At 70.1% G+C, this 41,610-nt stretch carries 47 protein-coding genes, 1 pseudogene and 1 riboswitch; of the genes and pseudogenes, 14 read left to right on the top strand and 34 right to left on the bottom strand.

Going from position 1 to position 41,610, the window contains the following annotated elements; all coding sequences use genetic code 11:
* Positions 1–203 precede the first annotated feature (203 nt).
* The gene (locus ABZ656_RS28685) at positions 204–1,202 is read left to right on the top strand and encodes an Lrp/AsnC family transcriptional regulator (RefSeq protein WP_360271331.1); all 999 of its coding nucleotides are present in this window, start codon (positions 204–206) and stop codon (positions 1,200–1,202) included.
* 34 nt (positions 1,203–1,236) lie between these two features.
* Here ABZ656_RS28685 and ABZ656_RS28680 read toward each other — a convergent pair whose 3' ends face one another.
* The 5 genes from ABZ656_RS28680 to ABZ656_RS28660 form a co-directional block, all read right to left on the bottom strand.
* The gene (locus tag ABZ656_RS28680) at positions 1,237–1,818 is read right to left on the bottom strand and encodes a PadR family transcriptional regulator (RefSeq protein WP_360271329.1); all 582 of its coding nucleotides are present in this window, start codon (positions 1,816–1,818) and stop codon (positions 1,237–1,239) included.
* 64 nt (positions 1,819–1,882) lie between these two features.
* A complete protein-coding gene (locus ABZ656_RS28675; protein WP_101400938.1) occupies positions 1,883–2,395 on the bottom strand; it encodes a hypothetical protein in 513 nt (170 codons plus the stop codon).
* On the bottom strand, positions 2,379–2,870 hold the full coding sequence (locus ABZ656_RS28670; protein WP_101400937.1) for an RNA polymerase sigma factor: 492 nt from the start codon (positions 2,868–2,870) through the stop codon (positions 2,379–2,381). Before ABZ656_RS28670 ends, ABZ656_RS28675 begins: the two co-directional genes overlap by 17 nt.
* A gap of 112 nt (positions 2,871–2,982) precedes the next feature.
* Entirely contained in the window at positions 2,983–3,594 is a 612-nt protein-coding gene (locus ABZ656_RS28665) for a class F sortase (protein ID WP_360271326.1), read from the bottom strand.
* Positions 3,591–3,998, bottom strand: coding sequence for a Tat pathway signal sequence domain protein (locus tag ABZ656_RS28660; protein ID WP_101400935.1), 408 nt, complete (start codon positions 3,996–3,998; stop codon positions 3,591–3,593). Before ABZ656_RS28660 ends, ABZ656_RS28665 begins: the two co-directional genes overlap by 4 nt.
* A gap of 286 nt (positions 3,999–4,284) precedes the next feature.
* Here ABZ656_RS28660 and ABZ656_RS28655 point away from each other — a divergent pair, with 286 nt between their 5' ends.
* Positions 4,285–4,860: a hypothetical protein gene (locus ABZ656_RS28655; RefSeq protein WP_360271324.1), complete on the top strand. Its 576-nt coding sequence runs from the start codon at positions 4,285–4,287 to the stop codon at positions 4,858–4,860.
* 71 nt (positions 4,861–4,931) lie between these two features.
* On the opposite strand, the pseudogene ABZ656_RS28650 reads toward ABZ656_RS28655, so the two are convergent.
* Positions 4,932–5,153: pseudogene (locus ABZ656_RS28650) on the bottom strand (spermidine/putrescine ABC transporter substrate-binding protein); the annotation flags it as partial.
* Between the two features lie 145 nt (positions 5,154–5,298).
* Here ABZ656_RS28650 and ABZ656_RS28645 point away from each other — a divergent pair.
* Positions 5,299–5,655: a hypothetical protein gene (locus ABZ656_RS28645; RefSeq protein ID WP_360271322.1), complete on the top strand. Its 357-nt coding sequence runs from the start codon at positions 5,299–5,301 to the stop codon at positions 5,653–5,655.
* 77 nt (positions 5,656–5,732) lie between these two features.
* Here ABZ656_RS28645 and ABZ656_RS28640 read toward each other — a convergent pair whose 3' ends face one another.
* Positions 5,733–7,172, bottom strand: a complete 1,440-nt coding sequence (locus ABZ656_RS28640; RefSeq protein WP_101400933.1) for a gamma-aminobutyraldehyde dehydrogenase — start codon at positions 7,170–7,172, stop codon at positions 5,733–5,735.
* Positions 7,173–7,337: 165 nt separating this feature from the next.
* Between ABZ656_RS28640 and ABZ656_RS28635 the strand changes: the two genes are divergently transcribed.
* The 7 genes from ABZ656_RS28635 to ABZ656_RS28605 all read left to right on the top strand — a co-directional run bounded on the left by ABZ656_RS28635 (position 7,338) and on the right by ABZ656_RS28605 (position 14,019).
* Positions 7,338–7,856, top strand: coding sequence for an Lrp/AsnC family transcriptional regulator (locus ABZ656_RS28635; protein ID WP_054235338.1), 519 nt, complete (start codon positions 7,338–7,340; stop codon positions 7,854–7,856).
* Entirely contained in the window at positions 7,841–9,223 is a 1,383-nt protein-coding gene (locus ABZ656_RS28630; protein WP_101400932.1) for an aspartate aminotransferase family protein, read from the top strand. Before ABZ656_RS28635 ends, ABZ656_RS28630 begins: the two co-directional genes overlap by 16 nt.
* 190 nt (positions 9,224–9,413) lie before the next feature.
* Positions 9,414–10,151 carry an ATP-binding cassette domain-containing protein gene (locus ABZ656_RS28625; protein ID WP_101400931.1) on the top strand — a complete coding sequence of 246 codons (738 nt, stop codon included), beginning with the start codon at positions 9,414–9,416 and terminating at the stop codon, positions 10,149–10,151.
* Positions 10,133–11,380: a hypothetical protein gene (locus tag ABZ656_RS28620; protein WP_101400930.1), complete on the top strand. Its 1,248-nt coding sequence runs from the start codon at positions 10,133–10,135 to the stop codon at positions 11,378–11,380. Before ABZ656_RS28625 ends, ABZ656_RS28620 begins: the two co-directional genes overlap by 19 nt.
* A 141-nt stretch (positions 11,381–11,521) precedes the next feature.
* On the top strand, positions 11,522–11,929 hold the full coding sequence (locus ABZ656_RS28615; RefSeq protein ID WP_360271319.1) for a VOC family protein: 408 nt from the start codon (positions 11,522–11,524) through the stop codon (positions 11,927–11,929).
* Between the two features lie 135 nt (positions 11,930–12,064).
* Positions 12,065–13,180 carry an LOG family protein gene (locus tag ABZ656_RS28610; protein ID WP_101400929.1) on the top strand — a complete coding sequence of 372 codons (1,116 nt, stop codon included), beginning with the start codon at positions 12,065–12,067 and terminating at the stop codon, positions 13,178–13,180.
* Between the two features lie 149 nt (positions 13,181–13,329).
* Entirely contained in the window at positions 13,330–14,019 is a 690-nt protein-coding gene (locus ABZ656_RS28605) for an LAETG motif-containing sortase-dependent surface protein (protein ID WP_101400928.1), read from the top strand.
* An 82-nt stretch (positions 14,020–14,101) separates the two neighbouring features.
* On the opposite strand, the gene ABZ656_RS28600 is transcribed toward ABZ656_RS28605, so the two are convergent.
* The 5 genes from ABZ656_RS28600 to rlmN all read right to left on the bottom strand — a co-directional run bounded on the left by ABZ656_RS28600 (position 14,102) and on the right by rlmN (position 20,262).
* Positions 14,102–14,902 (bottom strand): maleylpyruvate isomerase family mycothiol-dependent enzyme, encoded by an 801-nt coding sequence (locus tag ABZ656_RS28600; protein ID WP_360271317.1) that lies wholly within the window; start codon positions 14,900–14,902, stop codon positions 14,102–14,104.
* Between the two features lie 10 nt (positions 14,903–14,912).
* A complete protein-coding gene (locus ABZ656_RS28595) occupies positions 14,913–15,977 on the bottom strand; it encodes an ABC transporter ATP-binding protein (RefSeq protein ID WP_360271335.1) in 1,065 nt (354 codons plus the stop codon).
* Between the two features lie 125 nt (positions 15,978–16,102).
* Positions 16,103–17,746 carry an iron ABC transporter permease gene (locus ABZ656_RS28590; protein WP_360271315.1) on the bottom strand — a complete coding sequence of 548 codons (1,644 nt, stop codon included), beginning with the start codon at positions 17,744–17,746 and terminating at the stop codon, positions 16,103–16,105.
* A 44-nt stretch (positions 17,747–17,790) separates the two neighbouring features.
* Positions 17,791–18,864: a thiamine ABC transporter substrate-binding protein gene (locus ABZ656_RS28585; protein WP_360271333.1), complete on the bottom strand. Its 1,074-nt coding sequence runs from the start codon at positions 18,862–18,864 to the stop codon at positions 17,791–17,793.
* Positions 18,865–18,946: 82 nt separating this feature from the next.
* Positions 18,947–19,066, bottom strand: a riboswitch (TPP riboswitch).
* Between the two features lie 89 nt (positions 19,067–19,155).
* The gene (rlmN, locus tag ABZ656_RS28580; protein WP_101403781.1) at positions 19,156–20,262 is read right to left on the bottom strand and encodes a 23S rRNA (adenine(2503)-C(2))-methyltransferase RlmN; all 1,107 of its coding nucleotides are present in this window, start codon (positions 20,260–20,262) and stop codon (positions 19,156–19,158) included.
* A gap of 241 nt (positions 20,263–20,503) precedes the next feature.
* Between rlmN and ABZ656_RS28575 the strand changes: the two genes are divergently transcribed.
* Positions 20,504–20,842: a DUF6233 domain-containing protein gene (locus ABZ656_RS28575; RefSeq protein WP_101400925.1), complete on the top strand. Its 339-nt coding sequence runs from the start codon at positions 20,504–20,506 to the stop codon at positions 20,840–20,842.
* Positions 20,843–21,167: 325 nt separating this feature from the next.
* On the opposite strand, the gene ABZ656_RS28570 is transcribed toward ABZ656_RS28575, so the two are convergent.
* Positions 21,168–21,473 (bottom strand): hypothetical protein, encoded by a 306-nt coding sequence (locus ABZ656_RS28570; protein WP_360271313.1) that lies wholly within the window; start codon positions 21,471–21,473, stop codon positions 21,168–21,170.
* An 883-nt stretch (positions 21,474–22,356) separates the two neighbouring features.
* On the opposite strand from ABZ656_RS28570, the gene ABZ656_RS28565 reads away from it, so the two are divergent.
* Together ABZ656_RS28565 and ABZ656_RS28560 are read left to right on the top strand one after the other, a co-directional pair.
* A complete protein-coding gene (locus ABZ656_RS28565) occupies positions 22,357–22,611 on the top strand; it encodes a hypothetical protein (protein WP_101400923.1) in 255 nt (84 codons plus the stop codon).
* Between the two features lie 284 nt (positions 22,612–22,895).
* Complete coding sequence (locus tag ABZ656_RS28560) at positions 22,896–23,261, top strand: DUF6479 family protein (RefSeq protein WP_360271311.1); 366 nt, start codon at positions 22,896–22,898, stop codon at positions 23,259–23,261.
* A gap of 78 nt (positions 23,262–23,339) precedes the next feature.
* Here ABZ656_RS28560 and ABZ656_RS28555 read toward each other — a convergent pair whose 3' ends face one another.
* The 5 genes from ABZ656_RS28555 to rpsB form a co-directional block, all read right to left on the bottom strand.
* Entirely contained in the window at positions 23,340–24,470 is a 1,131-nt protein-coding gene (locus ABZ656_RS28555) for a phosphatidate cytidylyltransferase (protein ID WP_360271309.1), read from the bottom strand.
* Positions 24,470–25,027 carry a ribosome recycling factor gene (frr, locus tag ABZ656_RS28550; protein ID WP_054235439.1) on the bottom strand — a complete coding sequence of 186 codons (558 nt, stop codon included), beginning with the start codon at positions 25,025–25,027 and terminating at the stop codon, positions 24,470–24,472. Before frr ends, ABZ656_RS28555 begins: the two co-directional genes overlap by 1 nt.
* A 170-nt stretch (positions 25,028–25,197) precedes the next feature.
* Positions 25,198–25,968, bottom strand: coding sequence for a UMP kinase (gene pyrH, locus ABZ656_RS28545; RefSeq protein WP_101400921.1), 771 nt, complete (start codon positions 25,966–25,968; stop codon positions 25,198–25,200).
* 179 nt (positions 25,969–26,147) lie between these two features.
* Positions 26,148–26,984, bottom strand: a complete 837-nt coding sequence (tsf, locus tag ABZ656_RS28540) for a translation elongation factor Ts (RefSeq protein ID WP_101400920.1) — start codon at positions 26,982–26,984, stop codon at positions 26,148–26,150.
* A gap of 95 nt (positions 26,985–27,079) precedes the next feature.
* Positions 27,080–28,009: a 30S ribosomal protein S2 gene (rpsB, locus tag ABZ656_RS28535; protein ID WP_101400919.1), complete on the bottom strand. Its 930-nt coding sequence runs from the start codon at positions 28,007–28,009 to the stop codon at positions 27,080–27,082.
* Positions 28,010–28,279: 270 nt separating this feature from the next.
* Here rpsB and ABZ656_RS28530 point away from each other — a divergent pair, with 270 nt between their 5' ends.
* Positions 28,280–28,915, top strand: a complete 636-nt coding sequence (locus ABZ656_RS28530; RefSeq protein WP_360271306.1) for a M23 family metallopeptidase — start codon at positions 28,280–28,282, stop codon at positions 28,913–28,915.
* A gap of 295 nt (positions 28,916–29,210) precedes the next feature.
* On the opposite strand, the gene ABZ656_RS28525 is transcribed toward ABZ656_RS28530, so the two are convergent.
* The 16 genes from ABZ656_RS28525 to rpsP form a co-directional block, all read right to left on the bottom strand.
* Positions 29,211–29,768 (bottom strand): TetR/AcrR family transcriptional regulator, encoded by a 558-nt coding sequence (locus ABZ656_RS28525; RefSeq protein WP_101400918.1) that lies wholly within the window; start codon positions 29,766–29,768, stop codon positions 29,211–29,213.
* Positions 29,769–29,910: 142 nt separating this feature from the next.
* A complete protein-coding gene (gene whiG / locus ABZ656_RS28520; RefSeq protein ID WP_101400917.1) occupies positions 29,911–30,753 on the bottom strand; it encodes an RNA polymerase sigma factor WhiG in 843 nt (280 codons plus the stop codon).
* 288 nt (positions 30,754–31,041) lie between these two features.
* Complete coding sequence (gene dprA / locus ABZ656_RS28515; RefSeq protein WP_360271304.1) at positions 31,042–32,175, bottom strand: DNA-processing protein DprA; 1,134 nt, start codon at positions 32,173–32,175, stop codon at positions 31,042–31,044.
* Positions 32,172–33,797: a YifB family Mg chelatase-like AAA ATPase gene (locus tag ABZ656_RS28510; RefSeq protein ID WP_360271302.1), complete on the bottom strand. Its 1,626-nt coding sequence runs from the start codon at positions 33,795–33,797 to the stop codon at positions 32,172–32,174. The genes dprA and ABZ656_RS28510 overlap by 4 nt, the downstream gene beginning before the upstream one ends.
* On the bottom strand, positions 33,797–34,168 hold the full coding sequence (locus ABZ656_RS28505; protein ID WP_101400914.1) for a YraN family protein: 372 nt from the start codon (positions 34,166–34,168) through the stop codon (positions 33,797–33,799). Before ABZ656_RS28505 ends, ABZ656_RS28510 begins: the two co-directional genes overlap by 1 nt.
* Positions 34,169–34,331: 163 nt before the next feature.
* A complete protein-coding gene (locus ABZ656_RS28500) occupies positions 34,332–34,640 on the bottom strand; it encodes a DUF2469 domain-containing protein (protein ID WP_003965949.1) in 309 nt (102 codons plus the stop codon).
* A gap of 55 nt (positions 34,641–34,695) precedes the next feature.
* Positions 34,696–35,223, bottom strand: coding sequence for an NUDIX hydrolase (locus ABZ656_RS28495; RefSeq protein WP_360271300.1), 528 nt, complete (start codon positions 35,221–35,223; stop codon positions 34,696–34,698).
* Positions 35,213–35,956 (bottom strand): signal peptidase I, encoded by a 744-nt coding sequence (gene lepB, locus ABZ656_RS28490; protein ID WP_101400912.1) that lies wholly within the window; start codon positions 35,954–35,956, stop codon positions 35,213–35,215. Before lepB (ABZ656_RS28490) ends, ABZ656_RS28495 begins: the two co-directional genes overlap by 11 nt.
* 80 nt (positions 35,957–36,036) lie before the next feature.
* Entirely contained in the window at positions 36,037–36,987 is a 951-nt protein-coding gene (lepB, locus tag ABZ656_RS28485; protein WP_101400911.1) for a signal peptidase I, read from the bottom strand.
* Positions 36,872–37,954, bottom strand: a complete 1,083-nt coding sequence (gene lepB / locus ABZ656_RS28480; protein WP_129592105.1) for a signal peptidase I — start codon at positions 37,952–37,954, stop codon at positions 36,872–36,874. The genes lepB (ABZ656_RS28485) and lepB (ABZ656_RS28480) overlap by 116 nt, the downstream gene beginning before the upstream one ends.
* The gene (lepB, locus tag ABZ656_RS28475; protein ID WP_101400910.1) at positions 37,947–38,663 is read right to left on the bottom strand and encodes a signal peptidase I; all 717 of its coding nucleotides are present in this window, start codon (positions 38,661–38,663) and stop codon (positions 37,947–37,949) included. The genes lepB (ABZ656_RS28480) and lepB (ABZ656_RS28475) overlap by 8 nt, the downstream gene beginning before the upstream one ends.
* A gap of 45 nt (positions 38,664–38,708) precedes the next feature.
* On the bottom strand, positions 38,709–39,059 hold the full coding sequence (rplS, locus tag ABZ656_RS28470; RefSeq protein ID WP_054235359.1) for a 50S ribosomal protein L19: 351 nt from the start codon (positions 39,057–39,059) through the stop codon (positions 38,709–38,711).
* 131 nt (positions 39,060–39,190) lie between these two features.
* Positions 39,191–40,012, bottom strand: coding sequence for a tRNA (guanosine(37)-N1)-methyltransferase TrmD (gene trmD, locus ABZ656_RS28465; protein ID WP_101400909.1), 822 nt, complete (start codon positions 40,010–40,012; stop codon positions 39,191–39,193).
* Positions 40,012–40,599, bottom strand: a complete 588-nt coding sequence (gene rimM, locus ABZ656_RS28460; protein ID WP_101400908.1) for a ribosome maturation factor RimM — start codon at positions 40,597–40,599, stop codon at positions 40,012–40,014. Before rimM ends, trmD begins: the two co-directional genes overlap by 1 nt.
* Before the next feature lie 107 nt (positions 40,600–40,706).
* Complete coding sequence (locus tag ABZ656_RS28455) at positions 40,707–40,946, bottom strand: RNA-binding protein (RefSeq protein ID WP_005479813.1); 240 nt, start codon at positions 40,944–40,946, stop codon at positions 40,707–40,709.
* 2 nt (positions 40,947–40,948) lie between these two features.
* Positions 40,949–41,377 carry a 30S ribosomal protein S16 gene (gene rpsP, locus ABZ656_RS28450; RefSeq protein WP_060901212.1) on the bottom strand — a complete coding sequence of 143 codons (429 nt, stop codon included), beginning with the start codon at positions 41,375–41,377 and terminating at the stop codon, positions 40,949–40,951.
* Positions 41,378–41,610 lie beyond the last annotated feature (233 nt).

Raw genomic sequence — 41,610 nt, 5'->3', positions numbered from 1 at the left:
GCGCCGCAGGAGACCGGGGCGGCGGAGCCCCGGCTGGGGCAGCGCGGCTGACCCCGGCACCAGGGCGCGTCTGCGGCATGGTCCGCCGGACAGGCCCTGGGAGCGCCCTTTCCTGGGGACGGAACGGGCGCCCGTGCGAGGCCCGGGACCACACAGGTCCCGGGCCTCGCCGTCATGCTCGATCATTGACTTTGGGAGTCCACATGGAGCGAGAGGAGGCGGAGTCGATGCCGTCCCGCGCGCTCGACCCACTCGACCTGAAACTGCTCCAGTGCCTCCAGATCGACGGACGGGCGCCGCTCATCCGGATCGCGGAGGTGCTCGGGGTCTCCGACCAGACCGTCGCCCGGCGCATGCGGCGGTTGCGCACCACGGCGCGCCTGCGGGTGCTCGGCGTGATCGACGAGAGCCGGCGCGGCCGCACCAACTGGATCGTCCGGCTGCGCTGCACCCCGGACGTGGCCGAACAGTTGGCGGGCGCACTCGCCCGGCGCCCCGACACCTCGTACGTCTCGCTGATCTCCGGCGGCACCGAGGTGATGTGCGCGATGAAGCCGCGCAGCCGGCAGGCCCGGGACGAACTGCTCTTCGACCGGTTGCAGCGCACCCCCCGTGTGGTCTCGGTCAGCGCCCACTGCGTGCTGCACTCGTTCTACGGCGGACGGCTGGACTGGCTCAACAAGGCCAACGGACTCGCCCCCGACCAGCAGGCGGCCCTGCGCCCACCGCCGGTCGAACCGGTCACCGATGCCCTCACGCTGGAGGCGGCCGACGAGGCGCTGCTGGCCGTACTCGTCCGGGACGGGCGCGCCACGCTCACCGAACTCCAGGCGGCCACCGGCCAGTCGGAGTCCGTGGTCAAGCGGCGTCTGGAGCGCATGCGGGCCACCGGGGTGCTCTACTTCGACGTCCAGTTCGACCAGGAACCCCTCGGCCACGACGTGGAGGCCATGCTGTGGCTCACCGTGGCGCCGGCCGCACTCGCCGATGTCGGGCGGGCGCTCGCCGCGCATCCCGAGGTGCGCTTCGCCGCGGCGACCACGGGCCAGGCCAACATCGTCGCCTCGACCATCTACCGCAACAGCGCGGAGCTGTACACGTATCTGAGCGAGAAGATCGGCGCCCTCGACGGCGTCCAGGCCGTCGAAACCGCCCTGACCCTGCGCCTGGTCAAGCAACTCGCCTACGATCCGGGCCGCTGACCCCGCCCAGAACGGGCACGGGGCACCCGGAGCGTCAGCCGCGAGCCGTGGCGCCGAGTGCCTCGGCCCGCTGGTCGAGTCTCCTCAGGACCGTCTCGCCCCACTGGAGGTTCGCCTGCTCCAGGGCCATGCCGCCGAGCAGGGTGAGGTAGGGGCCCACGCGTTCGACGGTGGCGAGGTACTCCTCCTCGCTGCGGCCGGCCAGCATGCGTTCCTGCGCGCGCCGGTAGCGGGCCAGCTTGGCGCCGGCCCGCTCCACACGCTCGACGACCCCGGCCCGTACGGCTTCGGCGTCTCCGATGTCGACGCAACTCACCTTGACCATCAGCTCGTCCCGGATCGCCGTCGGCTTGCTGGGGACTTCGGCCGTGTAGGCGCGCATCGCGTCGAGTCCGGCCTCGGTGAGCGAGAAGAGCCGCTTGTTGGGCCGACGTTCCTGCTGCACGACGCGGGCGGAGATGAGCCCTTCGCCCTCCATGCGCTCCAGCTCGCGGTAGATCTGCTGGGGGGTGGCCATCCAGAAGTTGGCGACCGAGGCCTCGAACCCCTTCGCGAGGTCGTATCCGGACGCCTCGCCCTCCAGAAGCGCGGCCATCACCGCGTTGCGCAGAGCCATTTCCCCAAATTAACACCGCGTATCGACACTCCATTGATTAGTCATCGGAGTGAGGGGCGTCCGGTCAATGGCCGGGAGAGCCGCTCGGCGCGATCGACGGCTGGGCGACGGGCGTGGTCGGTGTCGACGACGGTGCCGGGGTGGGGACGGCCGGTTGGCTCGTGACGCGGCCGGTCGTCCGGGCCGTCTGGGTGGGGCCGGCCGTCCGGCTCCCGGGGGTGGGACTGGCCGTCCGGCTCCCCGGGGTGCGACTGGGGCTGACGGGCACGGGGGACGCCGACGGGCTGGGGGGCGCGGACGAAGGACGGCCCTCGGAGGGCGGCGGGGCGAGCGGGACCGTCGGGGACGCGGGTGCCTGGGACGTCGACAGGCGGACCGGCAGCGCGACGAGGGCGGCGACGGCGCACACCGACCCGACCCCGACCGCGGCACGCCGCAGCCGGCGACGGGCCGCGCCGCGGCGGATCGCCTCGTAGCGGCCGGGAGGTGGGCCGAGGTAGTCGGAGGCGGGCCGCAGGATGACGGCGAGCGGGTCGTCGGGTTCGAAGTCCGGACCCTCGTCAGAGTGTGTGATCAAGGCTTCTCCTCAGGTGGGCGCGGAGCAGTTCGCGGGCCGCGTGGAGGTCGGCCTTGATGGTTCCTTCCTTGCGTCCGGTCAGCACGGACACCTCCCGGATCGGCATGTCAGCGTAGTAGTGCAGGAGGATCGGGACGCGCAGTCGTTCCGGCAGCGACTGCACGAGCAGGCGTACGGACGGGTCGGGCTGTTCGGTGTGCGGGCGGACGGCGGCCTCGGCAGTGGCACGGTGTACGGCCCTGCGTTCGCGCTCCAGCTTGCGCCAGTGGTCCCGGACGAGGTTGGCCGCGGTGACATAGAGGAAGCCCCGGGGCTCCGCCACGGAGGTCCAGCGGGCCCAGAGCCGGGTGAACGCCTCCGAGGCGATCTCGTGGGCCGTCTCGTCGTCGTCGACGAGACGGCGGCACCAGCCGGCGAGGCGCGGATAGAGGGCGGCGAACAGCTCGGACGCGGCCTTCTCGCGGGACCGTTTCAAAGCTCTCCATGGTCGTGACGTCGTGCGGGCACGGGTGTCGTGCGGGCACTCGTGGGGGAAGAGCCCGGGCCGACGGCGTACGTTCCGTCGGCCCGGGATCCGTCCCGGCGGGTCAGGGCGCCGCTGAACTCAGCGCGGCGAAGACGATCACGTTGTCGAGGTAGCCCATACCGGTACGGGCTCCTCCGCACGTGATGAGCCGTAGCTCGGGACGGTCCACGTCCCCGTACACCTCGTCCGACGGGAAGTCGGCCTTGGCGACCGTCCGTACGGTGGTGACGGTGAACGCCGCCGTCGTGCCGTTCTCCAGACGCGCCGCGATCCGGTCGCCCTTCCGCAACTGTGCGAGACGGCGGAAGACCCCGTCCCCGTAGGCGCCGACCGTGACATGGCCGAGGATCACCGACGGACCGGTCTGCCCCGGCGTCGGCGAGTTCCGGTACCAGCCCGCCCGGTCGTGCGCCGTGATCGGGGGCACCTGGACGCTGCCGTCCGCGGCCAGCCCCAGCTGCATGACCGGGGTGTCGACCCCGATGGCGGGGATCCGCAACCCGACCGGGACCGAACGCCCGAGGTCGTGCGGGGCCTTGGCGGAGGTCCGCGAGGGCACCGGCGTGCTCCCGGGCTGTTCGGGTGCGGTCGAGTCGGTTCCGTGGCCGCCGCAGCTCACGAGCAGCGAGGCCGCCGCCGCGGTGACGAAGGCGCGCCTGGAGAGCGAGGTCATTCCCCGGTCGCCCGCCGGCGACGTACGACGAAGACCGCCGCGCCACCCATGACGAACGCCGCGGCGGCACCCCCGCCGATCAGCCCGCCCTGGCCTCCGGACTTCGACGCCGTCGGCGCCACACCGGTGTCGGGCGCGCCCTTCGGCACGACGGCGACCTGGCCCGGGGACGGCGCCCGGGTCGGCGTGCCGACGCTCGGAACCGGGGACGGGGTGCTGGAGGCAGGGCGGGTGGTCGGCACCGCGCTCGGGGCGGCGCTGCCGCTCGGCGCCTGGGAGGGGGCGGCGGTGGCGGTCGGACGGACCGTCGGGACCGGGCTCGCCCCACTGGCGAACGCGGGCACGGTGCTCGCCAGCACGGCGGTGCACGCGAGTGCCATGGTGCTGAGGACAGTTCGGCGCATGAATCGCTCTCTTTCGTCGGTCCGCCCGCCCGGTGACCCGGCGGGCTGAGTTACGGATCGTGCGAAGAGACGAGGCAGCGGGAGAGCGGGTTGTAAAGAGCAGGCAAAGCCGTCGGAGCCCGTTCCGGCGGGCACCGACGGCGTTGACAGGCGCCTTCGCCGACGAGCGCGGACGTCACCCACGCCGCACCGGTGTGACCAGGGCCTCGACCATGTCGATGTCGAAGCGAACACTGCGCAGTTGCCGGCCCCCGCGACCTGGCCTGCGAGGGAGGCGTCGACGCGGGTGACGCCCTCCTCCACCGCGAGTTCGGTGGCCTGGGCCATCTGGCTCATCATCAGGAATCCGGAAGGTCATCCGGTGGGCGGCGTCTTCGCCGCCCCGGCCCGGCCCGTGAACCTCGCCCGGTACGAGTTCCTCAACGCCGGCGCGGCCGACTTCCTGCCCCAGCTGGAGGCCCAGGCGGCCGGAGCGGTGGCGCTGCTGCGCACCGAGGCGGGACGCGACCCGTACGACCGGGACCTCACCGACCTCGTCGGTGAACTCTCCACCCGCAGCGAGAAGTTCCGCACCCTGTGGGCCGCCCACGACGTGCGCCTGCACCGGATCGGCGTCAAGCACTTCCACCACCCCGCGGTCGGCGAACTCTCCCTCCCCTTCGAGGCCATGCCCATCCCGCCCGGCCCCGGCCTCACCCTCACCGCGCTCAGCGCCGAGCCCGGCGCCCCGTCCCACCACAGCCTCAGACTCCTCGCCGGCTGGACCGCCACCCTCGACCAGGACGACCAGCCGGACACCGCAATCACCAGTGGTGAGCAGAGCGCATGGCGGAGCTGCGTGACGCCACCTCGGACGAGGTGAGCGGCCTGCCGACGCGCATGGCGTTCCACCAGGCCTGGCTCCGTACCGGAGCGTCGTCCGTCGCAGGGCCGTCACAGGCCCGCGATCGTGTTCCAGCGCTTGGCGAACTCCGTGCGTGCCGTGGACGTGATGTCGCGCGCGATCGCCAGCCGCTTCCGCATGGTGGCGTTCGGGAAGATCAGCGGGTTCTCGGCGAGGGCGGCGGTGTCCTCGTCCTTGGAGGAGGCGAGGACGTGCTGGGCGGCCGGGACCGGGCAGACGTAGTTGGCCGTCGCCATGATCTCGGCCGGCACGGTCAGCGCGTCGGCGTCGGCATCGACGGCCACGGCATCGGCGGCCACGCCCCACAGGCCCGGCGCACTCACGACACGCACCGGGCCGCCGAAGGGAGCGGCGCTCGCCGTCGCGTACCGGCCGACCGCCCATGCCCCGGGCGACGTGAACGCCGCCGACGGCCGGTTCGCCGCGTGCATGCGCGGGGAACGACAGAAGTACTTCCCCGGCTTCCACGCGTCCGAGGACGGAAGCGGCCACGCACGGCTGGACGTGAAGGTGACCGGCAAGGACCTCGGCCCCGCCTCGGATGCCTACGAGCGCGCCCTGAACACCTGCGCGCCGATCCTGAAGAAGGTCGGCATCACCTTCCCGGACCCCTCCGGCCTGCCGCCGCTGCCCGGACCGGGCAAGGGAGTGGGCACGAGCCCGGGCCCGGGCACGTCGCTGCACATCGAGCCCGGAACCCCCGGTGACCCGGGCCTCCCGTCACTCACGACCAGCGGCAGCCGGCACGCCTGACCATCGCGAGGGGGGAACACCGCGGCCCCGGACGGGATCAACTTCCGTCCGGGGCCGCGCGGTTAACACCGTACGAACTACGCGTCCAGCGACGTCATCACGTGCTTGATCCGCGTGTAGTCGTCGAAGCCGTACGCGGAGAGGTCCTTGCCGTAGCCGGACTTCTTGAAGCCGCCGTGCGGCATCTCGGCGACCAGCGGGATGTGGGTGTTGATCCACACGCAGCCGAAGTCGAGGGACTTCGACAGCCGCATCGCGCGGCCGTGGTCCTTCGTCCAGACCGAGGAGGCGAGGGCGTAGTCGACGCCGTTGGCCCACTCGATGGCCTGGGCCTCGTCCGTGAATGACTGGACGGTGATGACCGGCCCGAAGACCTCGTTCTGGATGATCTCGTCGTCCTGCTTGAGGCCGGAGACGACGGTCGCGGCGTAGAAGTAGCCCTTGTCGCCGACCTGCTGGCCGCCCGCCTCGACCTTGGCGTGCGCGGGCAGCCGCTCGATGAACCCGGCGACCTGCTTGAGCTGGTTCGGGTTGTTGAGCGGACCGTAGAGCACGTCCTCGTCGTCCGGCTGGCCGGTCTTCGTCTCGGCGGCGGCCTTGGCGAGCGCGGCGACGAACTCGTCGTGGATGGACTCCTGGACGAGGACGCGGGTGGCGGCCGTACAGTCCTGGCCCGCGTTGAAGAAGCCCGCGACCGAGATGTCCTCGACGGCCTTGGCGATGTCGGTGTCCTCGAAGACCACGACCGGGGCCTTGCCGCCCAGCTCCAGGTGGACCCGCTTGAGGTCCTTGGACGCCGACTCGGCGACGGACATGCCCGCACGTACGGAACCGGTGATGGAGGCCATCGCCGGGGTCGGGTGCTCGACCATCGCGCGGCCGGTCTCGCGGTCGCCGCAGATGACGTTGAAGACGCCCTTGGGCAGGATGCCGCCGATGATGTCGGCGATCAGGACGGTGGAGGCGGGGGTGGTGTCCGAGGGCTTCAGGACGACCGTGTTGCCCGCCGCGAGCGCCGGGGCGAACTTCCACACCGCCATCATCATCGGGTAGTTCCACGGCGCGACCTGCGCGCAGACGCCGATCGGCTCGCGGCGGACGATGGAGGTCATCCCCTCCATGTACTCGCCGGCCGAGCGGCCCTCGAGCATCCGCGCCGCGCCCGCGAAGAAGCGGATCTGGTCGACCATGGGCGGGATTTCCTCGGACCGGGTCAGCCCGATCGGCTTGCCGGTGTTCTCGACCTCGGCGGCGATCAGTTCCTCGGCCCGCTCCTCGAACGCGTCCGCGATCTTCAGGAGGGCCTTCTGACGCTCGGCGGGGGTCTGGTCGCGCCAGGCCGGGAAGGCCGCGGCGGCGGCCGCCATGGCGGCGTCCACGTCGGCCTGACCGGACAGCGGCGCGCTCGCGTACGCCTCGCCGGTCGCGGGATTGACGACCTCGGTGGTCCGCCCGTCGGCGGCGTCCCGGAACTCACCGTCGATGTAATTGCGCAGACGACGCAGCTCGGTGCTCACTGCCGGCCCTCCAAGTTCAGGTGTCCAATCGCTGAGACACCCACCCTAATCCGTGGGCCCACGTTTTCAACACCCCCGGTCACCCCTTGACTGCGAAATCCGCAAGCTACGACCGCGTAAACAACGAATTTCATCGCTGCAGCCTTGCGGAACCGTCGAGACGTCGTGCACAGTGAGCTCGTGGCCAGTCGAAGCGCAGACCCCAGGGACTCCACCCGCGAGTCCAGGAACGGCAGTCCCCAGCTGGACTCCGTATCCCTCGCCATCATCGAGCAGCTCCAGCAGGACGGACGCCGTCCGTACGCCGCGATCGGCAAGGCGGTCGGCCTGTCCGAGGCGGCCGTGCGCCAGCGCGTCCAGAAGCTGCTCGACCAGGGCGTGATGCAGATCGTCGCCGTCACGGACCCGCTCACCGTGGGCTTCCGCAGGCAGGCGATGGTCGGCGTCAATGTCGAGGGCGACCTCGATCCGGTGGCCGACGCGCTGACCGCCATGTCGGAAGTCGAGTACGTGGTGATGACCGCGGGCTCGTTCGACATCCTCGCGGAGATCGTCTGCGAGGACGACGACCACCTGCTGGACGTCATCAACAAACGCATCCGGGCCCTGCCCGGGGTGCGCTCCACCGAGAGCTTCGTCTATCTGAAGCTCAAGAAGCAGACCTACATGTGGGGAACCCGATAGCCGTGAGCACACAGGACCTGAGCAAGACCGCGTACGACCACTTGTGGATGCACTTCACCCGCATGTCCTCGTACGAGAACGCGCCCGTTCCCACCATCGTCCGTGGTGAGGGCACCTACATCTACGACGACAAGGGCAAGCGCTACCTCGACGGTCTCGCGGGCCTGTTCGTGGTCCAGGCGGGCCACGGCCGCACCGAACTCGCGGAGACGGCGTTCAAGCAGGCGCAGGAGCTGGCCTTCTTCCCGGTGTGGTCCTACGCCCACCCCAAGGCCGTCGAGCTCGCCGAGCGCCTCGCGCACTACGCTCCGGGCGACCTGAACAAGGTCTTCTTCACCACCGGCGGCGGCGAGGCCGTCGAGACCGCGTGGAAGCTCGCCAAGCAGTACCACAAGCTCACCGGCAACTACACGAAGTACAAGGTCATCTCGCGTGCGGTCGCCTACCACGGCACCCCGCAGGGCGCCCTGTCCATCACGGGCCTGCCGGCTCTGAAGGCCCCCTTCGAGCCGCTCGTCCCGGGCGCGCACAAGGTGCCGAACACGAACATCTACCGCGCCCCGATCCACGGCGACGACCCGGAGGCCTTCGGCCGCTGGGCCGCCGACCAGATCGAGCAGGAGATCCTCTTCGAGGGCCCGGAGACCGTCGCGGCGGTCTTCCTGGAGCCGGTGCAGAACGCCGGCGGCTGCTTCCCGCCGCCGCCCGGCTACTTCCAGCGCGTGCGCGAGATCTGCGACAAGTACGACGTGCTGCTCGTCTCCGACGAGGTCATCTGCGCCTTCGGCCGCCTCGGCACGATGTTCGCCTGTGACAAGTTCGGCTACGTCCCGGACATCATCACCTGCGCCAAGGGCATGACCTCGGGCTACTCCCCCATCGGTGCCGCCATCGTCTCGGACCGCATCGCCGAGCCGTTCTACAAGGGCGACAACACCTTCCTGCACGGCTACACCTTCGGCGGCCACCCGGTCTCCGCGGCCGTGGCGCTCACCAACCTCGACATCTTCGAGCGTGAGGGCCTCAACCAGCACGTGCTCGACAACGAGGCCAACTTCCTGCAGACCCTGCAGAAGCTGCACGACCTGCCGATCGTCGGTGACGTCCGCGGCAACGGCTTCTTCTACGGCATCGAGCTGGTGAAGGACAAGGCCACCAAGGAGACCTTCACGGACGAGGAGTCGGAGCGCGTGCTCTACGGCTTCGTCTCCAAGAAGCTCTTCGAGTACGGCCTCTACTGCCGCGCCGACGACCGCGGTGACCCGGTCATCCAGCTGTCGCCGCCGCTGATCTCCGACCAGTCGACCTTCGACGAGATCGAGGGGATCGTCCGTCAGGTGCTGACGGAGGCGTGGACGAAGCTCTGATCTTCCTTCGGGATGATCAACAACGGCCCCGGTGGCGCCCGTTCGAGTGAGAATGGGCGCCCCGGGGCCGCGTGCTGTCCGGCCTGGCGGCCCCGACTCCCTAGCGTGCCCAGTGACCGATCGGCCCTGCCTTCGTTCCCTCGTCCGGGGGATTGGCAGCGCAAATCTGATCTGAACCGAGGTGTACGCGATGGTGGCCCCGCCGGACAACGACGTTCTCTGGGCACGTGCCCTGCACGTCAAGCACAACGGCTCGCCCGCGCTCAGCGGTGTCTCGCTCGGCATCCGCGACGGCGAGATCCTCGCCGTCGGCGGCCCGCGCGGCAGCGGCAAGACGACCCTGCTCCGGTGTCTGTCGGGGCAGCTGCTGCCTCAGCAGGGCGAGGTCTGGTTCAACAGCACGCCGGTGCACACCATGGACCCCGTCACCCGCGAACGGCTGCGCCGCGACCGCTTCGGCTGGATCGACCCCACGCCCGTCCTCGTACCGGAACTGAACGCCTGGGAGAACGCGGCGCTGCCCCTGATGCTGCGCGGCTGCGGCCGTCGGGCCGCCAAGACCGCCGCCCTCGAGTGGCTGGAACGCCTCGACATCCGCGACTGCGCCCGCAAACGCCCGCACGCCCTGCTCCAGACCGAGCGGCAGCGCGTCGCCATCGCCCGGGCGCTCGCCCTCTCCCCCAAGGTGCTCTTCGCCGACGAACCGTCCGCCCCGCTGCACAGCGCCGACGGCGCCCACGTCCTGCGCACCCTCACCTCGGCGGCCCGCTCCCACGGCATCACGGTCGTCCTCGCCACGCACTACGCGGACACCGCGGCCCTCGCCGACCGCACCGTGTCGCTGCTCGACGGACGGCGCGTGAACACCGTCCACCTGCCCCCGGTCGTCGAGACGGAAGGCCGGGCCGCGTGCTCGCTCTCCGTCTAGCCCGCGGGGCCCACTCCCTCGTCCAGCTGCGCAGACTCCTGGTCGCCGCCGCCTCGGCGGGCACCGGCTTCCTGCTGCTGTGCACGCTGGGATACGCGCTGGCGCACCCGGACCCCTCGGCCGGCGCGCTGCTGCGGCTCCTGTGGTGCCTCGCGCCCGCCGCCGCCACCGTGCACTTCGCGGTCGCGGTCGCCCGTACGGACCCGGGGACCCGGCCACGCCCCGGGCTCTCGGCGATCGGACTCGGCCCCGGCCGGCTGATGGCCATCTCGGCGGTCACCACCGCCCTGTCGACCACGCTCGGCTCGATGCTCGCGCTGCTCGTCTTCCTGCACCTGCGCGGCGACCTGCCCGGCATGTCCTTCCACGGCGGCGAGGCGGCCTTCCTCGCCTCCGACTACCCGCTGCCGCTGCCCGCGGCCGTGACCCTGCTGCTGCTGGTCCCGCTGGCCGCCTCCCTGGCGAGCGCGGTGGCGCTGAGACCGCGGAGTCCCCGGCCGACCCGTCCCCGACGGCCGGGCGCCGACGGCGACTCCCCCCTTGAGCCGTCCCGCGCACGCGCCAAGTCCGGCCCGTACGCCGACCAGCCAGGGCGCCCGCTGGATCCGCACCAGCCCGCCCCTCCGCTGCCCACCCCCGGGGGACTGCCCTGGGGCACCGCCGTCCTCGCGGCGGGCCTTGCCGTTGAGGCGTACGCGAGCCGTTCGGGACCCGGCCTGGCGCTGCCCGGCCGTTTCACGGGCGGCCCCGCCCGGGTGTTCGGCGGCTGGTCCCTGACCGCCCTCGGGCTGATGCTGGCCGCCCCCGCGATCACGCACCTGTGCGGGCGGCTGCTCCAGGCCGTACGCCCCGGCGTGCTGCGGCTGCTCGCCGGGCGCGTCCTGCAGGAGGAGGCCCGGCGCATCGGGCGCCCGCTCGGCGTGGTGTGCGCGGTCGCGTCCGGCGCGTACGCCATGGCGACGGTGTACTCGGGGGCGCGGCCCTCCTTCGGTCCGCTCAGCACGCTCGGAGCGCTGCTCGTGGCCGGGTGCACCGTCGCGACCCTGCTGACGTCGGCGGTCGAAGCCAAGCACGCGCGCGCCGACACCACGGCGGCGCTGCTGCGCATGGGGGCACCGACCACGGTGCTGCGGGGCGCCGCGCTGCTCCGCGCGGGCGCGCTGCTCGCCGCGTTCGGCCCGCTGACCTGGGTGGTCGCGGAACTGGCGGCGGTGCCGCTGGTGCGCTGAGCACGCGTACGCGCTTCCTTCCCGCCTCCTTCCCGCCTCCTTCCCGTTTCTTTCCCGGCGAGCGATGAGTTCCGCGCGGAGGAGCGGTCTACCTCTGCGAACGGCACCGCATCACTTCACGCTCTCCGGGAGAGACCCCTCATGTACCAGCAGATGATCTTCGTGAACCTCGCCGTGAACGACGTCGACACGTCGAAGAAGTTCTTCACCGAGCTCGGCTACACGATCAACCCGCAGTTCACGACGGACGACTGCGCCTGTGTCGTCATCAGCGACACGATCATCGCGATGCTGCTGAGCAAGCAGCGCTACGCGGACTTCACGAAGAAGGAGATCGCGGACCCGACGAAGACCAGCGAGGTGCTGCTGTGTCTGAGCGCCGAGAGTCGCGAGAAGGTCGACGAGCTCTGCGACAAGGCCCTCGCGGCGGGCGGTTCGGGGACCCGGGAGGCCCAGGACCAGGGCTTCATGTACGGCCGCACCTTCGACGACCTGGACGGCCACACCTGGGAAGTCATGTGGATGGACCCGGCCGCGGTCCAGAGCTGAGCACCCCGGAGGGGGACACCCACGCGTGTGTCCCCCTCAAAGGTGGGAGCCTCCCTCCAGCCGGAGGTGGAAGCCCCGCTCCAGGAGGGAAGACCGCCGCCCGCCGCCGAAGAACCCACCCCCTAGCATGGCCGCGTGCAGCCAACTCCCCTTCACACCGCCCATGACCGCGAGATCGAGTCCCTCGTCGAGTTCGACAAGGTCGTCTCGGAGCACGGCTCGCTCGCCCGGTTCCGCGTCCAGGCCGTGGATCTGACGGACCGTACGGACGCCCTGCTCGCCGTGGACACCGCGGGCGCCGTCTTCCTCGGCTGCCCGATGGACCCCGAGGCGGCTGCACGAGTACGGGCCACCGGCGCACTCGTCTTCCCGCCCATACCCGGACTGCCCTTCGACCCCTACCGAGGGTCGCTCTACTCCCCGGACGAGCTCTTCGCGTCGCTCGACAAGGGTTACGAGGCGACCCCGGACGCCCGCGCGTACGCCTGGTTCCAGCAGACCAAGGCCGACGGCGACGTCTTCGCGTCGATGCTGCGCGCGATCCACGACGACTCGGTGTCGGACGCGCTCGACGAACTCCTCGTCGGCACCCGAGTCGTGGGCGTGATGGGCGGTCACGCGATGGCACGCGGCACGGAGGCCTACGAGGGCGCCGCACACCTGGGACGCGAACTGGCGCGTGCCGGGCTCACGGTCGCCACCGGCGGCGGCCCCGGCGCGATGGAGGCCGCGAACCTCGGCGCGTACGCCGCCCCGTTCGACGACGAGATGCTCACCGAGGCGCTCCGGCTCCTCGCCGAGGCGCCGTCGTTCACCCCCTCCATCAGCGACTGGGCGCGGGCCGCCTTCGCCGTGCGCGAGCGCTGGCCGGGCGGCGGCCCCTCCATCGGCATCCCGACCTGGTTCTACGGCCACGAGCCGCCGAACGCCTTCGCCGCCCATATCGCCAAGTACTTCGCCAACGCGACCCGGGAGGACGGGCTGTTGGCCCGTTCGAAAGCGGGCGTCGTCTTCCTGCCGGGCGCCGCCGGGACCGTACAGGAGATCTTCGACAACGCGACCCCGAACTACTACGAGTCGCGCGGTGAGCCCACCCCCATGGTTCTTGTGAACCGTGCGCATTGGACCGAAAGACACCCCACTTGGCCCCTTCTCCAGTCCCTTGCCCGCGAACGGTCCATGGAGTCCCGGATCGCACTGGTGGACCGGATCGAGGAGGCACCGGACGCGCTCAAACGCCTCGGCGGTTAATGACAAGGCAAAGCCGACGGCACGGCAGGGCATATGCATTGACAGCCCTTAGGCGGCACTTATAAACCTGTGAGGCCCGAGGGGGCCCTGTTGACACAGCAGAACCCCCCTTAAACCCCCCGCAGTTGCGCATTCTGTGAAGGGCAATCGTGTCCATATCTCGCCGTACCGCACGTTCCGTGCGAATCCTCGGTGTTGCCTCCGCCACCGCCGCGCTCGCGCTCGGTGCCGCCGGCAACGCCCTTGCTTGCAACATCAGTGAGTTCTCCGCCGAAGCCAAGTGTGACGGCTCCAAGGGCGTCATCACCGTCACCGACGTGGACGCCTCCGGCACTCCGGCGGTCGTCTCCGTGTTCCTCGAGAACAACGGCGCCGACGTGCAGAAGGTCGGCCAGCAGGAGGTCAAGGGCTCGCGGCAAGGCGTCACCATCACCTTCGCCGAGGACTGGAAGCCGAACGCCACGTACCGCGTCCACGTCAAGGCCGGAAACCTGGTCGACGCGGACATCAAGGAGAACGTGACCGCTCCGTCCACGGCCTGCGCGACCGAGTCGCCCTCGCCGTCGGCCTCGGAGACCCCGAAGCCGTCGGAGACCCCGTCCTCGCCCGCCTCCTCGGGGACGCCTTCCGCGAACCCGTCGGAGTCGGAGAGCAGCGCCGCGCCCGCGACGCCGGGCGACAACGCCCCGTCCCCCGCCGCCGGCAGCTCCAACCTCGCCGAGACCGGTGCGAACTCCAACACGCCGATGATCGCCGGTATCGCCGGTGCCCTCGTGCTGGTCGGCGGCGGAGCGGTGTTCTTCGGCATGCGTCGCCGCGGCGCCTCGAAGTCGAGCTGAACCGCACACCGTACGTCCGCGTGAAACGTGTGGCCCGTCCCTCTCGAAGGGGGCGGGCCACACGCCTGTCCGGGTGCGCCGGCTAGCCGAAGGTCGCCCGCTCCAGCCAGAAGTCCAGCAGCTCCCGCTCCCCCAGCACCTCCAACCGCCCGTCGTCCAGCGGCAGTCGGCGGTAGAAGGCAAGCAGGACGTCGGTGAGCGGGCCGCGCAGCGCGACGGTCGCCTTCTCGTGGTCCCGGCGCCAGACGACACCCTCCTCGGTGAGCTCGACGACCCACTCGGCGTCGAGTTCGGGCGGGGTGTCGGTGGCATGCAGGTGGATGCTGCGGCCCGGGCCGCGCAGTTCGGCCGCGGCGGCGTCGTGCGGCCGCGTCCGCTGCACGAACTCGATGATCCCCAGCCACTCGTCGATCGCGTCCGCGGCCACATCGGGCGCCACCTCGTACGGCAGCCCGGCCGCCAGCGTCGCGTCGGCGCGGTGGATCACCAGCTCGTGCGTCATCCGGCGGGCCCAGAAGCCGGAGCTGAGGTCCCCGGCCCAGGCCCACACCTTGGTGTCGGGCCCCGCCTCGCGCAGCGCGGCCACGAGCATCTCGCCGGTCTCGGCGAGCCAGGCGTCCAGCGCGGCGGGGTCTCCCTCGGCGGCGGGTCCCTCAAGGAGCGGCACCTGCTCGTCGTGGACGTTCTCCCGCGCCCTCGTCCGGACGATGAGCTCGACCCAGCGCAGCGCCCCGCCCGTGTGCCGTACGAGCCGCTCCAGCGACCAGTCCGGGCAGGTCGGCACGGTCGCGGACAGGTCGGCCCCGGACGTCACCACATCCCTCAGCCGCCGCACCTCCAGCTCGATCGCGTCGCAGTAGCGGTCATGTGCCAGTAGCGTCATGATCCGCAGCCTATGGCGCCGACGGCTCCCCGAGCACGACGATTTCGGCTGCCTCGAACGCCACGCCGACCTCGTCACCGGGCGCGGGCGCCTCCCGCAGCGCGCACGCCGCCTCGATCCGCGGCGCGTCTTCCGGCTTCAGCTGTACGGCGACGTGGGTGCCCCGGAAGGTGCGTGCGGCCACGGTGCAGCGCAGCCCGTCCGCGGGGGCGACCAGCCGCACCCCAGCGGGCCGTACGAGAAGCGTGCCAGGTCCCTGCGCGGTGCCCTCCGGCACCGGGACCTTCCCCCACGGGGTGTCCGCGAGCCGATCGCGCACCGTCGCCGCGACCACGTTGTCGAAGCCGAGGAAACGGGCCACGAACTCGTCCGCCGGGTACTGCCAGACCTCAAGTGGCGTGCCGGACTGGGCGATCCGTCCCTCGCGCATCACCACGACCCGGTCGGCGAGCGCGAAGGCCTCGCCCTGGTCGTGGGTGACGGCGAGCACGGTCGTGCCCAACTCGCCGAAGAGCTGCCGGAGTTCGACGACGAGCCGTTCCCGCAGTGAGCGGTCCAGCTGGCCGAGCGGCTCGTCGAGCATCAGCAGCCGGGGGCGCGGGGCGAGCGCACGGGCCAGCGCGACCCGCTGCTGCTCACCGCCGGAGAGGGCGGCGACAGCGCGCGCCTGGGTCCCGGGCAGCCCGACCAGCTCCAGCAGCTCCTGGACCCGTGCGGCCTGTTGGTCCTTCGACGCGCCATGCATGCGCAGCCCGAAGGCGACATTGCCGCCCACGTCCCGCTGCGGGAAGAGCTGGTGGTCCTGGAACATCAGCCCGACGCCCCGCTTGTGCGCGGGAACCCCGGCCTGGTCGCGTCCCGCCAGGAGCACGCGGCCCGCGTCGAGCGACTGCAGTCCGGCCACCACCCGCAGCAGCGTGGACTTGCCGCTGCCGCTCGGTCCGAGCACACACACGATCTCGTGCTCGGCGACGTCGAGGCCGACGGCGTCGAGTACCGGCCGACCGCCGAAGCGTACGGTCGCGGCCTCGACCCTCAGCAGGGCGTTCTGCGCGCTGGGATGCTCCGTCGGCATCCGCTCCCGCGTCTCCCGCGTCCACCGCGTCTCCCGCGCCAGCTCTGTCGCCTCCGCCGCCTCCGCCGCCTCCGCCGCCTCTGTCGCCTCTGTCGCCTCTGTCGCTTGCTTCGCGAGTCGCGCCATCAGAACTCCCCCGTCCGGTCGGTGCGGATGCGCTCCAACAGCAACAGGGCCACCGCGCACACCACCATCAAGATCGTTGAAAGGGCCATCGCCTGGCCGTAGTTGAGGTCACCCGCACGCCCGAGCAGCCGGGCCACGGCAACCGGCAGGGTCGGGTTGTCGGGCCGCGCGATGAAGACCGTCGCCCCGAACTCGCCCAGCGACACGGCGAAGGCGAACCCGGCCGCGATCAGCAGCGCCCGCCGCACCATCGGCAGGTCGACCTCTCGCCACACCCGCCAGGGCGACGCTCCGAGGACGGCGGCGGCCTCCCGGAGCCGTCCGTCCACCGCCCGCAGCACCGGCAGCATGGTGCGTACGACGAAGGGGACGCCCACCAGCGCCTGCGCGAGCGGCACCAGGATCCAGGAGGAACGCAGATCCAGCGGCGGTTCGTCGAGCGCGATCAGGAAGCCGAACCCCACGGTCACGGCGGACACGCCGAGCGGCAGCATCAGCAGCGCGTCGAAACCCCGTACGAGACGCCCGGTCATGGGGGTCCTCCCGGTCGAGCGAAGCCGAGACTGGGGGAGGGTGAGCGCGGCGGCCGCCAGGCCGCCGATCACGACGGCGACGGCGGTGGCGGCGAGCGCGTACTCCAGCGAGTTGCCGATCGCCGCGATCGGCGCCACCAGGAAGATGCCGCTGTCGGCCGAGGTCAACGCCTTGTAGTACGCGAATCCGTAGCCGCCGGGTGCGTCCAGGGACCGCTGGACCAGTACCCCGAGCGGCAGGACGAGGAGAACGAGGATGCTCGCCAGGACCCCGCCCAGCAGCGCCCACTGACCGGCCCCGCGGGGTCGGCGCACGGTCACCTCCGGAGCCACCAGGCGCAGGGCGGTCTCCCGGCGGCGTACGGTCCAGGCGTGCACGGCGAGGATCGCGCCGACCGCCACGAACTGGACGATCGTCAGCACCGCCGCGGTCGCGAGGTCGAAGATCTCCGAGGTCTGCCGGTAGATCTCGACCTCCAGGGTGGAGAAGGTCGGCCCGCCGAGGATCTGCACCACACCGAACGAGGTGAAGGTGAAGAGGAAGACCATCAGCGCTGCGGCGGCCACGGCCGGGCTCAGCGCCGGCAGCGTCACCTTGCGCCAGGCCGCGAACCGGGAGGCACCCAGCATCCGCGCGGCCTCCTCCTGACGCGGGTCGAGCTGCGACCAGAGCCCGCCGACGGTCCGTACGACCACCGCGTAGTTGAAGAAGACGTGCGCGAGCAGAATCGCCCAGACGGTGGTGTCCAGCCGTACGCCCCACAGCTGGTCGAGGAGTCCGCCCCGGCCCACCAGGGCCAGGAACGCCGTACCTACCACGACCGTCGGCAGCACGAACGGGACCGTCACCACCGCTCGCAGCACCTGCTTGCCCCTGAAGTCGAAGCGCGCGAAGACATACGCGCCGGGGAGCGCGATCAGCAGCGTGAGCGCCGTGGAGGCGAGCGCCTGCCAGGTGGTGAACCACAGGACGTGCCGGATGTCGGACTGAGCGAGCACCTCACCGATCCGTCCGAACCGCCAGACCCCGTCGGTCTTGAGGCCGCGGGCGACGATCGCGGCGACGGGGTAGGCGAAGAAGACGGCGAAGAACGCGACGGGCAGGGCCATCAGCCCGATCCGCGTCGCGCTCTCCTTGCGGCTCCTTCGAGGCGCTACTTCAGTACGAGCGAGGTCCACGACTTGACCCACTGGTCACGGTTGTCGGCGATCTTGGCGGGCGCCAGGGTCTCGGGGTCCTTGGCCTGCGGGCCGAACTTCACGAACTCCTCGGGCACCTGGGCGGTCTCGCGGACCGGGTACACGAACATGTTCAGCGGCATGTCGTCCTGGAACTTGACGCCGATGAGGAAGTCGAGAAGCGCCTTGCCGCCCTTCGTGTTCTTCGCGTTGCTCAGCAGCCCCGCGTACTCGATCTGGCGGAAGCAGGTGCCGCTCGCGACCCCGGTCGGCGCGGTCTTCGGCTTCGGGTCCGCGTAGATCACCTCGGCGGGCGGGGAGGAGGCGTACGAGACGACCAGGGGCCGGTCGGCCTTGGCCTTCTTGCCGCCCGCGGACCCGGAGAATTCGTCGTTGTAGGCCTGCTCCCAGCCGTCGACCACCTTCACGCCGTTGGCCCTGAGCTTCTTCCAGTAGTCCTGCCACCCGTCGTCCCCGTACTTCGCGGCGGTCCCGAGCAGGAAGCCGAGGCCGGGCGAGGACGTGGACGCGTTCTCGGTGACGAGGAGGTTCTTGTACGCGGGCTTGATCAGGTCGTCGAACGAGGCGGGCGGGGCCAGCTTGTGCTTGCTGAAGTAGGCCTTGTCGTAGTTGACGCAGATGTCACCGGAGTCGATGGGCGTGACCCGGTGCTTGTCCTGGTCGATCCGGTACTGCTGGACGATCTGGTCGGAGCCCTTGGCCTCGTACGACTGGAACAGCCCGTTGTCGAGCGCACGGGACAGCAGTGTGTTGTCGACGCCGAAGAAGACGTCGCCCTGCGGGTTGTCCTTGGTGAGGATGGCCTTGTTGACGGCCTGCCCGGCGTCGCCGTCCTTGAGGACCCTGACCTTGTACCCGGACTGCTTCTCGAAGTCCTGCAGCACGCTCTTCGACACGGCCCACGAATCGTGGCTGACGAGCGTGACGGTCTTGGAGTCCCCGGCGCCGCCGCTGTCGGAGGACCCGCACGCGGACAGCGTGACGAGGCCCAGCCCGATGGCGATGGCCGTGGTCGTCCTCTTGGTGATCACTGAATTCCTCCTGGGATGACCAGGAAGAGACGCGGCCCTGCCCGGGATCCTCGGAAGGTTCCCGGGCAGGGCGCAACAGCTTGAGTGATGCCCGAACTTCCTACCCAGAATGACCTGGGCAAGGTTCAGAGGGTCTGCGGCCCACCGGTTGCTCCGGCTACCGCACTCTCAGCGCTGTGGCGCTCCCCTGTCGGAATATGAAGATGTCGGAATATGGAATTGCACTGACTGACAGTGGCCGGCACCAGCTGGCAGAAAAGGCGCCGCCGGGCACTGCCGCCGATCAGACTATCGCTCGGTCGCGGCCAGCTGTCCGCATGCCCCGTCGATCTCCTGGCCACGGGTGTCCCGGACGGTCACCGGCACCCCGTGAGCCGCGATCGCCTCGACGAACGCCTTCTCGTCCTCGGGCCGCGAGGCGGTCCACTTCGAACCCGGCGTCGGGTTCAGCGGGATGAGGTTGACGTGCACGGGCTTGCCCTTGAGCAGCCGCCCGAGCCTGTCACCACGCCATGCCTGGTCGTTGATGTCCCGGATGAGGGCGTACTCGATGGACAGCCGGCGCCCGGACTTGGCCGCGTACTCCCAGCCTGCGTCGAGCACCTCGCGCACCTTCCACCGCGTGTTGACGGGGACGAGGGTGTCGCGCAGCTCGTCGTCAGGGGCGTGCAGCGAGATGGCGAGACGGCACTTGAAGCCCTCGTCGGAGAACCGGTGGATGGCGGGCACCAGCCCGACCGTCGACACGGTGATCCCGCGCTGCGAGAGCCCGAGCCCGTCCGGCTCGGGGTCGGTGAGCGCGCGGATGGCGCCCACGACCCGCTTGTAGTTGGCGAGCGGCTCGCCCATGCCCATGAAGACGATGTTGCTCAGCCGCGCCGGACCGCCCGGGATCTCGCCGTCCCGGAGGGCCCGCATCCCGTCCACGATCTGGTGCACGATCTCGCCCGTGGACAGATTCCGGTCCAGCCCGGCCTGTCCGGTGGCGCAGAACGGGCAGTTCATCCCGCAGCCCGCCTGCGAGCTGATGCACATGGTCACCCGGTCCGGGTAGCGCATCAGCACGGACTCTACGAGCGTGCCGTCGAACAGGCGCCACAGGGTCTTGCGGGTGGTGTCCTGGTCGGTCGACAGATGCCGCACGACCGTCATCAGCTCGGGAAGCAGCGCCTCCTGAAGCTTGCCGCGCGCGGCGGCCGGGATGTCCGTCCACTCCACGGGGTCGTGCGCGAACCGCGCGAAGTAGTGCTGCGAGAGCTGCTTGGCGCGAAACGGCTTCTCACCGATCGCGGCAACCGCCTCTTTGCGCTCGGCTGGCGTGAGGTCGGCGAGGTGCCGCGGCGGCTTCTTGGCTCCGCGGGGGGCGACGAATGTGAGTTCTCCGGGCTTAGGCATGGCCATACCAGTGTCGCAGATCGAATTGCGTGACCTGGGCCGCGAGCCGTGCAGGGTGGTCGTCGTGCGTCGTCCCTGGTCGTCCTGGGCTTTCCTCGAACGGCCCGGGGACGGCCCGGCGACCTTATGGAACACGTCCGCGCGGGTGGGCGCCCCGTCTCCGTCTCGCGCGCTCACCCGGAAGAAGGGGCCCTCAGGCTGCGAGGTGCTCGCGAGAGAGCGCAGCCCTAGAATCGAACACGTGAACGATGATCTGCCGCCCGACCTACCGAGGCTCCGTACGTTGGAAACGTGGCTGATCCTCTCTCTTACGCGGGTACAGCGACACATTGCCGACATCGAACAGCGGGAGGCCGAGCGTCGACACGGCCAGCAGGTACTGCCGCCGATTCCTGACTGGCTGCTCGAAGTGGGCATAGGCAGCGGCAAGTCCCCCGTAGCGGTGCACGTCGGCGGCTGCCACATGGCCGGCGGACGCGTGCGGGGCATCCCACGCGACCAGGCCCTGCGAGCCATCACCGGAGGAGTCGACGCCTGCTCCCACTGCCGACCGGACAGCGAGCTCGGGATCCTCGACTGATCCAGTCATCTGTCCCGCACGCGACTAACCGCCGGCACTCGCGAACGGCGTCCCCCATGATCTACGCATCACGAGTCGTCCGATCTCGGTCCGGGGGCGTCCGCTGACGTTCGCATCGAGGCTCGCATGCCTGGTCAGAAGACCTGCCGGACCTCGACGGATGTCGACGGACCGACCTGGAATCTGCGGCGATTGAGACCCCGATTGAGACCACGACCTCTTCGCCCCAACCAGGTCAGGGCAAGAACCCGACCCGACCTCGGCCGCGTTCGTGCGCATCAGGTCATTGGCATGAGATGGCCTGGCCGGGGACTCGAAGGGAGTACTAAAGCACGAAGATCAGGACGCCTCCGCGGTTGAAGAAGAACCCGTGGTCGTCGAAGCGGTGATCGAAGCGGAACCCGTTGTGGTCGAAGCGGTGATCGAAGCGGAACCCGTTGTGGTCGAAGCGGTGATCGAAGCAGCCTCCGCCCCAGTCACCGCGGTCGCCGCACGAGTTGGTGGTCACATGAGTCTGCACGGCAGGGGCTGCCGCTGTGGCCGTGCCTGCTGCTCCGATCGCAGCGCCGCCGGCCATCAGAATGCCGGCCGCGGACACCGCGGCGAGACGCCTCGCGCGTTGTGCTCGCATGATGGATACACCTTTCCTTCCATCGTCTCGCGGAACTCTCAGCGGGACGAGACGGATAGCCACAGCCGCGAGGGAGGAGCGGCGCGGTCGCAGCATCGCCTCGTACATACGAGGATCACGTCTTGCAGCCAAGATCCCCGCTGCACGGGAACCAGCCGACCCGGGCGTACCCCCAGGTTGAGGCTCTCTATCTCAGTACGCTGACGGCGCCCTTTGGGATTGCGCTTCGGCGGGAAGTCCGCGGCATTCTGACAGCCGCCGCCTTCTCTCGGAGCTCTTCACCCGCGGCGGGGGTGCCGTCGACCAGGCCGCTCACCGGCGCCTCAGTCCCATGCCGCCAAGACGTCGGGAACCGTTCAGGGGCTCGATCCGCTAAGCGGATCAGGCCCCTGACCTGGTACTTCACTGTCGGGACGGCGGGATTTGAAGGTGATCCTGCCGCCGCTGAGCGTCGCGTCCTTGAAGGTGACTGACTGGACAGCGTGCCCATGGATCCCGGCGGAACGTCGCCCGGTGGCGCGGACCTGATCGTCAGAACTTCTCCACGTCAGGTGCGCTCCTGCGGGGCGTCGGGCTGCCCAGTCGTCTGCCGCCGACTGCAGCGGTGGGACGATGCGATCATCGGCCGGGCGGCGGAAGCGGACTCGACCTGCTCCTGGGGCCTGTGGCAACTCACCAAGGTTCGCCAAGGGCGCGCTCCTGAGTGACGTAACCGGGAAACACCATCGCCGCACGTTCATCGACTCGATCGGCAAGTTCGGGGAGAAGATTTCGGCGCGCCGGTCGCCGTGGTCGCGACGGGGATCGACTTCTCCTACACGCCCAAGGGGCCGGGCGACACCCATGTGGACGCCCCGGGGGAACCGGGAAAGGTGAGGTACCAATGACGCACTCCGCAGGCCCGCCCACGCGCGGTCGCCGCCGCCCGGACCTGCGGCACTGGCTGAGGCCCCGAAGTTCGCAGATGCTCGTCTTCGGCTTCTGCATGGCCGTCGGCGGGCTCGCCGGTGGGGTGCGCTCCGCGTTGGACGGCAAGGGGATCTGGACGATCCTCGGCACCTTCGGCCTGGGGATTTTCGGCGTGCTCGTTGTTGTGGGCTACTTCGTCAACTACGAGGACCGGCGAGGCCGCCGCTGAGCCCCTTGGAAGTTCGATGCGGCCGACGCACGACGGCCCCATGACGGCCCAAGAGCGGAGCATGACTCCCTACGGTAGGAAAAACCGCTGGTAGCGAGCTTGCGCACCGGAGGGGATACCAGTTCTCCGGGCTTAGGCATGGCCATATCGGTGTCGCGGATCGATTGGGTGACCCGCGACCCGAGTTTCCGGGGTGATCGTCGACGGCCCCGTCGGCGTTCGGTGCGGTCGGGGTGCGGTCGGAGTGGCCGGTTCGATGGGTAATTTGCGGGTATTTGCCTGATATGAGCACTGCATCGATGTATTTGGCGGAGCCCAGCGGTCTGATCAGCCTCGCGCTGTTCCTGATCGCCGTGGCACTCATCACGCTCCTGGCCGGCAGCTTCTGGCTGAGCTGCCGTATGCGGACCCGCGCACCGCGTCTGCCGCGCGCCGAGGAACAACCGCACATGCCGCAGGGCGGCCCGGTCCGCGAGATGCGGGAGATCCGGGAGACCGCCGAGATACCCAAGGTGGCCAAGGGCCAGCACGCTCTCACCCCGTACGAGCTGACCCACATGTCGACCCGCACGAGCCCGTCGCAGAAGCGAGAGCGCTGGCACGACGGCGGGAGCGGGTCGTTCGGCAGCGGTGGACTGGGCCACCACTGACGCCGACCCGTCGGCCACGCTGCGAAAAGGGGCCCGCCGCCCGGTGGACGACGAGCCCCTCACGATCATGTGCGCAGGTCAGCCGGATCCCACGAAGAGCACCAGCAGCAGCCAGACCACCGGCGCCGTCGGCAGCAGCGAGTCCAGCCGGTCCATGATGCCGCCGTGGCCCGGTAGCAGGGTGCCCATGTCCTTGATGCCCAGGTCCCGCTTGATCATGGACTCGCCGAGGTCGCCGAGCGTGGCGGTGGCCGCGACCGCGAAGCCCAGGATCAGCCCCTGCCACCACGTGCCGTCCTCGATCAGGTACTGCATGCACAGCGCGCCCCCGACCATCGCGAAGGTGACCGCTCCGAACAGGCCCTCACGGGTCTTGCCGGGGCTGATGCGCGGCGCCAGCTTGTGCTTGCCGAAGCGCCAGCCGATCGCGTACGCGCCCGTGTCGCTGACGACCGTCAGCAGCAGGAACGTCAGGACGCGGCGCGGACCGTCGTCGGCGGTCAGCATCATGGCCACGAACGTCGCCAGGAACGGCACGTAGAAGGCCGCGAAGACGCCCGCCGTGACGTCCTTGAGATAGCCCTCGGGCGGTTCCGTCATCCGCCAGACCAGGACCGCCAGCGCGGTGAGCGCCATCGCCACCCATGCGCCCTCGGCGCCCCGGACGTAACCGGAGACGACCATCGCCGCACCGCCCACCGCCAGCGGGACGAGCGGCGCCTTGATGCCCTTGCGTTCCTCGAGCCGTGACGTGAGCTCCCACAGGCCCACCACCACGGCGACCGCTATGACCCCGACGAACACGGCCTTGACGACGAACAACGACGCGACGATCACCGCACCGAGCCCGACGCCGACCCCTATCGCGGCACCCAGATCGCGTCCCGCACTCTTCTTCTGCCGTGCGGGGGCGGGCTGTGGGACGGGGCTGGGCATGGGCTCCTGCGGCTTCTGCGACGGGGCCCCGAGGGATCCCGCCGACGGGGTGTCGTCGCGGAACAGGGGGCCACTCAGCCGAGCGGCCCCCCGGTCGTCATCCTGGTCTCCGCCGTGTGCGGGTACGTCGGGCACGATGGGCATGGGGCGAGTCTGCTGCGCGTTATGCGCATCGTATGCGGGACCCGCCGGGGCTGCCCCCTGGACAGGCCCCTGCTCGGACGGCCCCCAGTACCCGGCTTGTGGCGGCGCCCCCCAGGAAGAGTCGTTCATCAGACCTCGAGCAGCTCCGCTTCCTTGTGCTTCAGGAGCTCGTCCACCTGTGCGACGTACTTCGCGGTGGTGTCGTCGAGCTCCTTCTCCGCGCGGCGGCCCTCGTCCTCGCCGACCTCGCCGTCCTTGATCAGCTTGTCGATGGCGTCCTTGGCCTTGCGGCGGACCGAGCGGATGGACACCTTGGCGTCCTCGCCCTTGGTCTTGGCGACCTTGATGTAGTCCTTGCGGCGCTCCTCGGTCAACTCGGGGAACACCACCCGGATGATGTTGCCGTCGTTGCTCGGGTTGACGCCCAGGTCGGAGTCGCGGATCGCCTGCTCGATGTTGCGCATCGCGCTCTTGTCGAACGGGGTCACCACGGCCATGCGCGGCTCCGGCACCGAGAACGAGGCCAGCTGGTTGATCGGCGTCAGCGCGCCGTAGTAGTCGGCCACGATCTTGTTGAACATCGCCGGGTGCGCACGGCCGGTGCGGATCGCGGCGAAGTCCTCCTTGGCGACCACGACGGCCTTCTCCATCTTCTCCTCGGCCTCGAGGAGGGTCTCTTCGATCACCACTTGCTCCTGCGTGTCTTGAGTAGGCCCGGCAGCTGCTCCTCGTCGGGGTGGCGGCCGGCTGCGTCGCGTCTTATTCCTGCACGGTTCCGGACCGGCAGGACATTGTCCATCCCCCGGTCAGGGTCCGTCCTCGGCCCGGGCTTGTCCCCGGCCGAGGTCGGTCCCGGTCAGGCCCGGCCGCTTTGGTCACCCACGAGTGTGCCGATCTTCTCACCCTTGACGGCCCGCGCGATATTGCCCTCCGCCAGGAGCTCGAAGACCAGGATCGGCAGCTTGTTGTCGCGGCACAGCGTGATGGCGGTCATGTCGGCGACCTTGAGGTCGCGCGTGATGACCTCGCCGTAGCCGAGCGAGTCGAACTTGACGGCCTCGGGGTTGGTCTTGGGGTCGGAGTCGTAGACCCCGTCCACGCCGTTCTTGCCCATCAGCAGGGCCTCGGCGTCGATCTCCAGGGCGCGCTGGGCGGCGGTGGTGTCGGTGGAGAAGTACGGCATGCCCATACCGGCGCCGAAGATGACCACACGGCCCTTCTCCAGGTGCCGTACGGCGCGCAGCGGGATGTACGGCTCGGCGACCTGGCCCATGGTGATGGCGGTCTGCACGCGGCTGTCGATGCCCTCCTTCTCCAGGAAGTCCTGGAGGGCGAGGCAGTTCATGACCGTGCCGAGCATCCCCATGTAGTCGGAGCGGGCCCGGTCCATGCCGCGCTGCTGGAGCTCGGCACCGCGGAAGAAGTTGCCGCCGCCGATGACGACGGCGATCTGGGCGCCGTCGCGCACGACGGCCGCGATCTCGCGGGCGATCTTGTGCACCACGTCGGGGTCGACGCCCAGTCCGCCGCCGCCGGCGAACGCCTCGCCGGAAAGCTTCAGCAGAAAGCGGCCCGCGCCTTTGCCGTCGTCGGTCTTCTCGCCCTTGTCGGCCTGGGTGGTGGTCATGGAGATCTCCTCATGGTGCACATACGAAGAAGGCCATTGCCGGTGGGGTGTTGTCTCCCATACGCGGCAATGGCCTCCTCGTCAGATCTGCTGTCGTCCGTCACGCACGCGCGCGTGTCGGCGTACGTGGACGACTGCTGCCGACCCTATAGGGGTCGCGCGTCGATCGCGGTACGGACTCAGATGCCGACCTTGATACGCACGAAGCGCTTCAGGGTGACACCGGCCTCGTCCAGGACCTTCTGGACGGACTTCTTGTTGTCGAGCGCGTACGGCTGACCGAGGAGGGTGGCCTCCTTGAAGAAGCCGTTGACGCGACCCTCGACGATCTTCGGGAGGGCGGCCTCGGGCTTGCCCTCGGCGCGGGTGGTCTCCTCCGCGACGCGGCGCTCGGACTCGACGACCTCGGCCGGGACGTCCTCCTTGGAGAGGTACTTCGGCGCGAAGGCGGCGATGTGCTGCGCGACACCCTTGGCGAGGTCGGCGTCGGCCTTGTCCAGCTCGACCAGGACACCGATCTGCGGGGGCAGGTCGGGCATGGTGCGGTGCATGTACGCGGCCACGTAGGCGCCGGAGAACTGGGCGAAGCGGTCCAGGACGATCTTCTCGCCCAGGTTGGCGTTGGCCTCGTCGACGAACGCCTGAACCGTCTTGCCGGGCTCGATCTCGGAGCCGAGGAGCGCCTCGAGGTCGGCCGGGGAGGTCTTGACGACGTGCTGGGCGATCTCGTTGGCGACGGTCTGGAACTTCTCGCCCTTGGCGACGAAGTCCGTCTCGCACTTCAGCTCGACCAGGACACCGGAGGTGTTGTCGTCAGCGATGATGGAGACCACGGCGCCGTTCTCGGCGGAGCGGCCTTCGCGCTTGGCGACGCCCTTCTGGCCCTTGATGCGCAGCTCTTCGACGGCCTTGTCGACGTTGCCGTCGGCCTCGTCCAGCGCCTTCTTGCAGTCCATCATGCCGGCGCCGGTGAGCTCACGGAGCTTCTTGACGTCGGCGGCGGTGTAGTTCGCCATGATTCCTGGAATCTCTCTCGAAGTCTGAAGATCTACGGGCCGAACGGCGGGAGCTCGGTGTGCCCCCGCCGTTCGTGACCCGAAGGGGTGAGGGGTCAGGCCTGCTCGACGTCCGCGGCCGGGGCCTCGGCGACGGGGGCCTCGGCGGCCGGGGCCTCGACAACGGCCTCGACCTCGGCGACAGCCTCGGCCTGCTCGGCGTCGGCGACCTTCTCCGTCTCGGCGGAGGTCTGGACCTCGGCGTCGTCGGCCTTCTTCTCGCCCTCGAGCAGGTCGCGCTCCCACGCGGCGAGCGGCTCGCCCGCGGCCTTGTCACCCTCGGCCTTGCCGGCACCGGAGCGGGAGATGAGGCCCTCGGCGACGGCGTCGGCGATCACGCGGGTGAGCAGGGTGACGGAGCGGATCGCGTCGTCGTTGCCCGGGATCTTGTAGTCGACCTCGTCGGGGTCACAGTTGGTGTCGAGGATGGCGACGACCGGGATGTTGAGCTTCCGGGCCTCACCGACCGCGATGTGCTCCTTCTTGGTGTCCACGATCCAGACGGCGCTGGGCACCTTCTGCATCTCGCGGATACCACCGAGGGTCTTCTCCAGCTTGGCCTTCTCGCGCGAGAGCACGAGAAGCTCCTTCTTGGTGAGACCGGAAGCGGCGACGTCCTCGAAGTCGATCTGCTCGAGCTCCTTGAGGCGCTGCAGACGCTTGTAGACGGTGGAGAAGTTGGTGAGCATGCCGCCCAGCCAGCGCTGGTTGACGTAGGGCATGCCGACGCGGGTGGCCTGCTCGGCGATGGCCTCCTGCGCCTGCTTCTTCGTGCCGACGAACATGACCGTGCCGCCGTGGGCGACGGTCTCCTTGACGAACTCGTAGGCGCGGTCGATGTACGACAGCGACTGGAGCAGGTCGATGATGTAGATGCCGTTGCGCTCCGTGAAGATGAAACGCTTCATCTTCGGGTTCCAGCGACGGGTCTGGTGACCGAAGTGGACGCCGCTTTCCAGCAGCTCCCGCATCGTGACGACGGCCATGGCCGTTCTCCTTGGTGTTCTCGGTTGTGCCGCGTGTGCCGGACGGCACTCGCGCCTGACGCCCGCGATGCGCCTTGCCACGAGGGACCGAGGGGCGCTGACACCGGCTTTTGATGGCCGGGTGTCGGGGCGTGCGAAGTCGACCCGGTGACCCGGATCGCCACGAGAAGTGTACGGGACCCGGAAGGTGCAGGGTGACGCCACTGTCCACAACCGGCCGGTGGTCCACAGATCCCGGCCATGATCCGTCAGATGCGGGACCGTTCTCGCATGCGAGCGAAACGATGTGTGCGCACGTGGCTGGGGTTGCTGTTGGGAATGACGGTGACCGTGCTGGGTGCGCTGACCCCCTCAGCCCTGGCCGGGGCGAACGGTCCGGCGCCGCCGTCACCCGCCGGTCCGCCGGCCCCCGACACGACGGTTCCGCGGCTCGCCCGCCTCTGGCCGGTGGGCCTGCGCCCCTCGGTCCTGCGGGGCTGGGACCCGCCTGCGACGCCGTACGCCCGCGGCCATCGCGGGGTGGACCTCGCGGCGCCCCCGGGCACCCCGGTCCGCTCCGTCGCGCCGGGCCGCGTCTCCTTCGCGGGGCGGGTAGCGGGCCGTGGAGTGGTCGCCGTCGAACTGACGGACACGGGCGCTCCGCCCCTGCGCACGACCTTCACCCCCGTACGGGCGACGGTGCACCAGGGCGACGAGGTGGCCGCGGGCGAGGTACTGGGCACGCTCGAACCGGGCGACGCCCACTGCGGAACGTCGTGTCTGCACTGGGGCCTGCGAAGAGACAGAACCTACTTGAACCCCCTGGCACTGCTCCCGCCCTGGCTCCTGCACAGGGGCCTGTCCCGCCTGCTCCCGGTGACGAGCGCGCAGCGGCAGCCGTCCGGGTCCCTGGCCCTCCTGCCGTGAGAGTCGAGGAAACCACCGCCCGCGGCCACGCTTCAGGCCCGGGCGCCCGGCTCGCGCAGAGTCAGCCCCGCGTGGGCAGGTGCGACGGGCGCCCGAAGCGCTGCCCGCCGGTCGGCATGGGTCGGGCCAGGAGAGGCGTCTCCATCCGCAAGCAGGCGGAGAGGCGTCTCCATCCGCAAGGGGAAGCGGCGCTTCGCACACAGCCGGGCCGTGCCGTCCGCCCCGTCGCCGGGCACCAGGCGTTCAGGGGCTCAGCCCCGTACGCCCCGTCGCCGGGCACCAGGCGTTCAGGGGCTCAGCCCCGTACGCCCCGTAGTGCCATGACCACCGCGGCGTCCGTGATCGCGCCAGGCTCTTCCGCGGCCCCCAGCTCGATCCTCCGGACCGCCGCGTCGACCACGCCCTGAAGGAGCATCGCGGCCAGCCGAGGCTCGGCGTGGCCCATCTGCCGCAGCGCGTCGCCGATCATCGCTACCAGCCCGCCGTGCGCCGCGCGGATCTTCTCCCGGGCCCCGGCATCGAGCTCACTCGCGGAGATGGCCACGACAGCCCGGTGCCGCCGGTCCCCGACCAGCGCCAACTGCTGCCGGACGTACGCCTCGACCTTGTCCTCGGGCCCGTCCGCCGCGGCCATCGCCGCCGAGACCTCCGCGGCCCAGACCGGAAAGTCCACCTCGCACAGCTCTTCGACCACGGCCGCCCGGGACCGGAAGTACTCGTACACGGAGGACCGCGCGAGCCCCGTGCGTTCGGCGAGGGCCGGGAAGGTCAGCGCCTCCGTCCCGCCCTCGGACAGCAGGGACCGGGCCGCGTCCAGCAGGGCGGCTCGCTGCATCGACCGGTGCTCGGCCACGGAGGCCGCTCGAATCCTTGGCACGCCCCCACTTTACGGACGGGCCGCCCGGGACGGCAGCCACTCCCACCACCCGAAAGGAACGCGCCAGCGAAGGAGAGTGACCAGGCAGGGACGATTCAGCAGCTTGCCCCGCTCGAGGTCAGCGCCCGAAACTCGCCAGCTTGGCGCGCAACTGGAGCACCGACTTGGTGTGGATCTGGCTCACCCGGCTCTCCGTCACTCCCAGCACGTTCCCGATCTCCGCGAGCGTCAGACCCTCGTAGTAGTAGAGCGTGACCACGGTCTTCTCCCGCTCCGGCAGCGTGTTGATCGCCCGTGCCAGGAACCTCCGCAGCTCCCGGTCCTCGGCGACCTCCACCGGATTGTCCGCCGCGGTGTCCTCCAGCGTGTCCATCAGACTCAGCCGGCCACCGCCCTCACCGCCGACGTGCAGCAGTTCCTCCAGCGCCACCACGTTGGCCAGCGACAACTGGCTGAAGACCGCGTGGAGTTCCTCCACCCCGATCCCCATCTCGGAGGCCACCTCTCCCTCCGACGGCGTCCGCCGCAGCCGCGCCTCGAGCGTCGCGTACGCCCGCTCCACATTGCGCGCCTTCTGCCGCACGGACCGGGGGATCCAGTCCAGCGCCCGCAACTCGTCGATCATCGCGCCCCGGATCCGCGTGATCGCGTACGTCTCGAACTTGATCTCCCGCTCGATGTCGAACTTCTCGATCGCGTCGATCAGCCCGAACACCCCCGACGAGACGAAGTCGGCCTGCTCCACATTGGCCGGCAGACCCACGCTCACCCGCCCCGCGACGTACTTCACCAGCGGCGAGTAGTGCAGGATCAACTGCTCACGCAGCCGCTCGTCCCCCGTCGCCTTGTACGACCGCCACAGCTCGTCGAGCGTCGAGGGAGCGGGCGGGCGCCCGCTACCGCCGTCGCGGGCGGCTGGGGGGATCGCCGCCCGATCGGACCCGGAGGTGTGCTGGGGCATTCGTCGCCTTGTGCCGTTCTGCCGTGAACTGGGGGTACCTGGGTGAGCTGTCGCGCTGATGTCGAGTTGCCTGTCCTGCGTCGGAATTCACGTGAGCGTAGCGTGACTGGGGCGTCGCAGTGCGCGAAGGGGGGCGGATCAGCCGTGCGCAGATACGTTCCGCTGTGCGTCCCTCGGGGGCACGTTCGTCGCCCTCCGTGATCATTGAGAGACATCAACTGCGGGAATTGCCAAGGCTGTCGGCGTTCGCCCGGACGGCCGAACACGCTCGGTCAGCGCCCGCGACGATCACCGCGGACCCGAGATCATTGCCTGGCGTGTCAACTTCCAGCCATCGCCGTGTCGTTCGACGAAACCAAGTGATCGGAGTTCGTACAGCCTCCCGACCGCGTCGTCCGTGGTGGTCCCCGCCCCGCGGGCGATGTCCTCCGCCCCCGCCAGACCGCGCGCCGGCAGCGCGGCCAGCACACGTCCGGCGCCCGGATCCAGCAGGTCGCGCGGCAGCACGGGCCCGCGCCGGTCCGGGGCCAGCTCACCGATGTCACCGACCAGTTCGGCGACGTCCGCGGCGTCCGTGACCAGGACCGCTTCCCCGCGCAGCAGCTCGTGCACCCCGGCCGACAGCCCGCTGGTGACGGGGCCCGGCACCCCCATCGCGAACCGCCCCAGCCGCTGCGCCGCCCGCGCCGTGACCAGCGCGCCACTGCGGTACGCGGCCTCGACGACGACGGTCCCCCGGGTGAGCGCGGCGATGACCCGGTTCCTGAGGATGAATCTGCTCGGCGTGGGATGGTCGCCGGGCGGCAACTCCCCCACGACCAGCCCCTGTTCGGCGATCCTGGTGATCAACTCGGTGTGTCCGCGCGGATAGGGCCGGTCGACTCCGCAGGCCAGCACGGCGACAGTGGCGCCACCCGCCCCGAGGGCGCCCCGGTGCGTGGCGCCGTCCACCCCGTAGGCACCGCCCGACACCACCACCCAGCCCCGCTCGGCGAGCCCCGCGCCGAGCATGGCCGCCATGTGGGCGCCGTACTCGGTACAGGCCCGTGCTCCGACCACGGCGACCGAGCGCAGCGCCCATATCCGCAGGCTGGGCCGCCCCCGTACCCACAGGCCGGTGGGGCGCGTGTCGCCGAGATCGTCGAGTTGCGCCGGCCACTCGGGGTCCCCGGGGCACACGAACCGGGTCCCGGCCTCCCGCGCCACCGCGAGGTCCCGCTCCGGATCCGCCCGCTCCGCCCGGGCGCGCAGTCCCGCCCACCGCTGGTCCGTCACTCCCGGTGGTTGCTCCCCGCCCGTGACGAGCCGCCGGACCGCCTCCGCGGCACCGACCGCACGGAGCCAACGCCCGCAGACCTCGTCGCCCGGTTCGATCACCCGCGCGAGGAAGGCCCGCTGAAGCCTCTCGTCCTCCTGGCTCACGACAGCGCGCCGATCGCCATCGGCACCCCACGGGGGACGCCGGTGCGCAGTTGCAGGGCGAGGGCGACGTCCGTCGCGCCGGGCCGGTCGTGTCCCACCAGGTCCGCGACGGTCCAGGCGACACGCAGCACCCGGTCGAGGCCGCGGGCGGTCAGGGCACCTCGCTCCAGGCTCCGCTCCGCCTCGTCCATCGCGCCCAGGGACGCGTACCAGCGGCTGCGCAGCTCCCGTCCCGGCATTTCGCTGTTCGTCCGCCAGGGCGTGCCCGTCAGCCGTGCGGCGGCCCGCTCCCTGGCCGCCCGCACCCGGTCGGCGACCGTCTCGGTGGATTCGCCCCGCGCAGCGCGCCCGGTCAGCTCGGAGCGGGTGACGCGGTCCACCTCGACCCGCAGGTCGACACGGTCGAGCAGCGGTCCGGAGAGCCTGGCCTGGTAACGGCGGATCATGGAAGGCGGGCACTCGCACAGGTCGTCCCGCTGCGAGAAACGGCCGCAGGGACAGGGGTTCGCCGCCAGCACCATCAGGAACCGCGCCGGAAACCGCACCACTCCCGCGCTGCGCGCGATCACCACATGCCCCGCCTCCAGGGGCTGGCGCAGCGCGTCGAGGGCCTGACTGCCGAATTCGGGCGTTTCGTCCAGAAAGAGCACTCCGCGGTGAGCCAGGGACACCGCGCCCGGCCGTGCGATCCCGTGGCCGCCGCCGACGAGGGCCTGCATGGTCGCCGAATGGTGCGGGGCGCAGTAGGGAGCGGTGTCGACCAGGGGTTTGCCCGGTGGCAGCAGGCCGGCGACCGAGTGGACGGCGGTGACCTCCAGGGATTCGCCCTTGGTGAGCCGTGGCAGGATGGCCGGCAGCCGCTCGGCGAGCATCGTCTTGCCCGCTCCCGGGGGGCCTTCCAGGAAAAGGTGGTGGCCGCCCGCCGCCGCGACCTCCACGGCGGTCCGTGCCGAGTGCTGGCCCACGACGTCGGCGAGGTCGTGAGCGTGGTCGTGCTGGGCCGCGCCCATGCCGTGCATGCCGGTGGCGGCGCCCGTGCCCGGCATCCGCAGTCCCGCCATCAGCGGATCCGGTCGCCCCTGCTCGTCCGGATCCTCCTCGGGCACCGGCTCGTCCGTGAGCACCGCGATCAGCTGGCGCAGACTGCGCACCCCGAGCACCGAGATCCCCGGTACGAGCGAGGCCTCGGCCACCGCGCACTCGGGCACCACCACCTGCTCGTACCCTGCGTCCGCGGCGGCCAGGACCGCAGGCAGCACGCCCCGCACCGGCCGTACGCGTCCGTCGAGGCCCAGCTCGCCGATCATCACGATGTCGGAGAGCACCCGGGGATCGATGCGCTCGGCGGCTCCCAGCACCGCGCAGGCGACGGCCAGGTCGAAACCGCTGCCGCCCTTGGGTACGGATGCCGGGCTCAGGCCGACCGTGAGCTTCTTCTGGGGCCACGCCGAACCGGAGTTCACCACCGCCGCCCGGACCCGGTCCTTGCTCTCGGTCAGGCTCTTGTCGGGCAGGCCTACCAGGGTGAAGGCCGCGACGCCCGGCTCCAGGTCCGCCTGGACCTCGACGACCACGCCCTCGACGCCCACGAGGGCCACCGCACAGGTGCGCGCGAATCCCATCAGGCCACCCCCCGCGCGTGCTCGACCACGGGGGCGCCGCGTTCGGGGAGGACGACGCCGATCAGATCGATGCGGACGCCGCCGGGTGGTGCCCCGCCGTGTTCCTGGAGCCAGCGTTCGGCCAGGCCGCGCAGGCGCTGTGCCTTGGCCGGGGTGACGGCCGCCATCGGGTGCTCGAAGGCTCCCGACTTGCGCGTCTTGACCTCGCAGACGACGAGCGCGTCGCCGTCCCGGGCCACGATGTCGATCTCGCCGGTCCTGCCGCCGCGCCAGTTGCGCGCCAGGACCGTCATCCCGGTCTCGGTCAGCCGCCGTGCGGCCAGATCCTCGCCGTACCTGCCCAGCGCGTTGCGTGCCTCGGGTGTGTTCATGTCGGCACCACCTCCGGCGCCAACACTGAGGCCACTTCGACCGACTATTGGATCTTGGTGGACAAGCGGCCGACTGTGGACAACCCCCTCACCCACACGAGGGTTCCTGGTCCGTCGTCAGCCGCCTGCCAGTCGTCAGCCGCCTGCCACCGGCCACCCGTCATCAGCCGCCCGGCAGCTCCAGATCGCTCTTGTTCAGCTCCTCGATATTCACGTCCTTGAACGTGAGGACACGCACCTGCTTCACGAAGCGGGCAGGTCGGTACATGTCCCACACCCAGGCATCCGCCATGGACACCTCAAAGAACACCTCGCCCTGGACCGAGTGCACCTGCATCTCGTAGTCGTTGGTGAGGTAGAAGCGCCGTTCGGTCTCGATCACATATTTGAACAGACCGACGACATCGCGGTACTCCCGATAGAGCTTCAGCTCCATCTCGGTCTCGTACTTCTCGAGGTCCTCGGCGCTCATGGCATGTTCCCCTTCAGCCGTGCGTCCCCCTATTGTGCGCCAGCCCCGCGAGCCTCTAGACGATTTCGGTGTCGAGGATCTCGGGCCTGGCCGGAGGACCCTCGTCGAGCAGCCTGCGCAGCAGCCCGGCGAGCCTGGTCGGATACACCGTCTCATGTGCCTCGGTCAGTTCCCGGCACGTCCACCAGCGCGCTCCGGCGACACTGCGCCGTTCCAGCTCCGTCAGCCCGGCGGCGACGGTTCCCTTCTGGGTCGTACGGGCCAGGAAGTACCACTCGTCCTGGTCCCAGCGCCGCCCCGCGAACGGGAACGAGCAGCTCCGCTGCCACAGCACCGGGCCCAGCTCGACCTCGGTGATGCCGGTCTCCTCCACGAGTTCCCGCAGCGCGGCCTCCTCGTGCGTCTCGTCGCCCTCGAGGCCCCCGCCGGGCGTGAACCACCAGTCGTCCGCCGGATCGTCCGGCTCGTGACCGTGCAGCAGCAGAACGCGGTCCTCCGCGTCGAGCAGCACGACCCGGGCCACCTTCCGGAGCCCGCCGCTGGTGTCCTCGACCGAACCCCCGTCCGATGCCTCAGGCGGCACCGGCGAGCTCCGTCCGCGTCCTGCCGCGCCGGCTCAGCCGCCCGGCGATCGGCCCGTACGCCGCCCCGCCCAGCACCAGCGCCGCCCCGACCACGATGGTGGTCAGGACCAGCCGCAGCGGCCCGGGCGACGAGATCCCGCCCAGCTTCTCGAAGCCCGTGGGGCGCGCCAGCATGCCGTTCATCGGCCAGGCGATGGCGTCCACACGGGCCTTCACCGCACTGCGCGCGACGGTGCCGTTGAAGGCCTCGGTGAGGTGGGCCGTGGAGTCCAGTGAGCCACTGCGCTCGTCGCCGAGCAGGAAGAGCCGGTCCTTGGGTACCGCGACGGTCGGAATCTGGCTCGACTCTGCGGCCTGGCCCTTGGGGAGATACGGTTCGTCGACCTGCTTGCCGTTGACGGTCAGCTTGCCGTTCGTGCAGCACGCGACCGTGTCACCGCCGACCGCGACGACCCGCTTGACGAGGAGCATGTCGCCCCAGCTCTTCTGCCTGAAGACGATGACATCGCCGCGCTTGACGTCACTGCCGTCGATCCGCTGGGCCAGAATGCGGTCGCCCGCCTTGATGGTCGGCACCATCGACTCCGTCGGCACGGTGTACGGCTGGTATTCGATCGCACCCCAGGCGAAGCCGCCGAGAAAGAGCACACAGCCGAGGGCCACGGCCAGCCCCGACAGCACGCTGCCGAGCCGCCCGCGGCCCTCGTCCGTACGACCTGATGTCCTGCTCATCCCAGTGCTCCCCAACTCGGAGAATCGATCCCACGGCCCGACCTGTGGGCCGCGGAAGATCAGCGATCTGGGACGGCACCCTACCCGGCGGTACCCCGACCAGAAACCCTCGGGTTTCCGGCGGTAAGGCGACGCCTGCGCCACAGCACCAGCGGCACCGCGCCGGCCAGTCCGAGCGCGCCCGGAGCGGCCGCGCTGAGGTTCTGGTCGAAGGTGTCGGGAATCGGCAGCGTGTCCCAGCGGGTGGGCGGCCAGGCGATCACGATGGCGCGGCCGACGACATTGCCCACCGGCACGAAGCCCTGGTGATCGTCCTGCTGGTGATAGCGCGAATCCAGCGAGTTCTGCCGGTGGTCACCCATGACCCAGATTTTGCCCTTGGGTACCGTCACCTTGAACTGGCCACCCTGGTCGTCGACGCTGCACGGGGTGTTGCCGGTGTAGACGTACGAGTCCTCGTTCAGTGCCTTGCCGTTGACCTTCACCGGGCCGCTGCCCTTGCACTCGATCGTGTCACCGGCGACACCGATCACCCGCTTGATGAGGTCCTTCTCGTTGGCGGACGGCATCAGGCCGATCTTGCTGAGGAACGTCTGCAGGGCGTTCGGGTTGGGCGTCGGCTCACCCTCCAGCCAGTTGTCGGGGTCGTGGAAGACGACCACCTCGCCGCGCGAGGGCTCCGAACCGAACCACGGGGTGAGCTTGTCGACCAGGACCCGGTCGCCCTGCTGAAGGGTGTTCTGCATCGAGTCCGAGGGAATCGAGAACGCCTGGACCAGGAAGGTCTTGATCAGCAGCGCGAGAACGAGCGCGATACCGATGAGGAGCGGAAGCTCCTTCCAGAAGGAACGCGGCTTCTTGGGCTTCGGCTCCTGCTCGCCCTGCTCCTTCGTACCACCGCCACCGTCCCCGGAGTCACTCCCGGAACCAGTGACGTCGTTCGTGGCCGGGGTGGCCGATCCGTCGGGTCGCTCCGGCTGCTCCTCGGGGCCATCGTGTCCGGATCGTGCGCCGACCGCCAAATCCCCCACATCCACTCCTCACTCCGTGCCGCCGCCTGCGCCGGATCCGGCGCAGGCCCACCACTCCCATAACGAGCGGGAGTTCCGCAGGGCTCGGGAGCGGGATCAATCGATTGAGATCCGCGGACGCCACCCTATGCGACGCGCCGAGAGCGGTTGCCGACCCGCTCGGTACGGACGCGAACGTGTCCGGTTCTTTCAGACGGGCCCAGTGCCCGAAGGGCCAGGCGATGACCATGGCTCTGCCGACGACCGAGCTCTCGGAGACGGTACCGCCGTATTTCTCGGTGCGGTGGTAGCGGGAGTCGGCGGAGTTGGCCCGGTGGTCGCCCATCACCCAGAGACGGCCCTTGGGCACGGTCTCTTCGAAGGCGAAGTCCGACGGCTTGTTCCCGGCCTGGATGTACGGCTCGTCGAGCGGCATGCCGTTGACGGTCACGCGCCCCTGGGTGTCGCAGCACTTCACGGTGTCACCGCCGACCGCGACGACCCGCTTGATGAGGTCCTTGTCGTTGTCGGAGGGCAGCAGACCGATGGCCGTCAGCCCCTCTTTGACCTGCTTGACGACGACGGGGTCGTTCTTCTTGGTGGTCTTCTCCCCGGCCAGCCAGTTGCCGGGGTCCTTGAAGACGACGACGTCGCCGCGCTGGGGCTTGGAGCCGAACCATGGCGTGAACTTGTCGACGAGCACACGGTCGCCGATCTGGATCGTGTTCTCCATGGAGCCCGACGGGATCACGAAGGCCTGGACGAGGAAGGTCTTGAGGACCAGGGCTATGAGCACCGCGACGCCCACGAGGAGGGGTATCTCCTTGATCGCGGAGCGCCGTCGGCGCCGCTTGACCTTGCGCTGGAGCTTGCGGCGCTCGGCACGGCCGGGCCGGGCGGCGCCGCCGGCGGCGCGCCGGGTACCGGTGGGCAGCAGGTTGTCGGCGGCATGGCCGGAGACCCCACGCGGCCTGCCACGGTTACCCATGAGCGCCGTCCGCGGTGGGCACACGCGCGTAGGAGGCGGCACGCTCCAGCCGGGTCCAGTGGCCCGCGGGCCAGGCGATCCAGTCGGCCCGGCCGATCACGTCACCGACGGGGACCATGCCGCCGCCGGGAGACCCCAGGTGGTCGCGGGAGTCGCTCGAGTCGCTGCGGTGGTCACCGAGGAGGAACAGGCTGCCGGTGGGCACCACGACGTCGAAGGAGACGTCGGACGGGCTGTCCCCCGGGTACAGAAACGTCGACTCGTCGACCGACCGGCCGTTCACCTCGAGCCTCCCCGCCTTGTCGCAGCAGACCACGTGGTCTCCCCCCACACCGACGACGCGTTTGACGTAGTCGGCGTTCCCGAAATACCCGGTGCCGTCGAACACGACGACATCGCCCCGCCGCGGCTCGGCACCAAAACGGTACGCCAACTTATTTACGAGAACGCGGTCCCCGATCCTCAATCCGCGCTCCATCGAGCTGCTGGGAATCTCGAACGGCTGCATCACGAAGTTGCTGAACAGCACCAGGAACAGCAGACAGACCAGCGCGGTCAGAGTGATCCGCCCACCTGGGATCCGATCCGCGGCCCAGGCCAGCAACGCGAAACGCGACCGTCCCTCCGGCCCCTCGGCGTCCGAGATGTCCTCGGACTCAGTGGGGCGGGAGGAGCGGTCGCGCTCCGTGTGCTGTGCTTCGGTGTCCATCGGAGCCAGATGTTATCCGGCCTCCATGTGAACCCCTTCGCGAGCTCAGTTGTCGCGCTTCTCCTTGATCTTCGCGGCCTTGCCGCGCAGGTCACGCAGGTAGTACAGCTTCGCGCGACGCACGTCACCACGGGTGACGAGCTCGATCTTCTCGACGATCGGGGTGTGCACCGGGAAGGTACGCTCGACGCCGACCGAGAAGGAGACCTTGCGGACCGTGAAGGTCTCGCGGACACCGGCGCCCTGACGGCGGATGACTACGCCCTTGAACTGCTGCACACGGGAGCGGTTGCCCTCGATGACGCGGACGTGGACGTTGACGGTGTCACCCGGGCGGAAGGCCGGGATGTCGCTGCGCAGCGACGCGCTGTCGACGGAGTCGAGCAGGTGAGACATTTCGTCTGCTTTCTTCGCTGATGCCACAGGTCATCAACGGGAGCTAGTTTTCCAAGAGGGTGCTGCCGCGTCGGGGCGGACGTCGTGTCCCCCTGTGGCAGGGGCGCCCGGTCCACGCAGACAACAGCGGCCTATTCTTCCACGGCCTCTGGTCTGCGCCAAAATCGACCACCGGGTTCCGGCTGCCAGCCCAGGATCGAGAGCATTTCGCGGTCCTTCTTGTCGAAGACGGAAGGGTCGCAACGCTCGATGAGGTCGGGCCGGTTCGCCGCCGTACGACGCAGGGCCTCGTCGCGGCGCCAGCGGGCGATCTTCCCGTGGTGGCCGCTGACCAGCACTCCGGGGATCTCACGGCCACGCCACGCCGGGGGCTTGGTGTAAACGGGCCCCTCCAGGAGGTTGGCCATGGCGCCGGGGGCGAACGAGTCGTCCCGGTGGGACTCGGCGTTGCCGAGAACACCCGGCAGCAGTCGCGCCACGGCCTCCGTGACGACGAGTACGGCGGCCTCTCCGCCGGCGAGTACATAGTCGCCGATGGACACCTCGTAGACGGGCATCCGGGTCGCGTATTCGTCGATGACCCTACGGTCGATGCCCTCGTAGCGGGCGGGCGTGAAGACCAGCCAGGGGCGCTCGGAGAGCTCGACGGCGAGTTCCTGGGTGAAGGGGCGCCCGCTCGGCGTGGGCACGACCAGGACGGGCCCGTGGGAGCCGGTCTCGTAGCCGTCGGCCAGGACGGAGTCCAGGGCGTCGCCCCAGGGCTCGGTCTTCATCACCATGCCGGGGCCGCCGCCGTACGGGGTGTCGTCGACCGTGTTGTGGCGGTCGTACGTCCACTCCCGAAGATCATGCACATGCACATTCAGCTGCCCACGTGCGCGTGCCTTGCCGACGAGCGAGACGTTGAGGGGTTCCAGGTACTCGGGGAAGATCGTGACGACGTCGAGCCGCATCAGGCGTCGGCCCCCGAGGAGTCCTCGTCGTCCTTGGAGGAGGCGTTCTCCGTGTCCCTGGAGGAGTCGATTTCCGCCCGGTCGTCGATCAGGCCCGGCGGCGGGTCGATGACGGCCCGCTGCTCCTCCAGGTCGATCTCGGTGACGATCTCCTCGACGAACGGGATCATGACCTCACTCCCGTCGGGCCGCTCGACCACGAACAGGTCCTGCGAGGGCAGATGGGAGATCTCCGTGATCCGTCCGACCTCCACCCCGTCCTTGGTGACCACATCCAGGTCCATCAGCTGGTGGTCGTAGTACTCGTCCGGGTCCTCGGGCTGCTGGTCCGGGTCCACCTCGGCGATCAGGAGGGTGTTGCGCAGCGCCTCGGCGGCGTTCCGGTCGCGTACGCCTGCGAAGCGCAGCAGCAGACGGCCGCTGTGCACCCGGCCGGTCTCGATGGTCAGCGGTCCGGCGGAGGCCGGATCGGTGAGCAGGACGGCGCCGGGCCCGAGCCTGAGTTCCGGCTCGTCCGTACGGACCTCCACGGTGACCTCGCCCTTGATGCCGTGGGCGCGGCCGACGCGAGCGACTACCAGCTGCACTGTGCTTGATCTCCTGTCGATGTGCCTACGTCATGGGTTCGTAGACGACTACGGGCCGGGGACGGCTCGAAAGCCCTCCCCGGCCCGAGCCGGTGCTGCCTGTTACGTCAGCGGACGTGGTCCACGTCGACGAGGTCGACGCGGACACCTCGGCCGCCGATGGCACCCACGACGGTCCGCAGAGCGCGGGCGGTACGGCCGTTGCGGCCGATCACCTTGCCGAGGTCGTCGGGGTGCACCCGGACCTCGAGAACGCGCCCACGGCGCAGGTCGCGCGAAGCGACCTGCACATCGTCGGGGTTGTCGACAATGCCCTTCACGAGGTGCTCGAGAGCCTCCTCGAGCATGCTCAGGCCTCGGTCGACTCAGACGAAGAAGACGCGGCCGGGGCCTCGTCCTTCTTCTCAGCCTTCTTCTTCTGGGTGATGGCCTCACCCTTGCCCTCGTCGTCGCCGCCCAGGGCGTCGAACGACGGGCGCGTCGCCTTCGGCTCGGCCACGAGCAGCGGAGCAGGGGCGGGCTCGCCCTTGAACTTCTGCCAGTCGCCGGTCAGCTTCAGGATGGCGAGAACGGGCTCGGTCGGCTGCGCGCCGACACCCAGCCAGTACTGCGCGCGGTCCGAGTCGACCTCGATGCGCGAGGGGTTCTGCACCGGGTGGTACAGACCGATCTCCTCGATGGCCCGACCATCACGGCGGGTACGGGAGTCGGCGACGACGATGCGGTAGTGAGGCGAACGGATCTTGCCCAGACGCTTCAGCTTGATCTTGACTGCCACGGAAGTGGTGTCTCCTGGTCTTGACGTGGTTGGGCACGGCGAGATGGCCGCGTGGGGTTGCGGTACCCGAGTGCCCGATGGACGCGTCAGCCGGAGGAGAGAGGGGTCCTGTGCGGCTGTCGAGTACAGCTAGCCATTGTGCCGGCCGTGGACGCGGAACGGGGTCTTCACCGGAGCCGCTTCCGGACGACCTGTTCGGCGGCCGCTTCGACGTGCCCGCGAGCCGGGACGCC

Origin of the sequence: Streptomyces sp. NPDC007095 (assembly GCF_040634475.1) — a bacterium.
GTDB lineage: Bacteria > Actinomycetota > Actinomycetes > Streptomycetales > Streptomycetaceae > Streptomyces.
This window is presented reverse-complemented; position numbering and strand designations above follow the sequence as displayed.

Bases quoted from the DNA above. Each gene is read 5' to 3' on its own strand.
- ABZ656_RS28680 (WP_360271329.1), bottom strand. From the start codon at position 1,818: ATGGCTCTGCGCAACGCGGTGATGGCCGCGCTTCTGGAGGGCGAGGCG.
- ABZ656_RS28685 (WP_360271331.1), top strand. From the start codon at position 204: ATGGAGCGAGAGGAGGCGGAGTCGATGCCGTCCCGCGCGCTCGACCCA.
- pyrH (WP_101400921.1), bottom strand. From the start codon at position 25,968: ATGACCACCACCCAGGCCGACAAGGGCGAGAAGACCGACGACGGCAAA.
- lepB (WP_101400912.1), bottom strand. From the start codon at position 35,956: ATGAGCAGGACATCAGGTCGTACGGACGAGGGCCGCGGGCGGCTCGGC.
- rpsB (WP_101400919.1), bottom strand. From the start codon at position 28,009: ATGGCCGTCGTCACGATGCGGGAGCTGCTGGAAAGCGGCGTCCACTTC.
- ABZ656_RS28500 (WP_003965949.1), bottom strand. From the start codon at position 34,640: ATGAGCGCCGAGGACCTCGAGAAGTACGAGACCGAGATGGAGCTGAAG.
- ABZ656_RS28600 (WP_360271317.1), bottom strand. From the start codon at position 14,902: ATGACGCTACTGGCACATGACCGCTACTGCGACGCGATCGAGCTGGAG.
- ABZ656_RS28560 (WP_360271311.1), top strand. From the start codon at position 22,896: ATGAGCACTGCATCGATGTATTTGGCGGAGCCCAGCGGTCTGATCAGC.
- tsf (WP_101400920.1), bottom strand. From the start codon at position 26,984: ATGGCGAACTACACCGCCGCCGACGTCAAGAAGCTCCGTGAGCTCACC.
- lepB (WP_101400910.1), bottom strand. From the start codon at position 38,663: ATGGACACCGAAGCACAGCACACGGAGCGCGACCGCTCCTCCCGCCCC.
- trmD (WP_101400909.1), bottom strand. From the start codon at position 40,012: ATGCGGCTCGACGTCGTCACGATCTTCCCCGAGTACCTGGAACCCCTC.
- rplS (WP_054235359.1), bottom strand. From the start codon at position 39,059: ATGTCTCACCTGCTCGACTCCGTCGACAGCGCGTCGCTGCGCAGCGAC.
- ABZ656_RS28665 (WP_360271326.1), bottom strand. From the start codon at position 3,594: ATGACCTCGCTCTCCAGGCGCGCCTTCGTCACCGCGGCGGCGGCCTCG.
- ABZ656_RS28595 (WP_360271335.1), bottom strand. From the start codon at position 15,977: ATGCCGACGGAGCATCCCAGCGCGCAGAACGCCCTGCTGAGGGTCGAG.
- ABZ656_RS28570 (WP_360271313.1), bottom strand. From the start codon at position 21,473: ATGCGAGCACAACGCGCGAGGCGTCTCGCCGCGGTGTCCGCGGCCGGC.
- ABZ656_RS28625 (WP_101400931.1), top strand. From the start codon at position 9,414: ATGGTGGCCCCGCCGGACAACGACGTTCTCTGGGCACGTGCCCTGCAC.
- ABZ656_RS28510 (WP_360271302.1), bottom strand. From the start codon at position 33,797: ATGGGATTCGCGCGCACCTGTGCGGTGGCCCTCGTGGGCGTCGAGGGC.
- whiG (WP_101400917.1), bottom strand. From the start codon at position 30,753: ATGCCCCAGCACACCTCCGGGTCCGATCGGGCGGCGATCCCCCCAGCC.
- ABZ656_RS28505 (WP_101400914.1), bottom strand. From the start codon at position 34,168: ATGAACACACCCGAGGCACGCAACGCGCTGGGCAGGTACGGCGAGGAT.
- ABZ656_RS28530 (WP_360271306.1), top strand. From the start codon at position 28,280: ATGCGAGCGAAACGATGTGTGCGCACGTGGCTGGGGTTGCTGTTGGGA.
- lepB (WP_129592105.1), bottom strand. From the start codon at position 37,954: ATGGGTAACCGTGGCAGGCCGCGTGGGGTCTCCGGCCATGCCGCCGAC.
- ABZ656_RS28615 (WP_360271319.1), top strand. From the start codon at position 11,522: ATGTACCAGCAGATGATCTTCGTGAACCTCGCCGTGAACGACGTCGAC.
- ABZ656_RS28660 (WP_101400935.1), bottom strand. From the start codon at position 3,998: ATGCGCCGAACTGTCCTCAGCACCATGGCACTCGCGTGCACCGCCGTG.
- ABZ656_RS28555 (WP_360271309.1), bottom strand. From the start codon at position 24,470: ATGAACGACTCTTCCTGGGGGGCGCCGCCACAAGCCGGGTACTGGGGG.
- ABZ656_RS28565 (WP_101400923.1), top strand. From the start codon at position 22,357: ATGACGCACTCCGCAGGCCCGCCCACGCGCGGTCGCCGCCGCCCGGAC.
- ABZ656_RS28455 (WP_005479813.1), bottom strand. From the start codon at position 40,946: ATGCTCGAGGAGGCTCTCGAGCACCTCGTGAAGGGCATTGTCGACAAC.
- ABZ656_RS28590 (WP_360271315.1), bottom strand. From the start codon at position 17,746: ATGGCCCTGCCCGTCGCGTTCTTCGCCGTCTTCTTCGCCTACCCCGTC.
- rlmN (WP_101403781.1), bottom strand. From the start codon at position 20,262: ATGCCTAAGCCCGGAGAACTCACATTCGTCGCCCCCCGCGGAGCCAAG.